This is a genomic window from Nocardioides oceani, from assembly GCF_030412965.1.
Lineage (GTDB): Bacteria > Actinomycetota > Actinomycetes > Propionibacteriales > Nocardioidaceae > Nocardioides > Nocardioides oceani.
In genome coordinates this window covers 1-55,609 of the sequence record NZ_JAUHJQ010000014.1, presented here as the reverse complement: position 1 = coordinate 55,609, position 55,609 = coordinate 1, and the positions used below count along the sequence as shown (strand labels likewise).

The 55,609-nt window shown below is 74.4% G+C and carries 57 protein-coding genes (1 of these 57 cut by a window edge); 38 read left to right on the top strand and 19 right to left on the bottom strand.

All coding sequences use genetic code 11. The annotated features are described in order from the left end of the window. Both QWY28_RS21180 and ribH read left to right on the top strand, forming a co-directional pair. On the top strand, positions 1-766 hold the 3' portion of the coding sequence (locus QWY28_RS21180) for a bifunctional 3,4-dihydroxy-2-butanone-4-phosphate synthase/GTP cyclohydrolase II (protein ID WP_300954806.1). The gene continues 563 nt to the left of window position 1, outside the view; the window shows 766 of its 1,329 coding nt (coding positions 564-1,329); its start codon lies beyond the left edge, outside the window; the stop codon is at positions 764-766. Continuing rightward, positions 763-1,242 carry a 6,7-dimethyl-8-ribityllumazine synthase gene (gene ribH / locus QWY28_RS21175; protein WP_300954805.1) on the top strand — a complete coding sequence of 160 codons (480 nt, stop codon included), beginning with the start codon at positions 763-765 and terminating at the stop codon, positions 1,240-1,242. Before QWY28_RS21180 ends, ribH begins: the two co-directional genes overlap by 4 nt. 4 nt (positions 1,243-1,246) lie before the next feature. On the opposite strand, the gene QWY28_RS21170 is transcribed toward ribH, so the two are convergent. Genes QWY28_RS21170 through QWY28_RS21155 form a run of 4 tightly spaced genes read right to left on the bottom strand, consistent with a single transcriptional unit; the run spans position 1,247 to position 5,670 of the window. Next, positions 1,247-1,618 carry a response regulator gene (locus QWY28_RS21170; RefSeq protein WP_300954804.1) on the bottom strand — a complete coding sequence of 124 codons (372 nt, stop codon included), beginning with the start codon at positions 1,616-1,618 and terminating at the stop codon, positions 1,247-1,249. Continuing rightward, positions 1,618-2,190, bottom strand: a complete 573-nt coding sequence (locus QWY28_RS21165; protein WP_300954802.1) for a hypothetical protein — start codon at positions 2,188-2,190, stop codon at positions 1,618-1,620. Before QWY28_RS21165 ends, QWY28_RS21170 begins: the two co-directional genes overlap by 1 nt. Beyond that, a complete protein-coding gene (locus tag QWY28_RS21160; protein ID WP_300954801.1) occupies positions 2,183-2,689 on the bottom strand; it encodes a pyruvoyl-dependent arginine decarboxylase in 507 nt (168 codons plus the stop codon). Before QWY28_RS21160 ends, QWY28_RS21165 begins: the two co-directional genes overlap by 8 nt. Continuing rightward, positions 2,686-5,670 (bottom strand): response regulator, encoded by a 2,985-nt coding sequence (locus QWY28_RS21155; protein WP_300954800.1) that lies wholly within the window; start codon positions 5,668-5,670, stop codon positions 2,686-2,688. The genes QWY28_RS21160 and QWY28_RS21155 overlap by 4 nt, the downstream gene beginning before the upstream one ends. An 88-nt stretch (positions 5,671-5,758) precedes the next feature. Here QWY28_RS21155 and QWY28_RS21150 point away from each other — a divergent pair, with 88 nt between their 5' ends. From QWY28_RS21150 to QWY28_RS21140, 3 genes are read left to right on the top strand one after another with little or no spacing between them, the layout of a single operon-like run. Next, positions 5,759-6,022 (top strand): phosphoribosyl-ATP diphosphatase, encoded by a 264-nt coding sequence (locus QWY28_RS21150; protein WP_171896726.1) that lies wholly within the window; start codon positions 5,759-5,761, stop codon positions 6,020-6,022. A 16-nt stretch (positions 6,023-6,038) separates the two neighbouring features. Continuing rightward, complete coding sequence (hisG, locus tag QWY28_RS21145; protein WP_300954799.1) at positions 6,039-6,890, top strand: ATP phosphoribosyltransferase; 852 nt, start codon at positions 6,039-6,041, stop codon at positions 6,888-6,890. Beyond that, complete coding sequence (locus tag QWY28_RS21140; RefSeq protein WP_300954798.1) at positions 6,874-7,329, top strand: PH domain-containing protein; 456 nt, start codon at positions 6,874-6,876, stop codon at positions 7,327-7,329. Before hisG ends, QWY28_RS21140 begins: the two co-directional genes overlap by 17 nt. Positions 7,330-7,345: 16 nt before the next feature. On the opposite strand, the gene QWY28_RS21135 is transcribed toward QWY28_RS21140, so the two are convergent. From QWY28_RS21135 to QWY28_RS21100, 8 genes are read right to left on the bottom strand one after another with little or no spacing between them, the layout of a single operon-like run. Further along, complete coding sequence (locus tag QWY28_RS21135) at positions 7,346-8,263, bottom strand: aldose 1-epimerase family protein (protein WP_300954797.1); 918 nt, start codon at positions 8,261-8,263, stop codon at positions 7,346-7,348. A 4-nt stretch (positions 8,264-8,267) separates the two neighbouring features. Next, positions 8,268-8,861 carry a uridine kinase family protein gene (locus QWY28_RS21130; protein ID WP_300954795.1) on the bottom strand — a complete coding sequence of 198 codons (594 nt, stop codon included), beginning with the start codon at positions 8,859-8,861 and terminating at the stop codon, positions 8,268-8,270. Beyond that, positions 8,839-10,059, bottom strand: a complete 1,221-nt coding sequence (locus QWY28_RS21125) for an amino acid deaminase/aldolase (RefSeq protein ID WP_300954794.1) — start codon at positions 10,057-10,059, stop codon at positions 8,839-8,841. The genes QWY28_RS21130 and QWY28_RS21125 overlap by 23 nt, the downstream gene beginning before the upstream one ends. 33 nt (positions 10,060-10,092) lie before the next feature. Further along, the gene (locus tag QWY28_RS21120; protein ID WP_300954793.1) at positions 10,093-10,536 is read right to left on the bottom strand and encodes a hypothetical protein; all 444 of its coding nucleotides are present in this window, start codon (positions 10,534-10,536) and stop codon (positions 10,093-10,095) included. A gap of 30 nt (positions 10,537-10,566) precedes the next feature. After that, positions 10,567-11,754: an LLM class flavin-dependent oxidoreductase gene (locus QWY28_RS21115; protein WP_300954792.1), complete on the bottom strand. Its 1,188-nt coding sequence runs from the start codon at positions 11,752-11,754 to the stop codon at positions 10,567-10,569. Beyond that, on the bottom strand, positions 11,751-12,809 hold the full coding sequence (locus tag QWY28_RS21110; RefSeq protein ID WP_300954791.1) for an ABC transporter substrate-binding protein: 1,059 nt from the start codon (positions 12,807-12,809) through the stop codon (positions 11,751-11,753). Before QWY28_RS21110 ends, QWY28_RS21115 begins: the two co-directional genes overlap by 4 nt. After that, the gene (locus QWY28_RS21105) at positions 12,806-13,663 is read right to left on the bottom strand and encodes an ABC transporter ATP-binding protein (RefSeq protein WP_300954789.1); all 858 of its coding nucleotides are present in this window, start codon (positions 13,661-13,663) and stop codon (positions 12,806-12,808) included. The genes QWY28_RS21110 and QWY28_RS21105 overlap by 4 nt, the downstream gene beginning before the upstream one ends. Then, positions 13,651-14,481, bottom strand: a complete 831-nt coding sequence (locus tag QWY28_RS21100; protein ID WP_300954787.1) for an ABC transporter permease — start codon at positions 14,479-14,481, stop codon at positions 13,651-13,653. The genes QWY28_RS21105 and QWY28_RS21100 overlap by 13 nt, the downstream gene beginning before the upstream one ends. Before the next feature lie 99 nt (positions 14,482-14,580). Here QWY28_RS21100 and QWY28_RS21095 point away from each other — a divergent pair, with 99 nt between their 5' ends. The 6 genes from QWY28_RS21095 to QWY28_RS21070 all read left to right on the top strand — a co-directional run bounded on the left by QWY28_RS21095 (position 14,581) and on the right by QWY28_RS21070 (position 17,998). Then, a complete protein-coding gene (locus QWY28_RS21095; protein WP_300954786.1) occupies positions 14,581-15,096 on the top strand; it encodes an SseB family protein in 516 nt (171 codons plus the stop codon). Positions 15,097-15,385: 289 nt separating this feature from the next. After that, entirely contained in the window at positions 15,386-16,069 is a 684-nt protein-coding gene (gene infC, locus QWY28_RS21090) for a translation initiation factor IF-3 (protein WP_300954830.1), read from the top strand. A 90-nt stretch (positions 16,070-16,159) separates the two neighbouring features. Beyond that, complete coding sequence (rpmI, locus tag QWY28_RS21085; RefSeq protein WP_166195813.1) at positions 16,160-16,354, top strand: 50S ribosomal protein L35; 195 nt, start codon at positions 16,160-16,162, stop codon at positions 16,352-16,354. An 83-nt stretch (positions 16,355-16,437) separates the two neighbouring features. Next, complete coding sequence (gene rplT / locus QWY28_RS21080) at positions 16,438-16,830, top strand: 50S ribosomal protein L20 (protein WP_154617256.1); 393 nt, start codon at positions 16,438-16,440, stop codon at positions 16,828-16,830. Then, positions 16,827-17,645 (top strand): TrmH family RNA methyltransferase, encoded by an 819-nt coding sequence (locus tag QWY28_RS21075; protein WP_300954829.1) that lies wholly within the window; start codon positions 16,827-16,829, stop codon positions 17,643-17,645. Before rplT ends, QWY28_RS21075 begins: the two co-directional genes overlap by 4 nt. A 68-nt stretch (positions 17,646-17,713) precedes the next feature. Further along, positions 17,714-17,998: a hypothetical protein gene (locus QWY28_RS21070; RefSeq protein ID WP_300954784.1), complete on the top strand. Its 285-nt coding sequence runs from the start codon at positions 17,714-17,716 to the stop codon at positions 17,996-17,998. 21 nt (positions 17,999-18,019) lie between these two features. On the opposite strand, the gene QWY28_RS21065 is transcribed toward QWY28_RS21070, so the two are convergent. Further along, a complete protein-coding gene (locus tag QWY28_RS21065; protein ID WP_300954783.1) occupies positions 18,020-18,856 on the bottom strand; it encodes a glycosyltransferase family 2 protein in 837 nt (278 codons plus the stop codon). Then, the gene (locus QWY28_RS21060; protein WP_300954780.1) at positions 18,853-19,821 is read right to left on the bottom strand and encodes a glycosyltransferase; all 969 of its coding nucleotides are present in this window, start codon (positions 19,819-19,821) and stop codon (positions 18,853-18,855) included. Before QWY28_RS21060 ends, QWY28_RS21065 begins: the two co-directional genes overlap by 4 nt. Before the next feature lie 181 nt (positions 19,822-20,002). On the opposite strand from QWY28_RS21060, the gene QWY28_RS21055 reads away from it, so the two are divergent. Genes QWY28_RS21055 through QWY28_RS21025 form a run of 7 tightly spaced genes read left to right on the top strand, consistent with a single transcriptional unit; the run spans position 20,003 to position 28,432 of the window. After that, complete coding sequence (locus QWY28_RS21055; protein ID WP_300954779.1) at positions 20,003-21,649, top strand: carbamoyltransferase family protein; 1,647 nt, start codon at positions 20,003-20,005, stop codon at positions 21,647-21,649. Then, a complete protein-coding gene (locus tag QWY28_RS21050) occupies positions 21,646-23,169 on the top strand; it encodes an HAD-IIIA family hydrolase (protein WP_300954778.1) in 1,524 nt (507 codons plus the stop codon). The genes QWY28_RS21055 and QWY28_RS21050 overlap by 4 nt, the downstream gene beginning before the upstream one ends. Continuing rightward, positions 23,166-24,200: a glycosyltransferase family 9 protein gene (locus tag QWY28_RS21045; protein WP_300954776.1), complete on the top strand. Its 1,035-nt coding sequence runs from the start codon at positions 23,166-23,168 to the stop codon at positions 24,198-24,200. Before QWY28_RS21050 ends, QWY28_RS21045 begins: the two co-directional genes overlap by 4 nt. Continuing rightward, positions 24,197-25,429 (top strand): glycosyltransferase, encoded by a 1,233-nt coding sequence (locus QWY28_RS21040; RefSeq protein ID WP_300954774.1) that lies wholly within the window; start codon positions 24,197-24,199, stop codon positions 25,427-25,429. Before QWY28_RS21045 ends, QWY28_RS21040 begins: the two co-directional genes overlap by 4 nt. Next, complete coding sequence (locus tag QWY28_RS21035; protein ID WP_300954772.1) at positions 25,426-26,079, top strand: D-sedoheptulose-7-phosphate isomerase; 654 nt, start codon at positions 25,426-25,428, stop codon at positions 26,077-26,079. The genes QWY28_RS21040 and QWY28_RS21035 overlap by 4 nt, the downstream gene beginning before the upstream one ends. Further along, positions 26,076-27,473 (top strand): D-glycero-beta-D-manno-heptose 1-phosphate adenylyltransferase, encoded by a 1,398-nt coding sequence (gene rfaE2 / locus QWY28_RS21030; protein ID WP_300954771.1) that lies wholly within the window; start codon positions 26,076-26,078, stop codon positions 27,471-27,473. Before QWY28_RS21035 ends, rfaE2 begins: the two co-directional genes overlap by 4 nt. Continuing rightward, on the top strand, positions 27,470-28,432 hold the full coding sequence (locus tag QWY28_RS21025) for a glycosyltransferase family 9 protein (protein WP_300954770.1): 963 nt from the start codon (positions 27,470-27,472) through the stop codon (positions 28,430-28,432). Before rfaE2 ends, QWY28_RS21025 begins: the two co-directional genes overlap by 4 nt. Here QWY28_RS21025 and QWY28_RS21020 read toward each other — a convergent pair. After that, positions 28,377-29,339 (bottom strand): UDP-glucuronic acid decarboxylase family protein, encoded by a 963-nt coding sequence (locus QWY28_RS21020; RefSeq protein ID WP_300954769.1) that lies wholly within the window; start codon positions 29,337-29,339, stop codon positions 28,377-28,379. The two genes, QWY28_RS21025 and QWY28_RS21020, sit on opposite strands and share 56 nt — an antisense overlap. A 112-nt stretch (positions 29,340-29,451) precedes the next feature. On the opposite strand from QWY28_RS21020, the gene QWY28_RS21015 reads away from it, so the two are divergent. Both QWY28_RS21015 and QWY28_RS21010 read left to right on the top strand, forming a co-directional pair. Beyond that, positions 29,452-30,198 (top strand): SDR family oxidoreductase, encoded by a 747-nt coding sequence (locus tag QWY28_RS21015; RefSeq protein ID WP_300954767.1) that lies wholly within the window; start codon positions 29,452-29,454, stop codon positions 30,196-30,198. Positions 30,199-30,218: 20 nt separating this feature from the next. After that, positions 30,219-31,280, top strand: coding sequence for a sensor histidine kinase (locus QWY28_RS21010; RefSeq protein ID WP_300954766.1), 1,062 nt, complete (start codon positions 30,219-30,221; stop codon positions 31,278-31,280). Here QWY28_RS21010 and QWY28_RS21005 read toward each other — a convergent pair whose 3' ends face one another. Together QWY28_RS21005 and QWY28_RS21000 are read right to left on the bottom strand one after the other, a co-directional pair. Then, positions 31,281-32,204, bottom strand: coding sequence for an aldose 1-epimerase family protein (locus tag QWY28_RS21005; protein WP_300954765.1), 924 nt, complete (start codon positions 32,202-32,204; stop codon positions 31,281-31,283). It abuts the gene before it with no gap. Then, on the bottom strand, positions 32,201-33,025 hold the full coding sequence (locus tag QWY28_RS21000) for a DeoR/GlpR family DNA-binding transcription regulator (RefSeq protein ID WP_300954763.1): 825 nt from the start codon (positions 33,023-33,025) through the stop codon (positions 32,201-32,203). Before QWY28_RS21000 ends, QWY28_RS21005 begins: the two co-directional genes overlap by 4 nt. 394 nt (positions 33,026-33,419) lie before the next feature. On the opposite strand from QWY28_RS21000, the gene QWY28_RS20995 reads away from it, so the two are divergent. Genes QWY28_RS20995 through QWY28_RS20980 form a run of 4 tightly spaced genes read left to right on the top strand, consistent with a single transcriptional unit; the run spans position 33,420 to position 38,116 of the window. After that, the gene (locus QWY28_RS20995; RefSeq protein ID WP_300954762.1) at positions 33,420-34,502 is read left to right on the top strand and encodes an ABC transporter substrate-binding protein; all 1,083 of its coding nucleotides are present in this window, start codon (positions 33,420-33,422) and stop codon (positions 34,500-34,502) included. A 7-nt stretch (positions 34,503-34,509) separates the two neighbouring features. Further along, positions 34,510-36,099 carry a sugar ABC transporter ATP-binding protein gene (locus tag QWY28_RS20990; protein ID WP_300954761.1) on the top strand — a complete coding sequence of 530 codons (1,590 nt, stop codon included), beginning with the start codon at positions 34,510-34,512 and terminating at the stop codon, positions 36,097-36,099. Further along, the gene (locus QWY28_RS20985; protein WP_300954760.1) at positions 36,096-37,112 is read left to right on the top strand and encodes an ABC transporter permease; all 1,017 of its coding nucleotides are present in this window, start codon (positions 36,096-36,098) and stop codon (positions 37,110-37,112) included. The genes QWY28_RS20990 and QWY28_RS20985 overlap by 4 nt, the downstream gene beginning before the upstream one ends. Next, positions 37,109-38,116 carry an ABC transporter permease gene (locus QWY28_RS20980; protein ID WP_300954759.1) on the top strand — a complete coding sequence of 336 codons (1,008 nt, stop codon included), beginning with the start codon at positions 37,109-37,111 and terminating at the stop codon, positions 38,114-38,116. Before QWY28_RS20985 ends, QWY28_RS20980 begins: the two co-directional genes overlap by 4 nt. 95 nt (positions 38,117-38,211) lie before the next feature. Here QWY28_RS20980 and QWY28_RS20975 read toward each other — a convergent pair whose 3' ends face one another. Continuing rightward, positions 38,212-39,045 carry a phytanoyl-CoA dioxygenase family protein gene (locus tag QWY28_RS20975; protein WP_300954758.1) on the bottom strand — a complete coding sequence of 278 codons (834 nt, stop codon included), beginning with the start codon at positions 39,043-39,045 and terminating at the stop codon, positions 38,212-38,214. Between the two features lie 110 nt (positions 39,046-39,155). Between QWY28_RS20975 and QWY28_RS20970 the strand changes: the two genes are divergently transcribed. The 4 genes from QWY28_RS20970 to QWY28_RS20955 all read left to right on the top strand — a co-directional run bounded on the left by QWY28_RS20970 (position 39,156) and on the right by QWY28_RS20955 (position 44,551). Then, positions 39,156-40,163 (top strand): LacI family DNA-binding transcriptional regulator, encoded by a 1,008-nt coding sequence (locus QWY28_RS20970; RefSeq protein ID WP_300954757.1) that lies wholly within the window; start codon positions 39,156-39,158, stop codon positions 40,161-40,163. 125 nt (positions 40,164-40,288) lie between these two features. Beyond that, a complete protein-coding gene (gene pheS / locus QWY28_RS20965) occupies positions 40,289-41,386 on the top strand; it encodes a phenylalanine--tRNA ligase subunit alpha (protein WP_300954755.1) in 1,098 nt (365 codons plus the stop codon). An 8-nt stretch (positions 41,387-41,394) separates the two neighbouring features. Then, positions 41,395-43,884 (top strand): phenylalanine--tRNA ligase subunit beta, encoded by a 2,490-nt coding sequence (gene pheT, locus QWY28_RS20960; protein WP_300954754.1) that lies wholly within the window; start codon positions 41,395-41,397, stop codon positions 43,882-43,884. Positions 43,885-43,939: 55 nt separating this feature from the next. Beyond that, complete coding sequence (locus QWY28_RS20955) at positions 43,940-44,551, top strand: maleylpyruvate isomerase family mycothiol-dependent enzyme (RefSeq protein WP_300954828.1); 612 nt, start codon at positions 43,940-43,942, stop codon at positions 44,549-44,551. A gap of 29 nt (positions 44,552-44,580) precedes the next feature. Here QWY28_RS20955 and QWY28_RS20950 read toward each other — a convergent pair whose 3' ends face one another. Further along, positions 44,581-45,393 (bottom strand): maleylpyruvate isomerase family mycothiol-dependent enzyme, encoded by an 813-nt coding sequence (locus QWY28_RS20950; protein WP_300954753.1) that lies wholly within the window; start codon positions 45,391-45,393, stop codon positions 44,581-44,583. Between the two features lie 104 nt (positions 45,394-45,497). On the opposite strand from QWY28_RS20950, the gene argC reads away from it, so the two are divergent. From argC to QWY28_RS20900, 10 genes are read left to right on the top strand one after another with little or no spacing between them, the layout of a single operon-like run. Beyond that, a complete protein-coding gene (gene argC / locus QWY28_RS20945; protein ID WP_439117273.1) occupies positions 45,498-46,559 on the top strand; it encodes an N-acetyl-gamma-glutamyl-phosphate reductase in 1,062 nt (353 codons plus the stop codon). Then, complete coding sequence (argJ, locus tag QWY28_RS20940) at positions 46,556-47,707, top strand: bifunctional glutamate N-acetyltransferase/amino-acid acetyltransferase ArgJ (protein WP_300954750.1); 1,152 nt, start codon at positions 46,556-46,558, stop codon at positions 47,705-47,707. Before argC ends, argJ begins: the two co-directional genes overlap by 4 nt. After that, positions 47,704-48,648 carry an acetylglutamate kinase gene (gene argB / locus QWY28_RS20935; RefSeq protein WP_300954749.1) on the top strand — a complete coding sequence of 315 codons (945 nt, stop codon included), beginning with the start codon at positions 47,704-47,706 and terminating at the stop codon, positions 48,646-48,648. Before argJ ends, argB begins: the two co-directional genes overlap by 4 nt. Continuing rightward, positions 48,645-49,856, top strand: coding sequence for an acetylornithine transaminase (locus QWY28_RS20930; protein ID WP_300954748.1), 1,212 nt, complete (start codon positions 48,645-48,647; stop codon positions 49,854-49,856). The genes argB and QWY28_RS20930 overlap by 4 nt, the downstream gene beginning before the upstream one ends. Continuing rightward, positions 49,853-50,791, top strand: coding sequence for an ornithine carbamoyltransferase (gene argF, locus QWY28_RS20925; protein ID WP_300954827.1), 939 nt, complete (start codon positions 49,853-49,855; stop codon positions 50,789-50,791). The genes QWY28_RS20930 and argF overlap by 4 nt, the downstream gene beginning before the upstream one ends. Next, positions 50,791-51,330: an arginine repressor gene (locus tag QWY28_RS20920; protein ID WP_300954746.1), complete on the top strand. Its 540-nt coding sequence runs from the start codon at positions 50,791-50,793 to the stop codon at positions 51,328-51,330. The genes argF and QWY28_RS20920 overlap by 1 nt, the downstream gene beginning before the upstream one ends. Before the next feature lies 1 nt (position 51,331). Continuing rightward, positions 51,332-52,765 carry an argininosuccinate synthase gene (argG, locus tag QWY28_RS20915; RefSeq protein ID WP_300954745.1) on the top strand — a complete coding sequence of 478 codons (1,434 nt, stop codon included), beginning with the start codon at positions 51,332-51,334 and terminating at the stop codon, positions 52,763-52,765. After that, positions 52,765-53,253, top strand: a complete 489-nt coding sequence (locus QWY28_RS20910; protein WP_300954744.1) for an NUDIX hydrolase — start codon at positions 52,765-52,767, stop codon at positions 53,251-53,253. The genes argG and QWY28_RS20910 overlap by 1 nt, the downstream gene beginning before the upstream one ends. Then, complete coding sequence (gene argH / locus QWY28_RS20905) at positions 53,254-54,678, top strand: argininosuccinate lyase (protein ID WP_300954743.1); 1,425 nt, start codon at positions 53,254-53,256, stop codon at positions 54,676-54,678. It begins immediately after the preceding gene. After that, positions 54,662-55,276 (top strand): DNA-3-methyladenine glycosylase, encoded by a 615-nt coding sequence (locus tag QWY28_RS20900; RefSeq protein ID WP_300954742.1) that lies wholly within the window; start codon positions 54,662-54,664, stop codon positions 55,274-55,276. Before argH ends, QWY28_RS20900 begins: the two co-directional genes overlap by 17 nt. The last annotated feature ends 333 nt before the right edge of the window (positions 55,277-55,609 follow it).

Sequence of the window (55,609 nt, the reverse complement as noted above, 5' to 3'; positions counted from 1 at the left end):
GAAGCGGGCCCCCGAGCTGCGCGAGTTCGCCGACGAGCACGGGATCGCGATGATCTCGATCGAGCAGCTGGTCAAGCACCGACGGCGCCACGAGAACCTCGTCGAGCGGGTCGCCGAGACCCGGCTGCCGACGCGGCACGGGGACTTCACGGCGTACGGCTACCGGATCACCGTCGACGGCTCCGAGCACATCGCGCTGGTCCACGGCGACATCAGCGGCGAGGAGCCGGTGCTGACGCGGGTGCACTCGGAGTGCCTGACCGGCGACGTCTTCGGCAGCGACCGCTGCGACTGCGGCCCGCAGCTCGACGAGGCGCTCGAGCGGATCGTGGCCGAGGGCCGCGGCGTCGTGGTCTACCTGCGCGGGCACGAGGGACGCGGGATCGGCCTGGTCGCCAAGCTGCAGGCCTACCAGCTCCAGGACGGCGGTCGCGACACCGTCGACGCCAACCTCGACCTCGGGCTGCCCGCCGACGCGCGCCACTACGGCGCCGCCACCCAGGTGCTGCGCGACCTGGGCGTCGGGAGCGTCCGGCTGCTCACCAACAACCCCGAGAAGGTCAGCAGCCTCGAGGACTTCGGCGTGCCGGTCGCCGAGCGGGTGTCGCTCACGCCGCACCCCAACGACCACAACCTGGCCTACCTGCGCACCAAGCGCGACCGGATGGGTCACGTCCTGCCCGGCCTGACCTCCGTCGAGCCGGCACCCAGCACCGTCGCGGACCCCGCCGCGGCGGACACCCACCCCCAGGAGACGCACGCATGAGCGGCCACGGCGCCCCGTCCCTCCAGCCCGTCGACGCCAGCGACCTGCGGGTCGCGGTCGTCGCGGCCAGCTGGCACACCGAGGTCATGGACGGTCTGCTGGCCGGCGCCGAGCGGGCGCTGGACGACCACCAGGTGGGGGAGTCCATCGTCGTCCGGGTCCCCGGCACCTTCGAGCTGCCGGTCGTCGCGGCGGCGCTCGCCGAGCGGGGGTACGACGCCGTGGTCGCCCTGGGCGTCGTGGTCCGCGGGGGCACCCCGCACTTCGAGTACGTCTGCTCCGCCGCCACCGACGGGCTGACCCGGGTCGCCCTCGACCACCGCACCCCCGTCGGCTTCGGCGTGCTCACCTGTGACACCGACGAGCAGGCCCTCGACCGGGCCGGCCTGCCCGGCTCGAGCGAGGACAAGGGCTACGAGGCGACGGCCGCGGCGGTGCAGACCGCGCACACCCTGCGCGGCATCACCGGCCGGTGACCCGCTAGGCCCAGCCGAGCATCGTGGAGATCTCGGCGGCGAGCGTCATCGGGTCGAACGGCTTGGAGATGACGCCGGCCACGGCCATCTCGTCCCACAGCTGACGATCCCCGACCTGCACCTTCGCGGTCAGCAGCACCACCGGGACGTGCGCGGTCGAGGCCTGCTCCTGCAGGTGCCGGAACGTCGTCAGCCCGTCCATGTCGGGCATCATCATGTCCAGGACGACCACGTCGGGCTGGTGCTCGGCGGCGAGCTCGATGGCCCGCGCGCCGCTGTCCGCGGTGACGACCTCCCAGCCGGCGACGACCTCCAGCGCGAGCTGGGTGATCTCCCGGATGGAGTCGTCGTCGTCCACGACGAGGGCTCGGGGCATCAGCTCGACCCGCGGGGGCCGGCGAACAGCGCCCGGTAGTAGGTCTGGGTGTCCGCGGCGTCCACCTCCACGTCGGCGATGCGGTGCAGCAACGACTCGGTACCCGATCCGAGGCCGAGCACCTCGTCGTTGAACTTGCAGTAGTCGTAGCCGCAGACGGCCCGCTCCTCGACGAGCATCTCCACGATCGTCGAGATCATCGCCCACATGACGTTGGACTTCCGCTCCTCGTGCCGCACGAGGGTGAACCCCAGGTAGTAGACGGCGTCGCGCGCCGTGTGCTCGGGGTAGTGGTGCGCCCACCAGCCCGGGCTGATCCACGGCACCGTCACCAGGTCCCGGGTCAGTGTGGAGAGGCCGACCACCTGCCCGGCGGCGTTGCGGGCGACGTACTTCATCACCCGGGCGTCCTTCATCTCCTCGACGAACTCGTGCTCATGGAGGAGGTGGCGCGCCATGGCCCGCGTCTCGAGCTCGGCGAAGGTCTCGCGGTAGAGCTTCCAGTAGTCGGCGATCGTCTCGTCGTCGAGCTCGCGCTCGACCACGATGTCGAGGACGGTCGGCTCAGCCACGGCTGTCCTTCGGGCTCCAGTCCTCCACGGAGTACGTCGCCACGACCAGCGCGCACACGGGCCGGTCGGTGCAGTGGGCGGAGGCGGTCGCGGCCTGGACCGGGCCGTAGCCGCCCCCGCGGTTGGCGTCCATGTCGTGCAGGCTCAGCGTGATCTGCTCGAGGAGCGACTCCTCGCTGCCGCCGTGGTGCTCGACGAAGAGCCCGCCGGTCGTCGCGTCGGTGGTCCAGCCGAGACCGGCCCACACCGTCTCCCCGCTGTGCTCGGCGACGGCGGCCGACTCCACGCAGTAGAGCTTGTCGCCGTGCCCGCCGGCCAGCACCTCGCGGGCGCCGTCCTCGAGCACCCGCACGGTGCTGTGCGGCGGGATGACCGAGGAGAGCTTGATCAGGTTGAGGTTGCCGACACCGGCGTTGAGCAGGGCGTGGTCGTACGCCGCCAGCTTCGTGCGTCCGACACCGGTGGCGGCGCGGACGGTGATGTCGAGGCGGGTGGTCAACGTTCCTCCTGGGGACGGGGGCTGGTGCTGTCGGTGGTGCTGTCGGTGGTGCTGTGGGTGGTGCCGGGCCTGGTGGCGTCGGTGGGGGACGGGGCCGGCGCCGCGGCGGGCCCGCCGGTGACGGCGTCGAGCAGCCCGAGCACCCGCTCCTCGAGCGCCTCGGGGCCGCTGCGGCCCTTGGTGAGGAAGACGGTGGGGCCGAGCTCGAGGTCGGCGCGACGCGCCACCTCCACGTCGGCGGCGCTGTAGACGACGAGCGGCGTCCCGCTCAGCGCGGGGTCCGCGCGGAACGCCGCGACGACGGCGGAGCCGTCCTCGTCGGGCAGGTGCAGGTCGAGCACGAGCACCTGCGGCCGCAGCGAGCGGCCGGCCTCGATCGCGGCGGCCGCGGTCGCGGCGTGGTCGACGCGGAGGCCGTGCCCGCGCAGCAGCGTGGTGATCACCTCCGCGAGGTCCTCGTCGTCCTCGACGAGCAGCACGGCGCTCTCCTGCATCCGGCCCGTGAGGGCGACCTCGACGGCCTGGACCAGCTGCTCCTCGGTGACCGGCTTGACCAGCCAGCCGTCGGTCTGGGCACCGAGCTCCGGCGCGGCCTCGGGCCCCAGCCCGGAGACGACGATGAGCGGGATGTTGCGGGTGCGCTCGCCGCGGCGCAGCTCGGCGACCACCTCGGCGCCGCCGGTGCCGGGCATGCGGAGGTCGACGAGCACGGCGGCGGGCCGCTCGGCGCCCGCCCGGGCGATCGCGGTGTCGCCGTCCCCGACGCCGACGGGGCGGTAGCCGTGGCGCTCGAGCATCGTCGACAGCGTGCCGACGACCGCCGGCTCGTCGTCGCAGACGAGGATCGTCGGGGCGTCGGACCGCGCCGACCCCTCGGTCGTCCGCGCCCGCTGGTGGGCGGGGAGGGTGAACTGGACCGTGCTGCCCTCGCCGGGGCGGCTCTCCGCCCAGATCCGGCCGCCGTGCCGCTCGACGATGCCGCGGCTGATCGCCAGGCCGAGCCCGGTGCCGCCCTTCTGCCGGGCGTCGGAGGAGTCGACCTGGTGGAACCGGTCGAAGATCGTGGCGATCTGGTCCTCGGGGATGCCCCGGCCCTGGTCGACGACGCGGAACAGCACGGTCGAGCCGCCCGGCTGCGGGACGGCGTCGACGACGACCTGCCCGCCGGCGGAGGAGAACTTCACGGCGTTGTTGACCAGGTTGGTCAGCGTCTGCACGATGCGGTCCCGGTCGGCGAGCACCTGGCCGGCGGCGGCGCCCACCACCAGCTGGACGCCGGAGCCGCGGGCCATCGCGTCCATCTCGGCGACGGCGGCCTCGACTACCTCGCGGGCCTCGGCGGGCGCCAGCTCCATCGGTCGGGTGCCGGACTCGATCCGCTCGAGGTCGAGGATGTCGTTGATGAGGCGGGTGAGCCGCTCGCTGCTCTCCAGCGCGATCCGCGCCATCGACGTGGCGCGCGGGCTCAGCTCGCCCAGCTGGCCGCCGGCGAGCAGGCCGAGGGACCCGCGGATCGAGGTGAGCGGGGTCCGCAGCTCGTGGCTGACCACGGAGAGGAACTCGTTCTTCATCCGGTCCACCTCGCGGCGCTGGGTCACGTCGCGGAAGACCACGACCGCGCCGGTGACCTCGTGGTCGTCCAGGAGCGGGCTGGCGGTGATCTCGACCGCGAACGTCGTGCCGTCGGCGCGGAGGTAGACGTCCTCCTCGGCGTTCGTGACGACCCCGGAAGCGATCGCCTCGGCGATGTAGCAGCCGTCGTAGGGATAGCTGGTGCCGTCGACCGTGGGGGCGTGGAAGAGCGCGTGCGCGTCGTGTCCCAGAAGGGTCTCCGCGCCCTGGCCGAGGGCGCGCGCGCCGGAGGGGTTGACGAAGGTGATCCGGCCGTCGGCGTCGACGCCGTAGATGCCGTCGCCCACGGAGGTGATCAGGGTCTCGGTACGCCGCGCCATGCGCCGCAGGTCGGCCGTCTGCTCGGCGACGCGACGCTCGAGGCCGCGCCGGAGCTGGGCGTTGTCAGCGGTCAGGACGACCTGTCGCAGCGCGGCGGCCAGCCCCAGGAGCAGCCAGAGGAACACCTGGGCGCGCTGCATCGCCTCGCCGTCGTTGAGCGCGGCCTGGACGATCGCCGCGACCCCGACGATGGAGAACACCAGCACCGTGTCGCGGGTGTCGGCGACGGTGCGACGCTCCTCGAGGTCGTCGGTGTCAGGTCGCATGGGGTACCACGAGGCGACGGCGATGATCACGTAGCCGGCGATCCACCCGAGGTCGGGCAGGTCGCCCCAGGCGAAGGTGCCCTGGGCGACCCGCACCGCGAAGGACAGGTCCGCGACGGCGTACAGCAGGAAGCCGAGTGCGAGGAGCGCCAGCGCGGGCCGGCTCTCCCCGCGCCCGCGCAGCACGAGGAAGAGGCCGAAGGTCACCAGGGCGACGTCGAGGAACGGGATCAGCAGGCTGAAGAACTCCGGTCCGAAGATCTCGTCGACGGACTGGAGGAGCTGGTCGTAGACGAGGACCGAGGCCATGACCAGCACGGCCGCGCCGCCGACGGCCCCGTCGAGCACCATGATCACCAGGTCGCGGCCGCGGCGGCGCGCGGTCGGGAAGGTGAGCAGGCCGGCGATCGACAGGGCGAGCGCCAGGGAGACGCTCAGGTCGCTGACCAGGCTCGGGTCGGCGACGGGGTCGGAGCCGGCGACGGCCGACCACACGTTGCCGAGGACCGCGCTGACCGCCGCGCCCGCCAGCCACAGCCAGGCCCGTCGCCGGCGCCCGGCCGACCACCGCGCGCGCAGCCCCAGGCTGACCGCCGTGGCGACGCCGGCTGCCATCAGTCCCAGGCCGCTGGCCGGCTCGCGCACCCCGCGGGGGAGACCCGGCTGGAGGAGGACGGCGAAGAGGACGACGAAGCCGAGGGCGATGGTCACGACGACCCGGAAGCGACGTCGCTGGGCACCGAGCGACAGCGAGGTGCTCATACCCGGGAAGGTATCAGCCGGCCCGGCCGCGTCCGGGGGTCGCTCCCGACCGCCGGCCCGGCCCCCGCGTCGCCTAGGCTGGTCGCCCGTGAAGACGTTCGACGAGCTGTGGGCCGAGCTGCAGGAGAAGGCCCGGACGCGTCCGGCGGGGTCGGGCACCGTGCGCCAGCTCGACGCCGGCGTCCATGCGATCGGCAAGAAGCTGGTCGAGGAGGCCGCCGAGTCCTGGATGGCCGCCGAGCACGAGGGCAAGGAGCGCGCGGCCGAGGAGATCAGCCAGCTGCTGTACCACGCGCAGTGCCTGATGCTGGCCAGCGGCATCGAGCTCGACGACGTCTACGCCCACCTCTGATCCGAACAGGACACCCATGTCCCACCTCCGCGTCGCCGTCCCCAACAAGGGCGCGCTGTCCCAGTCCGCCTCGGAGATCCTGCGTGAGTCCGGCTACCGCCAGCGCGACGACAGCAAGCAGCTGACGCTCGTCGACGAGGAGAACGGCGTCGAGTTCTTCTACCTGCGCCCGCGCGACATCGCGCTCTACGTCGGCGAGGGCACCCTCGACGTCGGCATCACCGGCCGCGACCTGCTGCGCGACTCCGGCGCGCAGGCCCACGAGGTCCGCTCGCTGGGCTTCGGCCGCAGCCGCTTCCGGTTCGCCGGACCGTCGGGGCGCTACTCCGACCTCGCCGAGCTCGCCGGCCTGCGCATCGCGACGTCGTACGTCGGCGTCGTCGGCGCGTTCCTGGCCGAGCGCGGCATCGACGCCTCGGTCGTGCGCCTCGACGGCGCGGTGGAGACCAGCATCCAGCTCGGCGTCGCGGACGTCGTGGCCGATGTCGTCGAGACCGGCAGCACGCTGCGCCAGGCGGGTCTGGAGGTCTTCGGCGAGACCATCCTGGAGTCCGAGGCGGTCCTCATCACCCGCTCCGCGATCGAGGCGCCCGCCGGCTTCGAGGTCTTCAAGAGGCGCCTCGACGGCGTGCTGGTGGCCCGCAGCTACGTGATGATGGACTACGACATCGAGAGCCAGCACGTCACCGCGGCCGTCGCGCTGACGCCGGGCATCGAGAGCCCCACCGTCTCGCCGCTGCACAAGGACGGCTGGGTGGCGGTCCGCGCGATGGTGCCCCGCCAGGGCGCGCAGCGGCTGATGGACGAGCTGTGGGAGCTGGGTGCCCGGGGCATCCTGCTCACCGAGATCAATGCCTGCCGGCTCTGAGGCCGGCGCGGCGCTGCCGCGCACCTGGCGGCCGCTCGGTCCCCGCATCGTGGCGATCGTCCTCGGCCTCGGCCTGCTCGTGATCCTCGCGATGGCGTGGTTCTCCTTCGGCGAGGAGGTGCGCGCGGCCTTCACGCCGTTCCAGCGCGGCACGGTCGTCTTCTTCGTCGTCCTCGGCGGCGTCGTGCTGCACGCGCTGACCCGGGCCCGCGTCACCGCGGCCCGGGACGGCCTGACGGTCGTCAACGGCTACCGCACGCGCACCTTCGCCTGGGCCGAGGTCGTCGCGGTCCACCTGCCCCCCGGTGCGCCGTGGGCGACCATCGACCTCTCCGACGGGCGGACGGTCTCGGCGATGGGGTTGCAGGGCTCCGACGGCGAGCGGGCCCGGTCGGCGGTGCGCGAGCTGCGCCGCCTCGCCGACGAGCTCACCCGCTGAGCCTCGGACCGTCGGCTCAGTCCTCCAGCGCGCGGACGCCCCACACGACCGAGACGGTCTCGTCGGGGGCGAGGATGAACAGGTCCTCCCCGGACCGGAACGCGTCCGGCGGGGCCGTCATCGGCTCGACGGCGAGCGAGCGGCGCGCCGTCGCCGGGACGTCGTCGGCGGTGTAGAGCAGCAGCCAAGGGTGGTGCCCGTCGACCCACAGGGTCACCCCGTCGCCGGACGCCGGGTCGCGCAGCGTCGCGGTGGTGACCCCGTCGGCGTCGCGGTCGAGGTCGGTGAAGCAGTGGTTGAGGACGGCGCCGCGCAGCGGCCGCGCCACCCGGAAGTCGTACGCCGTGCCCTCGACGGCCTCCCGGCCGACCGGCAGGAGCCGCTCGTCGTCGACGAGCAGCCGGGTCGCGGCCGGCAGCGTGAGCTCCCAGCTGTCGACCGGGCCCTCGCCCACCCGCAGGTAGGGGTGCGCGCCCGAGGCGTACGGCGCGGGGCGGCCGGAGTCGTTCGTCGCGGTCTGGGTGACGGTGAGCCCGTCCGCGGACAGGTCGTAGGCGACGTGCAGGTCCAGCGTCCAGGGGTAGCCGGTCTGCGCCATCAGCCGGTACTGCAGGGAGACCGAGTGCCCGGTGTGCTCCTCGACGCTCCAGGCGACCCAACGGGCCAGGCCGTGGGAGGCGTTGTGCCGCGACGGCTCGGTCAGCGGCAGCTGCAGGTCGCGGCCCTCGAAGGAGTACTGCCCGTCGCGCACGCGGTTCGGCCACGGCACGAGCAGCTGGCCACGTCCGCCGGCGGACATCTCGTCCTCGCCGAAGCCGTCGACGAGGTCCCGCCCGCGGAAGGACAGGGCGCGCAGGGCGGCGCCGCTCTCGGTGACGACGGCGCGGTAGCCGCCGCCCTCGATCTCGAACTGTTCGCCGCTGGGAGGGAGCACCGGGTCACCCTAGGCGCAGCGGTGCCCGTCGGCCCGTCCCGTCCACGAGCAGGTCGGCGCGCTCGCGGGTGCGGTCGGCCGCGAAGTGCGCGGCCTCCGCGACCGTCCACCGGCGCCAGTGCGGCTCGGCCTCCGCACCGTCGCGCTCCAGGCCCCGGGTGAGCCTCAGGTCGGGTGGCGCCTCCACCCAGACCAGCACCGTCATCGACGCGGCGTACGCCGCCGTGCCGGCGCCCACCCCCTCGAGCACGAGCAGCGGCGCGGGCGCGACGGCGACCGTCTCGGCGTAGGCGTCGGCGTGCCAGTCGAAGCGCCGGTAGTGGCCGGTCTCCCCCCGCGCAAGGGGGCGCAGCAGCGTGCCGAGCTGCGCCGCCACGCCCGGCAGGCCGTCCCACCCCTCGTACAGGTCGTCCATGTGCACCACCGGCGCGCCCGTCATCGCCGCGACCCGGCCGGCCAGCGTGGTCTTGCCCGACCCGGCCGGCCCGTCGACGCAGACCAGCCGGCCGGCGCCGAGGGTGGGCCGGCGGGACCGGGCGAGCCCCACCACGGCCGCCGCGGGGTCGACCTCCGGCTCAGAAGACGAGGCCGTGCCCACGGTAGGTGCGCACCTCCTCGACGAACCGGTCGCCGCGCAGCAGGTGGACCCGGTCGGTGTGCTCGAAGAGCTCGCCCGACTTCGCGTGCCGGAACCACACGAGGTCGCCGACCGCGAGGCTGGCCGCGCCCGGACCGGTGAGCGGCGTCTGCACCTCGCCGGCACCCTCCAGCCCGGTCAGCCGCAGCCCGGCGGGGGCCCACGGCGTCGGCAGCCGGTCCCGGCCGGCGGCCCCGGACGCGACGAACCCGCCGCCGTGGACGGTCGCGACGTCGGGGGAGGGCCGGCGCACCACCGGCACGCCGTAGAAGGCGGCCGGGCGGGGCGCGAAGGACCGGTAGTGGTCGAACAGGGTCGGGACCAGCAGGCCCGAGCCGGCCGCGACCTCGGTGACGACGGGGTCGGCGACCGTCGACTCGACCGACCCGGAGCCGCCGCCGTTCCACAGCTCGAGGTCGACGAGGGGCCGCAGCGCGTCGGCCACCGCGCGACGGCGCTCGGTGAGCTGGGTGCGCGAGGCGGTCTTGAGCGCCCGCACGACGGTGGAGCGCGCCCGCTGGCTCGGCACCGCGTCGGGTACGCCGGCGACCTGGCCCTCGTAGGTCATCACCCCGACGAGCCGGAACCCGGGCCGCTCGAGGACCTCGCGGGCCAGCCGCACGACGCGGTCGGGCTCGTGCAGGGGGCTGCGCTTGGGGCCGACGTGCTGACCGCGGACGCGCAGGCCGGCGTCGACCTCGAGCGCGACGCGGACCGGCACGGCCGAGGAGGACCGGACGGAGTCGACGACGTCGAGGTGCGCGACGTCGTCGACCATCAGCGTGACGTGCGCGGCGGCGGCCGGCGAGGCCACCAGGCGGCGGAGCGCGCCGCGGTCGACGGTCGGGTAGGCGACGAGCACGTCGTCGGTGACGCCCTGCTCCTCCAGCCACAGCGCCTCGCGCAGGGTGTAGCCGAGCACCCCGGCGAAGCCCTCGGTCGCGAGCGCGCGGCGCAGCAGGGCGGGGACGCGGATGGACTTCGAGGCGACCCGCACCGGCGTGCCGGCGGCGCGCCGGACCAGGTCCGCGGCGTTGGCCTCGAAGGCGTCGAGGTCGACGACCGCCACCGGGGTGGGCAGGTCCCCCTCGGCCGCGGCGACCGCAGCGGTGAGCCGGACCCGGAGACGATCCCGGGCGACGTCGTCGAGGTGGGTCACCCGCCGGACTCTAGGAGACGCAGGGCCGGTCGGTCAGGAGATGCCGCGCTTGCGCAGCAGCGCCTCGATGTCGGCGAGGTCGTCGTCCCCGCTCGCGCCGCCGATCGCCGGCTCGCCCTTGCCGCGTCGCGCCGCGTCCCGCGGTGCCGCCGGGGCGGTGCCCTCGACGGCCCGCGACCGCTCCCGGTCACGCAGGACGCCCGAGACGACGAGCAGGACCGCCGCCACGCCCGCGACGACGATGCCGATCCACACCGACGGGCTGAGGACCAGGCCGGTGACCCAGTCACCGACCGCCGTGCCGATCCGGGTGAACATCCGCAGCGTGTCGGTGAGGTACGCCGCGACCGGCAGCAGGGTGAGCCCGGCGCCGCGCAGGCCCGAGGCGACGCCGCGCCGGCGGAACGCGTGCCAGGTCCACACCGCCCCGAGCACGGTCAGGGTGAGTGCGAGGGCGGCCCACGTCGCGTCGTCCACGGTGCCAGCCTGCCACGCCGGGGTGCGCGGTCACGCCGAGGCGGCGACCGGGACCCGTGCCGGCGCGCCGCCGAGGAGCCCGCGCCGGCGCAGGTGGGGCATCACGCCCTCGGCGAACCAGGACGCCTCCTCCACGTGCGGGTAGCCCGACAGCACGAGCTCGTCGATGCCCACGCGGTGGTAGGCCTCGATCAGGTCGGCCACCTCCTCGTGGCTGCCGACCAGCGAGGTGCCCGCGCCGCCGCGGACCAGCCCGACGCCGGCCCACAGGCCGGGGGAGATCTCGAGCTCGTGGGCGGAGGAGTACGCCGCGCCGGTGCGGCGCAGCGCGTTCATCCGCTGCTGGCCGGTCGACTCGCTGCGCGCCTGGGCGGCCTGCGCGGCCTCGACCGTCGCCGGGTCGACCCCGTCGAGCAGCCACTGGGCGTGCCCCCAGGCCTCCTCGGAGGTGTCGCGCGACAGCGTGTGGACGCGCAGCCCGAACCTCAGCGTGCGGCCCTGCTCGGCGGCCAGGCCGCGGACCCAGGCGACCTTCTCGGCCACCTGCTCCGGCGGCTCGCCCCAGGTCAGGTAGACGTCGGCGTGTCGCGCCGCCACCGGACCGGCCGCTGCGGACGAGCCGCCGAAGTACACGGGCGGCACCGGGTCGATGCCGCCGCTGACCAACGCGCCCTCGGCGCGGTAGTGGGCCCCGTCGAAGTCGAACGGCGCCCGGCTCCGCGTGCCGCGGACGACCTCGAGGAACTCGTCGGTGCGGGCGTACCGCTCGTCCTTGGGGGCGGTGTCGCCGAACCGGGCCTGCTCGGTGGGCTCCCCGCCGGTGACGACGTTGAGCATCAGCCGGCCGTCGGAGATCCGCTGGTAGGTGGCCGCCATCTGCGCGGCCAGGACGGGGTTGACGACGCCGGGCCGGAAGGCGACGAGGAACTTCAGCCGCGAGGTCTCGCGGACCAGCGCGGCGGTGGTGAGCCACGCGTCCTCGCAGAACGTGCCGGTCGGGGTCAGGACCCCCTCGAAGCCGAGCCGCTCGGCGGTGCGCGCGACGTCGGCCAGGTAGTCGATCGTCGGCGGCCGGAACCGATCGCGCACCGAGCCGGTGCCGAGCGTGTCGGCCAGGCTCGTGGTGACGTCCTGGGGGACGCCCTGCCCGGCCCCCACCAACCCCCGGCTGTCGCCGGAGGTCGGCAGGAACCAGTGCAGGGCGAGCGGAGCGGTCACTGGACGGCGTCGCCGGTGGTCGCCTCGGCGAACTGGTCGCTGAAGAAGCCGGACACGTCGACCTCCTCGGGGATCAGCCCGTTGGCGGTGAAGGTGTCGGCCATCGTCTGCTCGGAGTCGATGACCTCCTGGTCGATCGGCTGCGGGGTGACCGGACGGTTCTTCGCGGCCGCCAGCGTGACCTCCTCGCTCAGGCCGGTCTGCTCGGCCCAGACCTTCGCCCAGTCCTCCTGGTTCTCGGCCGACCAGATCTGCGCCTTGGTGATCCGGGTCAGGTAGTCCTCGAGCGCCGCCGTGGTGGCCTCGTCGTCGAGCGCCGACTGCGAGGCGACCTGGAAGTTCAGGCCGTTGACCAGGCCGTCACCGTCGACGAGCACGCGGGCGCCCTCGTCGACGACCGCCTGCGAGGTGTAGGGGTCCCAGACCGCCCAGGCATCGACGTGGCCGTTGGCGAAGGCCGCCAGCGCGTCGGCCGGCTGCAGGTTCTGCACCTCGATGTCGTCGTAGGTCAGCCCGGCCTCCTCGAGCTGGGCCAGCAGGTTGTAGTTGGCCGAGCTGCCCTCGGCGACGGCGACCTTCTTGCCCTCGAGGTCCGCGACGCTCTGCACCGAGGAGCCCTTCGGCACCAGGATCGTGTCGCCCTTGCCGGTGTAGGAGGCGGTGGCGACCATCTTGAACGTGCCGCCCGCGGCCGCGGCGAAGATCGGCGGGGTGTTGCCGACCATGCCGACGTGGATGGCGTCGGAGTTCAGGGCCTCGAGGATCGGCGGGCCGGAGGTGAACTCCTTCCACTCGATCGTGTACTCGGTGTCGTCCAGCCCGGCCGCGGTGAGCAGGGCCTTCGCGCTGGTGCCCTTCTGGTCGCCGACGATCAGCGTGACCTTCGACAGGTCGACCTCGCCGTCGTCGCCGACCGCGCCCTCGTTGCCGGTGGCCGAGCCGCCGCAGGCGGCGAGCACCAGGGCGGCGGTGGTCAGGACGGCGGCCAGGAACCCGGTCCGCGCGGTGCGTGCGCCGCGCCGGCGGCCGGTCCTCGGGGTGGTGGTGCGGGTCATGCTGCTCCTCGCTTCGCGGGGTTGCTGTGGTGGGCGGGACCGAGCTCCCCGGTGACCGGGTCGCGTCGGGGGTTGGGCGGGGTGGGCTTGACGCCGAGGGCCCCGAGGACCTCGGCCCGCGTCCGGGCGATGTCGGGCTGGGAGGGCGCGCGGTCCGATCGCGGCAGGGTGATCTCCCAGGTGCGACCGATCCGGCCCCCGTCCATCACGACGAGGCGGTCGGCCAGGGCCAGCGCCTCGTCGACGTCGTGGGTGACGAGCAGGATCGCCATCGAGTGGCGACGCCACAGCTCGATCACCAGCTGGTGCATCTCGATGCGGGTCAGCGCGTCGAGCGCGCTGAACGGCTCGTCGAGCAGCAGCAGTGCCGGGTTGCTCACCAGGGCACGGGCCAGCGACACGCGCTGCGCCTGTCCGCCGGAGAGCTGCAGCGGCCAGGCGTCGAGCTTCTCGCCGAGGCCGACCTCGGCGAGCGTCTCCTCGGCCAGGTCGAAGCGCTTCTTGCGCTCGGGGCTGTTGAGCAGGGCCAGCGCGACGTTCTGGTGGACGGTGCGCCAGTTGAGCAGCCGCGGCTCCTGGAAGGCGACGCCGGTGCGGCCGCTGACCTCGACCTCGCCGGCCGGGGCCGGGTCGAGGTGCGCGAGGCTGCGCAGCAGCGTGGACTTGCCGCACCCGCTGCGGCCGAGCAGCGCGACGATCTCGCCGTGCTGCACGTCGAGGTCGATCGACCGCAGGACGTGGGTGTCGCCGAAGGAGCGGTCGTGGCCACGGACGCGGGCGACGTACCCGCTCCGGGCAGCCGGGTCGCCGGGGTTGGCGGGGCTGTCGGTGGTGTCGGGGGTCAGGAGCGCCATGCGAGGGCCTTCCTCTCAAGGTAGCGGACGACGGCGTCGGTCGCGAGACCGAGCAGGCTGTAGACGGCGAGGCCGACGACGATGACGTCGGTCTGGAGGAAGTCCTTGGCGTGGTTGATCATGTAGCCGAGGCCGGACTGCGAGGCGATGGTCTCCGCGACGATCAGCGACAGCCAGGCGATGCCGAGGCTCTGCCGCAGGCCGACCAGGGTCTGGGGGAGCGCGCCGGGGATGACGACGTGGCGGATCCGCTGGGCCCAGGTCAGGTGGAGGGCCTTGGCCGCCTCGAGGGTCTTGCGCTCGATGCCGCGGATGCCGCCGAGGGTGTTGAGGTAGAGGGGGAACGTCGCGCCGAGCGCGATGAGGGCCACCTTCGGCGTCTCCCCGATGCCGAACCAGATGATGAAGAGGGTGACCAGGCCGAAGTGGGGCAGGGTCCGCAGCATCTGCATCGGCGGGTCGATGGCGTCCTCGCCGATCCGGCTGAGCCCGGCGACGACCGCCAGGGCCAGGCCGATGCTCGCGCCGATGGCGAAGCCCAGGCCGACGCGCTGCAGCGAGATGAGCGTCTGGGTGCCGAGGGTGCCGGCCTGGACGAGGTCGAGCGCGGTGGCCGCGACCTGGGCGGGGGAGGCGAGCTTGCGCTCGTCCAGCACGCCGGTCGAGGAGGCCAGCTGCCACAGCGCGACGAGTGCGACGGGTGAGACCCAGCGTCGGAGCAGGTGGAGGGGTGCCCGGCGGCGGCGCCGCCGGGTGGGCGAGGCTTCCTGGAGGCGTGCGCCGGCGGGGACGCCGGCGACGGCGGTGGTCGTGTCCATGGGGCGTATGTCTACGGAAGTTGGATACTTAAATCAAGTGACTCGCTCGACTTTGGGCGTGTCGCGGGTCACGAGCGTGCGTCTGAGAGCATCGCGGGCGTGAGCGAGCGTCCCGACCAGAAGCGGATCCTGGGTCCGGGGTTCCCCGGCGACACCGGGGAGGTGCCGCCCGCGCTCGCCGCGGCGACCGCGGCGTACGCCTCCGATCGCACGCGGTACGCCGACGTGCTGGCCGCCCTGGCCGGGTGCCGTCTGCTGGTGCCGGTCGTCGCGGTGCTCGGCGAGGTGGAGGTCGACGAGCACGGGCTCGCCCACGACAAGACCTCCGACATGGCGGCCGTCCTCCTGACCGGCGCCGACGGGCGCCTGGCCCTCCTCGCCTTCTCGGGCACCGCGGCCATGGCCGCGTGGGACCCGGAAGCGCGGCCGGTGCCGGTGCCGGCCCGGGTCGCCGCCCAGTCCGCGGTCCAGGAGGGCGCGGCGGCGCTGCTGGTCGACGTGGCCGGCCCGGTGCGGGTCGTCGTCGAGGGGGAGGACCTGCAGGCGCTCGCCGCCGGGTGGACCCTCGCGCGCGTGGGCGACCGGCAGGCCTGGATTCGGCCTGCGGCGGAATGATCGGCTAGTCTCCTGTGTTGACCGATCAGTGACCTGGCCCGGGTGCGTCCTGGGGCAGGGAGCAGATCCACAAGCGGGGACCAGCACCATCCGTCTCCCACCCGCATCGACCGCGAGGTCGTCGGGTCCGGTCCTGAAGGGCTCCGGCCGTGGAGCGCACGTCTGACGTGCTGCCCCGCGGTGACAGGTAGTGACAGGCCTCCGCTTGCGTCAGCGGAGGCCTTTCGTCGTTCCCGGACCCTTGCGGGGAGGCGGCGGGGCTCCGGCCACGTAGCCACCAGGAGGACACATCAGCACCGAGCTTCGTATCAACGACCGGATCCGGGTTTCCGAGGTCCGCCTCGTTGGACCCAACGGCGAGACCGTCGGCATCGTGCCGACGGCCGACGCCCTCCGCCTCGCGCAGGAGGCCGACCTCGACCTGGTCGAGGTGGCTCCCATGGCGCGCCCGCCGGTCTGCAAGCTCATGGACTACGGCAAGTTCAAGTACGAGAACGCGCAGAAGGCCCGTGAGGCCCGTCGGAACCAGACGAACGTGATCATCAAGGAGATGAAGCTTCGTCCGAAGATCGACGCGCACGACTACGAGACCAAGAAGGGTCACGTCGTGCGGTTCCTCAAGGCCGGGGACAAGGTCAAGATCACGATCATGTTCCGCGGGCGCGAGCAGCACCGCCCCGAGCTGGGCTTCCGCTTGCTGCAGCGGCTCGCCGAGGACGTCACCGACCTCGGGTTCGTCGAGTCCGCGCCCAAGCAGGACGGGCGCAACATGATCATGGTGCTCGGCCCGCACAAGAAGAAGGCCGACGCCAAGGTCGACGCCCAGGCCGCCAAGGACGCGCGGAGCGCCGAGCGCGCCGCCGCCGAGGCCGAGGAGCGCGCCGAGCGCGACGCCGCCCACGCCGCTGGTCCGGTCGCGCAGAAGAAGGAGCGCGGCCGCTCCGAGAACCTCGACCCGGAGATCGACGCCTGAGTCGGTCCCGGCCCGAGCCCCGAGCTCGCCCGCAGACTTCCGCCGCGGCACCACCGTGCTGTCGGCAGGACGACGAGAGAGAGACAACAGATGCCCAAGAACAAGACGCACTCCGGCGCCAGCAAGCGGTTCAAGGTGACCGGTTCCGGCAAGATCCTCCGTGAGAAGGCCGGCAAGCGCCACAACCTCGAGAAGAAGCCCTCGAAGGTGACCCGCCGGATGACCGGCACGGTCGAGCTGGCCAAGGCCGACGTCAAGCGCGCGAAGAAGATGCTGGGTCTCTGACCTCGCCCCACCCCGTTCCACGGTGGGTCGTCGGCACCAGCCGATGAGCCCGTCGAGACCCTGAGTACCAAGGAGCAACACAGATGGCACGCGTCAAGCGGGCAGTCAACGCCCAGAAGAAGCGCCGTACGACCCTCGAGCGCGCCAGCGGCTACCGCGGCCAGCGCTCGCGCCTGTACCGCAAGGCCAAGGAGCAGGTCACCCACTCGCTGGTCTACAGCTACAACGACCGGCGCAAGAACAAGGGCAACTTCCGCAAGCTGTGGATCCAGCGCATCAACGCTGCGGCCCGCGCCCAGGGGATGACCTACAACCGGTTCATCCAGGGCCTCAACCTCGCCGGTGTCGAGGTCGACCGCAAGATCCTGGCCGAGCTGGCCGTCAACGACGTCGCGGCGTTCAACGCGCTCGTCGAGGTCGCGAAGAACGCCCTCCCCGAGGACGTCAACGCGCCCAAGGCGGAGGCCTCGGCCTGACGACCCCGCCGCCCCTCGCCGCGAGCAACGCTCGCGTCAAGGACGCACGCAGGCTCAGCCGCCGTTCGGTACGCACCGAGCGGCGGCTGTTCCTCGCTGACGGCCCGAAGGCCGTCGAGGGCGCCCTCGGTCGCCCCGGCACCGTCGTCGAGGTCTTCGCGACGGTCGCCGCCACCGAGTCGTACGCCGCGCTGGCGGCCGCCGCCGACGACGCCGCGGTCCGCTGGACGCTGGTCGAGGACAAGGCGCTCGCCTCGCTCAGCGACAGCGTGACGCCTGCCGGCCTCGTCGCGCTTTGCCGGCACCTCGATCGTCCGCTCGCCGACCTCCTCGGCCCGGACCGGTCCACCCGGCTCGCCGCGATCTGCGCCGACGTCCGCGACCCCGGCAACGCCGGCACCGTCGTGCGCTGCGCCGACGCCGCGGGCGCCGACCTGGTCGTGCTCGCCGGCAGCTCGGTCGACGCCCACAACCCCAAGACGGTGCGGGCCAGCGTCGGGAGCCTGTTCCACCTGCCGCTGGCCGTCGAGCCGGACGCGGCGACGGCCGTCCGCGCGGCGCAGGACGCCGGGCTGGTCGTGCTGGCCGCCGACGGTGCCGGCGAGGTCGACCTCCACGGTCCGGGCGCCGAGCCGCTGCTGGCCCGCCCGACCGCCTGGCTGTTCGGCAACGAGGCCTGGGGCCTGCCCGACGAGCTGGCCGCGCTCGCCGACCACCGGGTGCGGATCCCGATCCACGGGCGGGCCGAGAGCCTCAACCTCTCCACCGCCGCCGCGCTGTGCCTCTACGCCTCGGCGAGGGCCCAGCGCGCCTGAGCCGGGCGGGCGGTGCACGCGCCCGGTCGGCGCCGTATGCGGCGTCCGGCGGTGGATACCCGCCTTCCATGCGCACGATGGTGGCCGCCACGGACTCCTGGACCGACCCCGACGGGTTCCGGACGCCGGCCGGCGAGGTCCACGCGTGGCTGCCGGGGACCAACCAGACGCTCTGCGGCATCCCGGTGAAGAAGGCGGGGCTGGGGCGGTTCTCCCACGTCGAGTGGGCCGACGTGCAGCCGGCGACCGGCCGGGACGCCGACCGCGTCGCGTCGGTGTGCCACCGGTGCCTGGCCGCCACCGGTCACCGGCGCGACGAGAAGCGCTGGACCCGCACCGACCCCCGCCCCTGAGCGGTCCTCCTCGGCCGCCGCTCAGGCCAGCAGCGCCAGCAGGTCCTCGACGTGCCCGGGCACGACGCGCCGGGCGGCGAGGGCGCGCGGCGAGCGGCGCACCGCCTGGAGCAGGCCTCGGGCGGCGGGGAGGTCGCGCCCGCCGAGCACCGACCCGACCTCGCGGAGCACCACCGGCCACGGGCGGCGCATGAGCGCGGTCAGCAGGTGGTTGCGCGCGATTCGTGCGCGGCGGCGGCCGCCGGGGTCGCGCGACGGCGAGGGGTGGTGGTGGGCGACGACGTCCTCGACGTAGGTCAGGTGCCACCCGCCGGCGAGCAGGTCCAGGGCGACCCGCTCCTCCTCGCCCGGGAACGCCACGACCGCGTCGAAGCCGCCCGTCTCGAGGAACGCGTTGCGCCGCACGACCACGCCGCAGGCCACGAAGCCCGCGATCGGGGGACCCGGCAGGTCGGCCAGCCGCGGCAGCGGGCTGCGGGCGAGCTCGGCGCACAGCCCGTCCAGCCGCTCCTCGGGGCCGACGAGGATCCGGGGGTGGACGACGGCCAGGCGCGGGTGGGCGTCGAGCAGGTCCGCGGCCCGGTCGAGCGCGCCCGGCGACCACCACGAGTCGTCGTCGGCGAAGGCGACGTACGGCGTCCGCGCGGCCTCGACGCCGAGGTTGCGGGCGGGCGCGGCGAGGTTGCGGGTGAGCGCGAGCACCTCGACGTCGGGGTGGTGGCGGCCGACGAGCTGCGGGGTGCCGTCGGCGGAGGCGTTGTCGACCAGCACGACCGGCGGCTCGTGGTGGGGGAGGGAGACCTGCAGGTCCGGCCAGCGGTCGCGGGTCATCACGACCGTGGTGACCCGGTCGCTCACGCGGTGCCGGCGAGCGCGGCGGCCAGCACCTCGTCCCAGCGCTCCAGGAACCGCGGCAGCCCGTAGTGCGCGAGCGCGTGCTCGCGCGCGTGCGCGCCGGCCTCGGCGGCCGCGGCCGGGTCGGCGAGGAAGCGGGCGACGGCGTCGCGCAGGTCGGCGCGGCGGGTGGTGACGACACCGGCCGCCGGCGGCACCGCCACGGCCGCCTCGGTGGTCGCCAGGGCGACCACGGGCATGCCGAGGTGCATCGCCTCCAGCAGGGAGAGGCCGAGGGAGGTCCAGCGCGCGGTGTGGACGTACACCCGGCGGCGTGCGAGCTCGTCGTGCATGGATGCCTGGGGGAGGTCCTCGTGGGTGGTCAGGCCCGCGGCCGGCGGCAGCTGGTCGACCCGCATGCCGAAGACGTCGACGGGGCCGACGGCGAGCAGGTCGGGCAGCAGGTCCGTGCCGACCGAGCGGCCGCGGCGGACGGGGTCGTTGACGACGACGGCGGCGTGCGCGAGCTCGCCGCTCCAGCGCCGGCCCGGGTCGACGATGCCGTGGTCGATGACGGTCGTCCGCGCCTCGCCGTTGTCCCAGAACAGCTCGTTGAAGCCGGTGACGTGCACGAGCGGGACCGCGGACTGCCCCGCCACGGGGTGCCGGGTGTCGGGGACGTCGGGGTGGCCGTGCAGCGGGGTGTTGTGCTCGAGGTAGACCGCCGGGACGTCGACGCCGGGCCGCCGGCCGAGCCAGCGCTCGGCGAGGTCGAGCTCGTGCGGCCGCTGGAGCACCACGAGGTCGATGCCGGCGTCGGCGAGCTGCTCGGGCGGGAGCTCCACCACGCTGGCCGGCCAGTCCCAGGTGCGGGCGCGGCCCAGCCCGTCGGGCCCGCGGTCGGGCGTCACCGGCACGACGTACTCGTGCGGTCCCTGGACGAAGGAGGTGGTCCAGGAGCCGTGGACGTGCCAGAGCAGGACGCGCATCAGGCGGGGTGGTCGGGGCGGGGGGTCGGCTGGGCCACGCGACGCCTGTTCCCCGCGCCGACGGGGGCATTCGCCCTTCGGGAGGGAAGCGCCCCTAGCAGTGCAGGTCAGGCCCGGTGGAGCCGCGTATGGGAGCGGTCACCCAGGGAACCGCGACCGCAACCGACGTTCAGGAGCGCTCGTGAAGGTCCTCGGCATCAACGCCCTCTTCCACGACCCTGCCGCCGCGCTCGTGGTGGACGGGGTGACCGTCGCGGCGGCCGAGGAGGAGCGGTTCTCCCGCCGCAAGCACGGCAAGCGCCCGGTCCCGTTCGCGGCGTGGGAACAGCCGGAGCTGGCGGCGCGGTGGTGCCTGGAGCACGCCGGGATCGACGTCTCCGAGCTCGACGCGGTGACCTACTCCTACGACCCCGACCGCGCGCGGCCGGCGGATGACCTCGGTCTCTTCGACCCGTGGGACCACCTGCGCCAGACCTACGCGCGCCAGGCGCCGGGGTTCCTCTCCACCGCGCTCCCGGGCCTCGACCCGGCCTCGGTGGTCTTCGTGCCCCACCACGTCGCCCACGGCGCCTCCAGCGCACTGGCCTCGCCGCACCCCGACACCGACGTGCTGGTGCTCGACGGGCGCGGCGAGTGCGCCAGCCACCTGGCCGGCCGGTACGACGGCGGCGCGCTGACCGTCCACGCCGCGCAGGAGCTCCCGCACTCCCTCGGCCTGCTCTACGAGGACCTCACCGAGCACCTGGGCTTCCTGCGCTCCTCCGACGAGTACAAGGTCATGGCGATGGCCTCCTACGGCCGGCCGCGGTTCATGGACGAGATCCGCGACCTGGTGCGCGCCGACGGCGACGGCGGCTTCGTCACGCGCGGTGTCGACTGGTCGGCCCTGGCCAAGCGGCTGGCGCCGGGGGAGGAGTGGACCCAGGACCACGCCGACCTCGCAGCCACGGTGCAGACCCGGCTCGAGGAGGTGCTGATCGACCTCGCCGAGTGGCTGCGGCGCCGCACCGGCGGGACGACCCTCACCCTCGCCGGCGGGGTCGCGCTGAACTGCGTGGCCAACACCCGCCTGCACGCCGAGACCGGCTACGAGTCCGTCTGGGTCCAGCCCGCCGCCGGTGACGCCGGCACCGCCCTGGGCAGCGCGCTCCACCACGCCTACACCTCCGGCGACGCGCTGACCCCCATGCGCGGCGCCGACCTGGGCCGCGGCTTCACCGACGACGAGGTCGAGGCCTGGCTGCGCACCGCGCAGGTGCCCTACGAGCGGCCGGACGACGTGGCCGTCGAGGTCGCCGAGTGCCTGGCCGCCGACGGGGTCGTGGCGTGGTTCCAGGGCCGCAGCGAGTACGGCCCGCGCGCGCTCGGGCACCGCTCGCTGCTCGCCCACCCGGGCCGGCAGGAGAACCTCGAGCGGCTCAACGACGTCAAGGGGCGCGAGCAGTTCCGTCCCGTCGCGCCGATGGTGCGCGCCGAGCGCGCGGCCGACATCTTCTCCCGCGGGCCGCTCCCGTCGCCGTACATGCTCTTCGTCCACGACGTCGCGCCCGAGTGGCGCGACCGGATCCCGGCGGTCGTGCACGTCGACGGCACCGCCCGCGTCCAGACCGTCGACACCGACGACCACCCGTTGCTGGGCCGGATGCTCGAGGTCTTCGAGCAGCGCACCGGCCTGCCGGTGGTCATCAACACCAGCCTCAACACCGCGGGCCGGCCGATGGTCGACGACCCGCGCGACGCGCTGGAGTGCTTCGGGTCCGCGCCGGTGACGATGCTCGCGATCGGGCCGTTCGTGGTCCGCCGCCGGGCGCTGGCAGGCGCGGCGTGACCGGGCGCCACGCCCGCACCGACACCACCGTCGTCGTCCCCACCGTCGGCCGCCCGAGCCTGCTCGTCCTGCTCGAGCGGCTGGCCGGCCAGACCGTGCCGCTCGACGTGCCGGTCGTCCTCGTCGACGACCGGCCCGAGGGTCCCGACCTCGCCGAGGAGGTACGCCGGCGGCTGCCCGGCCACGGTCTGGACCTGCGCGTCGTCCGGGCCGGTGGCGGGGGACCGGCTCGCGCCCGCAACATCGGCTGGCGGCACGCCCGCACGACGTGGGTCTCGTTCCTCGACGACGACGTCCTGCCCGGGACCGACTGGCACGAGCGGCTGCGGGTCGACCTCGAGCTCGCCGCGGCCCGCGACGCCGTCGGCTCCGAGGGCCGGATCCGGGTGCCGCTGCCCGAGGACCGCCCTCCCACGGACTGGGAGCGCGGCACCGCGGGGCTGGAGACGGCCCGGTGGATCACCGCCGACCTGACCTACCGCCGCCGCGACCTGTCCGCGGTGGGCGGGTTCGACGAGCGCTTCCCGCGGGCGTTCCGCGAGGACGCCGACCTCGCCCTCCGGCTGGGCGCCGACCGCGGGCGGGTGCTCGACGGGAGCCGGCTCACCGCCCACCCGGTGCGGCCGGCGGACGACTGGGCGAGCCTGCGGCAGCAGGCCGGCAACGCCGACGACTACCTGATGCGGGCCGTCCACGGCCCGGACTGGCACGTGCGCGCCGAGGCGCCGCTGGGTCGGCGGCCGCGGCACGTCGCGGTGGCCGCGGCGGCCGCGGCCGCGGTCGGGGCCCTGGCGGCTGGCCGGCGACGTACCGCTCTGTTCGCCGCGGCGGCCTGGCTCGCCGGCACGGCCGACTTCGCGTGGGCGCGGATCGCTCCCGGCCCCCGGGACGCCGCGGAGGTACGCCGGATGGCGCTGACCAGCGCGGCGATCCCGGTCGCGGCGACGTGGCACTCCGCGCGCGGCATCGTCCGGCACCGGCGCTCCGGCCCCTGGCGCGGCCTGCCCGACCTGGTGCTGCTCGACCGCGACGGCACGCTGGTCCACGACGTGCCCTACAACGGCGACCCGGCGCTCGTCCGGCCCGTCGAGGGCGCCCGCGAGGCCCTCGACCGGCTGCGGGCGCTCGGCGTGCGGCTCGGCGTGGTGACCAACCAGTCCGGCATCGCCCGGGGCCTGATCACCCGCGAGCAGGCCGACGCCGTCAACGCCCGCGTCGCGGAGCTCCTCGGCCCCTTCGAGGTCGTGCTGCTGTGCCCGCACGGTCCGGAGGACGGCTGCGCGTGCCGCAAGCCGGCGCCCGGCATGGTCAAGCAGGCGTGCGCCGAGCTCGACGTCGATCCCGCGCGCACGGTGCTGGTCGGCGACATCGAGGCCGACGTCGCCGCGGCCGAGGCGGCCGGCGCGGTGGGCGTGCTGGTGCCGACCGCGCAGACCCGCGCCGACGAGGTCGACCGGGCCGCGCTCGTCGCGCCGTCCCTCCCGGCGGCCGTCGAGGAGATCGTGCGGGGCCGCTGGTGACCCGCACGCTCGCCGTCCGGCTCGACAGCCTCGGAGACGTCCTCGTCACCGGGCCGGCGCTCCGTGCCCTCGCGGCCGGGTCCGACCACCTCGCCCTGCTCTGCGGGCCCCGCGGGCGGGCCGCGGCCGAGCTGCTCCCCGGCGTCGACGACCTGCTGTGCTGGCGGGCGCCCTGGATCGACCCCGAGCCGGACCCGGTCGCCCGCGATGACGTCGAGGACCTCGTCGCGCTGGTCGCCGCCGGCCGCTACGACCGGGCGGTCGTCTTCACCTCCTTCCACCAGTCCGCGCTGCCCACCGCGCTGCTGCTGCGGATGGCCGGGGTGCCCTGGGTCGGCGCGATCAGCGAGGACTACCCGGGCTCGCTGCTCGACGTCCGGCACCGCTTCGACGCCGACGTCCCCGAGCCGGAGCGGGCGCTCTCGCTGGCCCGGGCGTGCGGGTTCGAGCTGCCCCCGGGCGACCCCGGGGCGCTCGCGGTCCGCACGGTCGTCGCCGAGCCCTCCCCGGTGCCGTACGTCGTGCTCCACCCCGGCACGTCGGTGCCCGCCCGAGCGTGGCCGGCCGAGCACTACCGCGAGGCGTGCCGGCTGCTCACCGAGCGCGGCACGACCGTCGTGGTCACCGGCGGCCCCGACGAGCGCGACCTGACCGCCCTCGTCGCCGGCGGCGGCGGGATCGACCGCGGCGGCGGCACCGACCTCGGTGAGCTCGCCGGTCTGCTGGCCGGCGCGCGGGCGGTCGTCGTCGGCAACACCGGGCCCGCCCACCTGGCAGCCGCGGTCGGGGTGCCCGTGGTCTCCCTCTTCGCACCGACCGTCCCCGTCGAACGCTGGGCGCCGTACACCGACCGGCGCGTCGTGCTCGGCGACCGCGACGCCCCGTGCCGGGGCACCCGCGCGACCACCTGCCCGGTGCCCGGGCACCCCTGCCTGTCGTCGGTGACCCCTGCCCAGGTGGTCGCCGCCGTCACCGAGCTCGGCGGCCTGGCCGCGCCCGCGCCGAGCGCGACCCTGAGGAGGATCCCGTGAAGATCGCGCTCGTCTCGGAGCACGCCGACCCCCTGGCGACGCTCGGCGGCGTCGACGCCGGCGGCCAGAACGTCCACGTCGCCGCGCTGGCGGCCGGCCTCGCCCGGCGCGGCCACGAGGTCGTCGTGCACACGCGGCGCGACCGCACCGGGACCCCCGACCGGGTGCGCACCGCCGACGGGTACGTCGTCGACCACGTGCCCGCCGGGCCGCCGACCGAGGTCCCGAAGGACGACCTGCTGCCGCACATGCCGGCCTTCGCCGAGCGGCTCGCCGCCCAGTGGCGCCGGTGGCGGCCCGACGTCGTCCACGCCCACTTCTGGATGAGCGGCGTCGCCTCGCTCGACGCCACCGCCGGCACGGGCGTCCCCGTCGTGCAGACCTTCCACGCGCTCGGCTCGGTCAAGCGCCGGTGGCAGGGTGCGGACGACACCAGCCCGGCCGACCGGATCGACCTGGAGCGGCGGATCTGCCGCGAGGCGGCGCGAGTCGTGGCGACCTGCTCCGACGAGGTGCGCGAGCTGGTCGAGCTGGGGCTCGACCCGGCCCGCGCCGACGTCATCCCGTGCGGCGTGGACGTGGGGCACTTCCGTCCCGGTGCCGCGCCCGCCGGTGTGCCCACTGGTGCCGGCCGGGCCGGGCGGCGGCGGGTGCTGGTGATCGGCCGCATGGTCGCCCGCAAGGGCATCGACGACGCCGTCCGGGCGGTGGCCCGGATCCCCGACGTCGAGCTCGTCGTCGCGGGCGGGCCGCTCGCCGACGCGCTGGACGCCGACCCCGAGGTCGCCCGGCTCCGCGCGCTCGCGGCCGACCTCGGCGTCTCCGACCGGGTCGTGTTCACCGGGGCCGTCCCGCGCGGCGACGTACCCGCCCTGGTGCGGAGCAGCGACGTGGTCGTCACCGTGCCGTGGTACGAGCCGTTCGGGATCGTGCCGCTCGAGGCGATGGCGTGCGGCCGGCCGGTCGTCGGCTCGGCCGTCGGTGGCCTCCTCGACACGGTCGTCCCCGGCGTGACCGGCGAGCTGGTCCCGCCGCGCGACCCCGACGCGCTCGCCGGCGCGCTCGGCGCGCTCCTCGCCGACGACGTGCGCCGGGCGGCGTACGGCAGGGCCGGGCGGCGCCGCGCGCTCGAGCGCTACGACTGGCGCTGCGTCGTGGAGCAGACCGAGTCCGTCTACGCAGCACTCCTCGGCGCGCCCGCGCGCCTCACCTCGGAGGTGACCCGATGACCGGCACGAACGCCCGCCCCCTGCACACCCCCTGCGACCACGAGCACCTGCTCGAGCTGTCGCGGGCGCTGGAGAGGTTCGGCCCGTGCGTCGACGTCGTCGACGACTGGGGGGTGCGGCTCGCGGAGGTCCTCGACGGCGGCGGGCGCCTGCTCGCGGCCGGCAACGGAGGCAGCGCCGCCCAGGCCCAGCACCTCACCGCCGAGCTCGTGGGCCGCTACCGCGAGGACCGGCCGCCGTTCTCCGCGATCTGCCTGACCTCGGAGACCTCGAGCCTCACCGCGATCGCCAACGACTACCCGCCCGAGGAGCTCTTCGCCCGCCAGGTCGAGGCCCACGGCCGGCCCGGCGACGTGCTCGTGCTGATGTCGACCAGCGGCCGCAGCCCCAACATGGTGGCCGCGGCGAAGCGTGGACGGGCGGTCGGGCTGCAGGTGTGGGCGATGACCGGTCCGCGGCCCAACCCGCTGGCCGACGTCGCCGACGAGGCCTGCTGCGTCGACGCGCAGTACACCGCGACCGTCCAGGAGCTGCACCTCGTCGCGCTGCACATCACCTGCGCGGCCCTCGACCGCACCCTGGGCGTCGGCGTCTCCCGCACCCGGATGTCGAACGAGGACCTCGTGTGCCGCTCGGGGGCCAGCGCATGAGCCGCGGCCCGCTCGTCGTCGTCGGCGACGCGCTCCTCGACGTCGACCTCGAGGGCCGCGCGGGGCGCCTGTGCCCCGACGCGCCCGTGCCCGTGCTCGACGACCTCGTCGAGCACCCGCGACCCGGAGGCGCCGGCCTGGCCGCGGCGCTCGCGGCCCGCGACGGCCACGAGGTCGTCCTGGTCTCCGCGGTCGCCGACGACGCCGACGGGGAGCGCCTCGTCGCGCTGCTGGACTCGTACGCCGTCCGGCTGGTGCGCGTGCCGCACGCCGGCAGCACGTCGGTCAAGAAGCGGGTCCGCTCCGCCGGGCAGTCGCTGCTGCGCCTCGACACCGGCACGGCCGGCGCGGTCGGACCGGCCCCCGAGGCGGCCCTCGCGGCGATCGCGTCCGCGGGCGCGGTCCTCGTCGCCGACTACGGCCGCGGGCTGACCGCCGAGCCGGCCGTCCGCGAGGCCTTGGCGGCCGCCGCGGGCCGGGTGCCCGTGGTCTGGGACCCGCACCCGCGGGGCGCCGCGCCGGTGCCGGGCGTCCGGCTCGTGACGCCCAACCGCGACGAGGCGGCACACTTCGCCGGGGACGTCGGGGCGGGCGCCCGCACGCCGCTGGGCGAGGTGAGCGCCCGTGCGGCCGCCCTCGTCGAGCGGTGGTCGGCCGCGGCGGTGGCGGTCACGCTGGGCGAGCGCGGCGCGCTGCTGAGCCACGGGGAGTCCTCGCCCTCGGTCCTGCCCGCCCCGCGGGTCGGCGCCACCGACCCGTGCGGCGCCGGCGACCGGTTCGCCAGCGCGGCGGCCGGCGCCCTCGCCACCGGCGCGCTGACCACCGAGGCGGTGCAGGCCGCCGTCCTGGCCGCCGCGCACTTCGTCGCCGGAGGGGGAGCGGCGGGCTTCGGCCGTTCCGGCCCGGGCGCCGCGGACCGCGGCAGCGCCGCGGCGGGGCTCGACCGGGTCGAGCTGGTCCGCGCCGCCGGCGGCACGGTCGTCGCGACCGGCGGGTGCTTCGACCTCCTGCACGCCGGCCACGTGGCCACGCTCGAGGCGGCGCGGGCGCTCGGCGACTGCCTGGTGGTGTGCCTGAACTCCGACGCCTCCGTGCGCAGGCTCAAGGGCGCGTCGCGGCCGCTGGTCCCGCAGGACGACCGGGCGCGGGTGCTGGCCGCCCTCGAGCCCGTCGACGCGGTGGTCGTCTTCGACGAGGACACGCCGACCGAGGCGCTGCGCCGGGTGCGACCCGACGTGTGGGCCAAGGGCGGCGACTACGCGGGCGTCGAGCTGCCCGAGGCGGCGCTGCTGCGCGAGTGGGGCGGCCAGTCGGTCGTCCTGCCCTACCTCCAGGGCCGCTCGACCACCTCGCTCGTCGCCACGGCCGCCCAGCGCGCCGGCGCGGGCAGGTGACCGCGCGGCCCCGAGCGCTCGTCCTGCGCGCGATCGGCCTGGGCGACCACCTGGCGGGCGTGCCCGCGCTGAAGGCGCTGCGGCGGGCGCTGCCCGACCACGAGCTGGTGCTGGCCGCCCCGCCTGCCCTCGGGCCCCTGGTCGCGTTGACCGCGGCCGTCGACACCCACCTGCCGGTCGGCGAGCTCGCGCCGGTGCCGTGGACCGGGCCCCGGCCCGAGGTCGCGGTCGACCTGCATGGCAACGGCCCCGCGAGCCGCCGCCTCCTCGAGGCGCTGGAGCCCGTGCGGCTCGTCGCCTACGAGGTCCCCGGCGGCCCGGCGTGGGACCCCGAGGAGCACGAGCGGGCGCGCTGGTGCCGGCTCGTGGCCACCGCGTTCGGGGGCGGTGCCGACCCCGACGACGTCTCCCTCGACGAGCCGACCGAGCCCTCGCCGGCGCCGGGCGGCGTCGTCGTGCACCCGGGCGCGGCCTCGGAGGGGAGGCGCTGGCCGGTGGACCGGTTCGCCGCCGTCGCCCGCGGGCTGGCCGCCGAGGGGCACAGGGTCGTGCTGACCGGCTCGCCCGCCGAGGCCCCCCTCGCCGAGGAGGTACGTCGCCGGGCCGGCCTCCCGCCGGCCGCCGTCCTCGCCGGGCGCACCGACCTGAGCCGGTTGGCCGCCCTCGTGGCCGGTGCGCGGCTGGTGGTCTGCGGGGACACCGGCACGGCGCACCTGGCGTCGGCGTACCGCACGCCGTCGGTGCTGCTCTTCGGCCCGACCCCGCCGCAGCGCTGGGGCCCGCCGGCGGCCGGCCCGCACACGGTGCTGTGGCACGGGACCGGCCCGGGCGACCCGCACGCGGCGACGCTCGACCCCGCGCTCGCCGCGATCACGGTCGGCGAGGTGCTCGACGCCTGCGAGGTCAGGCTGTCGCGCGCTGGGTCCGCCCCCCGGCCATCCACCGCACGGTCCGGCTGAGCCCCTCGCGCACCGGCGTCGTGGGACGCCAGCCGAGCAGCTCCTCGGCGCGGGTGATGTCGGGCCGGCGGACCTTCGGGTCGTCGGTCGGCAGGTCGATGAACGCCACGGTGGAGGTCGACCCGGTGATGTCGCGGACCAGCTCGGCGATCTCGAGCACCGTGAGCTCGCGGTCGTTGCCGATGTTGACCGGTCCGGGGTGGTCGGAGGCCGCCAGCCGCAGGAGGCCGTCGACGGTGTCCTCGACGAAGCACAGCGACCGGGTCTGGCTGCCGTCCCCGGCGACGGTCAGCGGCTCGCCGGCGAGAGCCTGGTGCACGAAGGTCGGGACGACGCGGCCGTCCTGGTCGGCCATCCGCGGCCCGTAGGTGTTGAAGATGCGCGCGATGACCGCGTCGACGCCGCGGTGGTCGCGGTAGGCGGTGGTCAGCGCCTCGGAGAAGCGCTTGGCCTCGTCGTACACGCTGCGCGGCCCGACGGGGTTCACGTTGCCCCAGTAGGTCTCGCGCTGCGGGTGCTCCAACGGGTCGCCGTACACCTCGGAGGTCGAGGCGAGCAGGAACCGCGCGCCCTTGCGCTCGGCGAGGTCCAGCGCGTTGGTCGTCCCGCGGCTGCCGACCATGAGCGTCTCGACGGGCATCCGCAGGTAGTGCACCGGCGAGGCCGGCGAGGCGAGGTGGAGGACCTGGTCGACCTCACCCGGGACCTCGAACGGCTCGCACACGTCGGCGAGGACGAGGTGGAAGCACGGGTCGTGCAGGAGGTGGGCGACGTTCTCGCGGCGGCCGGTGGCGAGCGAATCGACGCACCACACCTCGTGACCGTCGGCGAGCAGCCGCTGGCACAGCCAGGAGCCCACGAATCCCGCGCCGCCGGTGACGACCGTCGCGCCCGTTGTCCGCCTCATCCGCTGTCCTCCCGTGACTGCCAGGTGCCGCCGGGGTACCCGGGCCCACCTGCTTCATCCCTTCGGGGGACGTCGCGTGTCTCGGCGGCGGACCCACGGGTACAGCCCGGCCATGACGACACAGGACCTGGAGGGGCGCGTCGCGCTCGTCACCGGCGGGGGCAGCGGACTGGGCCGCTCGATCTCGCTCGAGCTGGCCGGGCGCGGAGCGCACGTGCTGGTCGCCGACATCGACGCCGACGGCGCGGCGCGGACCGTCGAGGCCGTCGGGGCCATCGGAGCCGCGGGCGGCGCCGAGGCGGTCCCGCTCGACGTCACGGACAGCGCGGCCGTCGACGAGGTGGTGGCGCGGGCCGCCGCCGAGCACGGGGCGCGCTTCGACCTCCTGGTCAACAACGCCGGGACCGACCGCGGCGCCGACCTCACCGACGTCGAGGACGACCAGTGGCACGGCGTCTTCGCGGTCAACGTCCACGGACCGATGTACCTCGGCCGGGCCTTCGTCCGGCACCTCCGGGCCGCCGGCGCGAGCACCGGCGACATCGTGTGCGTGGTCTCGATCAGCGCGCTGACCGTCGGTGCCGGGGCGGGGGCCTACAACGCGTCCAAGGCCGCGATGCACAAGCTGGCCGAGGTGATGCAGACCGAGTCGCGCGAGCGCGGCTGGCCCGCGCGGGTCAGCATCATCGACCCGGCCGCGATGGCGACGCCGATGATGGACCAGTGGGGGCTGCCGCCGGAGCGGATGATGGACCCCGCGATCGTCGCCGGCCTGGTCGCCACCGCGGTCACCCTGCCACCCGAGGTGGTGCTGCAGAACGTCGTGGTGACGCTGCGCAACGAGTACTACCCGCGCTGAGGCCGCCTAGGGTGGCCATCGTGGACGCCCAGGCCCTCGCCGACTCACTGCCCGACGGGGTCGTCGTCGCCGACGCCGACCAGCGGGTGGTCCTGCTCTCCGCCCAGGCGGCCCGGATGCTCGGGACCACCTCCGAGGGGGCGCTCGGTCGCCCGCTGCCGGAGGTGCTCGCGCTGCGCGACCAGGATGGTCGGGCGTGGGCGGCGTGCAACACGCCGTACGCCGGCATCGCCACGCGCACCGCGGTGCCCGAGCAGTCCTGGCTACTCCCGGACGGCACCGAGGTGCTCGTCGCGGCGCGGATCCACCGCGACGCGCTCGACCGGCCGGTACGTCGCGTGGCCGTCACGCTGCGCTCCGGGCGCGGCCGCGCCCGGCTGGACCGCGAGCGCTCCGACCTCGTCGCCACCGTCGCGCACGAGCTGCGCTCCCCGCTGACCGGCGTGAAAGGGTTCGTCCAGGCGCTGCTGAACCGGTGGGACAAGCTCAACGACGACCAGAAGAAGCTGATGCTCACCACGGTCAGCGCCGACTCCGACCGGCTGAGCCGGCTGATCGCCGAGCTGCTCGACGTCGCCCGGATCGACACGGGCCGGCTGCAGCTCTACCCGCGGCCCTCGGACGCCGGGGTGCTCGTCACCCGCATCGTCGAGTCGGTCCAGGCCGGGACGGCGCGCCCGATCCACCTGCGGATCGACGCGCCCGACGGGGAGCTGCCCCCGGTGCACGTCGACCCCGACAAGTTCACCCAGGTCGTCACCAACCTGGTCGAGAACGGCGTCCGCCACGGCGACGGCTCGGTCGGGGTGCTGGTCGAGGCGGTCGGCGCGGGCCACGACACGGACCCGCCCGGGGTCCGCATCACCGTCGACGACGAGGGCGAGGGCATCCCCGAGGAGATGCGTCGCCGGGTGTTCACGAAGTTCTGGAAGGGCGGCGCCCGCGGCGGCTCCGGGCTCGGGCTCTACATCGTCCACGGCCTGGTCCGCGCCCACGGCGGCACGGTCACCATCGGCGACGCCCCCGGCGGCGGCGCCCGCCTGGTCACCACGTGGCCGAGCGAGGACCGCCGCCAGGACTGATCACCGGGGCGGAAGCGCCCCGATCGTCCACGACGCGGTGTGCGACCCGCCGGGCGGCAGCACGACGAGGTCCTCGCCGCCGTTGAAGGCGTCGGGCGGGCAGGACATCGGCTCGACCGCGAGGCCGCGGCGGTGGTTGCCCGGCTCGAGGGGGAGGTCGCCGGTGTGCACCTGGATCCAGGGCAGCACGGCCGGGTCCCAGGTGCACGTCACGCCCAGGCCGGCGGCGTCGTGCAGCACCACCCGGGCCCGGCCGTCCTCGTCCGGCACCACGCCGGTGAAGGCGTGGTCGAGCTCGGTGGTCCCGACGACCCGCGCGGTGCGGAAGTCGCGGTCGGTCCCGGCGACGGGGGAGCGGTCCAGCGGCAGCAGCCGGTCCGGGGTCACCTCCAGCACCTCGGCGACGGGGAGCCGCAGCGTCCAGTCGTCGACCGGTCCGGGCCCGGCGACGAGGTAGGGGTGCGGTGCGACGCCGTACGGCGCCGGGTCGGTGCCGACGTTCCGCGTCGTGACCGTGGTGGTCAGGCCGTCGTCGTCGAGGGCGTGGCGCACGGTGACGTCGAGGTCGAAGGGGTAGCCCTGCTGCGGGACCAGCCGGTGGCCGAGCGTGACCGAGGAGCGGTCCCGCTCCACGACGGAGAAGCGCACCCAGCACACCAGGCCGTGCAGGGCGTTGCCCCGTTCCGGCTCGGTCAGCGCCAGCTGGTGGTCCTCCCCGCCGAAGCGGTAGCGGCCGTCGGCGACCCGGTTGGGCCAGGGGAGCAGGACCGAGCCGCGGAAGCGCGGGCGGACCTCGTCGGCGTCGTAGGGCCGGACCAGGTCGCGCCCGCCGTGGCACACGCGGCGCAGCCCGCCGCCCACCTCGGTGGCGACCGCGGTGTAGCCGCCGTGCTCGAGCAGGTGCTCGTCCCCGCCGCGGCTCACGAGACGCCCGCCGTGTCGCGGGCGCGGCTCGGTCCGACCCCGGCCACGGGGGCCACGACCAGCTCCACCCCGCGCTCCCGGACGCTCGCCCGGCCGTCCTCGTGCAACCCGTCGTCGGTGACGACGACGTCCGCGCGGTCCACGGGCGCGATGGTGCTGATGCCGATCATCCCCCACTTGGTGTGGTCGGCCAGCACCACGAGGCGCTGCCCCGCGGCGACCAGCGCCTGGTCGGTGTCGGCCTCGAGGAGGTTGGGGGTGGTGAAGCCGGCGCGCGGGTGGATGCCGTGCACGCCCAGGAAGACCACGTCCAGGTGGAGCAGCCGCAGCGAGGAGACGGCGACGGGCCCGACGAGCGCGTCCGAGGGCGTGCGGACGCCGCCGGTGAGCACCACGTTGGGGGCGCCTCCCGGCGCCTTGTGCAGCACGTCGGCGACCCGCATGGAGTTGGTGACGACGGTCAGGTCCGGGATCGACCGCAGGCGGTGGGCGAGCGTCCAGGTCGTCGTGCCGGCCGAGAGGCCGACCGCCGAGCCGGGGCGCACCATGGCGGCGGCCGCCGCGGCGATGGCCTCCTTCTCGGCCGTCTGCTGGGCCCACTTCGCCTCGAAGCCGGGCTCGTCGGTGCTGGGCTTCGCTCCACCCGCGACGGTCGCGCCGCCGTGGACCTTCTCGATGCTGCCCCGGGCGGCCAGGTGGTCGAGGTCGCGCCGGATGGTCATCTCCGAGACGGCCAGGAGCCGGGCCAGCTGGCTGACCCGCACGGCCCCGAGGTGCTCGACCTCCTGCAGGATGCGCGCTTGGCGTTCGGCGGCGAGCATGGGGCCCCTCTCGAGCCGTCCCGGTGGTCCGGGTGTCGGCGGTGCTGGTCGGTGCTGGGTCGGTGCTGGCCGGTGCTGGTCGGCAGCCAGGTGCACGTGGTTGCGGCGTGCGGTGTTCGGATCTGGTGTGCGCATCGCACGCGGTGCGATGTGCCCATTCTGAGGTGTGGCCCAGGCCACGATCAAGGGTGGACCGTACGGCATCCGGCTGGCCAGGGGCGACGAGGCCGGTCCGGCGGACGGCCTCGCAGCGGAGGATCCGGTGTGCGTTCGGGTGAACTTTGCCGTCCCCGTTGCGCTTTCCTGTTCGGTCATGTTTGCTTGTGGAAGGTTGTGACGGCGATCTCAGGCGAGCATCGCGACCCGGCCGCACCGACCACTCCTAGGAGCAGAGATGACGAGCAAGAAGTCCACCGCCGCGTGGAGGTCCCTCGCGGCGGTCGCCGCCGCCGGCCTGGCCCTGTCGGGCTGCACCAACTCCGGTGACGACGGCACCTCGGGTGCCTCGGGCACCGGCAACGACGAGCAGGTCGTCAAGGAGTCCGAGAACGCCGGCCCCGGCTGCACGCTGGAGAAGTACGGCGCGGAGAAGCTGGACCTGAAGGACGCCGTCGTCGGCTTCTCGCAGTCCGAGCCGGACACCGCCGCGTTCCGTGCGGCGGAGACCGAGTCGATCAAGGCCGCCGCCCAGGAGGCCGGCGTCAAGAAGCTCATCACCACCAACGCGAACGCCGAGCTGCCCAAGCAGATCGCCGACATCCAGGACATGCTCAACCAGGGTGCGCAGTTCCTCATCGTGGCGCCGGTGAACTCCGACGGTCTCGACCCGGCCCTGGCGGCCGCGAAGAAGGCGCGCGTCCCGGTGCTGACGATCGACCGCAAGGTCACCAACGAGCCCTGCTCGGACTACGTCGCCTTCCTCGGCTCGGACTTCTACGACCAGGGCCAGCGCGCGGCCGACGAGCTCGCCGCCGCCACCGACGGCGAGGCGCAGGTCGCGATCCTGCTGGGGTCCTCCGGCAACAACGTGACCGACGAGCGCAACGCCGGCTTCATCGACCGGGTCGAGGAGAAGTACCCCGACCTGCAGGTCATCGCCGAGCAGACCGCCAACTTCGCCCGCGACGAGGGCCAGTCCGTCACCGAGCAGCTGCTGCAGTCCAACCCGGAGATCACCGCGATCTACGCGCACAACGACGAGATGGCGCTCGGTGCCGTCACCGCCGTGCGCGCCGCGGGCAAGGACCCGGGCCAGGACATCAAGATCGTCTCCATCGACGGCACCCGCAACGCCGTCCAGGCGATCGTCGACGGCGACATCAACGCCGTCATCGAGTCCAACCCGCGCTTCGGCCCGCTGGCCTTCCAGACCGCCGCGGACTTCTTCGCCGGGGAGGAGATCCCCGAGGACGTCATCATCGAGGACGACTCCTACACCAGCGAGAACGCCGAGCAGGACCTCGGCAAGGCGTTCTGAGCGACCCGTGACTCCTCAGCACACCACCGCGGCGGCCGTGGCGGTCGGTGACCCCGTCCTGCAGACGGTCGGGGTCACCAAGTCCTTCAGCGGCGTCCGCGCCCTCGAGGGGGTCGACTTCGAGCTCCGGGCCGGAGAGATCCACACGCTCGTCGGCGAGAACGGCGCGGGCAAGTCGACCCTGATCAAGGTCCTGACCGGGGTCTACACCCCCGACGGCGGCGAGGTCCGGTACGCCGGCGAGACGGTGCACTTCCGCCGGCCCGCCGACGCCCAGCACGCCGGGATCTCCACGATCTACCAGGAGGTCAACCTCGTCCCGCTGCTGAGCGTGGCGCGCAACATCTTCCTCGGTCGCGAGCCGCGGCGGTTCGGTCTCATCGACGTGGGCGCGATGAACAAGCGCGCCCGTGAGCTGATGGCCGAGCTGGGCATCGACATCGACGTCACCGCCGAGCTCGGCCGGCTCGGCCTGGGCTCCCAGCAGATGGTGGCCCTGGCGCGCGCGATGTCGGTCGACAGCCGCGTGGTGATCATGGACGAGCCGACGTCCTCGCTGGAGTCCGCCGAGGTCGAGACGCTCTTCCGCGTCGCGCGGGGCCTGCGGGACCGCGGCGTCGGGCTGGTCTTCGTCTCCCACCGGCTCGACGAGCTGTGGGAGCTGTGCGACCGGGTGACCATCCTGCGCGACGGCCAGTGGGTCCACACCGGCCCGATGGCCCAGACGACCCGGCTCGAGCTGGTCTCGAAGATGCTCGGGCGCGACGTCGACGAGGTGCGCGCCGGCGGCGCCACCGAGTTCGGCGCCTCCCACCGGCAGTCCGGCGAGCCGGCGCTGGTGGTCTCGGGCCTCGACGTGGCCAACCGGCTGCACGGTGTCGACCTCACCGTGCACCCCGGCGAGGTCGTCGGCCTGGCCGGCCTGCTCGGCTCGGGCCGCAGCGAGACCGTCAAGGCCGTGTACGGCGCGCTGAAGGCGCGCTCGGGCGAGGTCTCCGTCGCGGGCCGCAAGGTCAGGACCGGCTCGGTGCGCGGGGCGCTCGCCTCGGGCGTCGCGCTGCTCTCGGAGGACCGCAAGGCGGAGGGGATCGTGCCGGACCTCTCGGTCCGCGACAACATCGCCCTGGCCGTCCTCCCGCGGATGTCGCGGGCGGGCGTCGTCTCCGAGGCGCGGATCGACGCGCTGGTCGACACCTTCATGAAGCGCCTGCGGATCAAGGCCTCGAGCCCGGACCAGAAGGTCCGCGAGCTCTCCGGCGGCAACCAGCAGAAGGTCCTCATCGCCCGGTGGCTGGCCACCGAGCCGACGGTCTTCCTGCTCGACGAGCCGACCCGCGGCATCGACGTGGGCGCCAAGGCCGAGGTCCAGGCGCTCATCGACGAGCTGGCCGAGCAGGGCCTCGCGGTCGTGCTCATCTCCAGCGAGATGGACGAGCTCGTCGAGGGCGCGGACCGGATCGTCGTCCTCCACGACGGGCACGTCCAGGCCGAGCTCGACAGCACCGACCTCAGCAGCAGCGAGCTGCTGGCGGCCCTCGCGGGCGACCGCGCGGCCGACCCGCAGGCACCGATCGAGACAGAGGGGCAGCACGCGTGAGCGACAGCACCGCGACGGCCACGGCGCCCGGGAGCACCGGGAGCACCGGCGGCCCCGGGGGCTCCGGGCGGTCCGGGACGAGGTTCGACGTCGACTGGGTCCGCCGCAACGGCGTGTTCGTCGCGCTCGGCGTCCTCCTCCTGGCCAACGTCTTCCTGACCGACAACTTCGTCAGCACCGGCACCCTGCGGCTGCAGCTGGTCCAGGTCGCCCCGGTCGTCATCGTGGCGCTCGGCATGGCGCTGGTCATCGGCACCGAGGGCATCGACCTGTCCGTCGGCGCCGTGATGGCGCTCGCCGCTGCGCTCATCCCGTTGTACGTCGGGTACGGCTCGGTCGGCGCCATCGTCGTCGGCCTGGTCGGCGGCGTGGTGGTGGGGCTGCTCGCGGGCGTGCTCGTCGGCGTGGTGGGCGTCCAACCCATCGTCGCGACGCTGGGCCTGATGGTGGCGGTCCGCGGCGTGGCCAACCTGTTCGGTGGCGAGATCAAGAGCATCCGCGAGCCGGGCCTGGTCTCCCTCGGGACCGGCGACGTGGCGGGCGTGCCCTACGTCGTGCTCATCGCCGCGGTGGTCTCGCTGGTGGTGTGGCTGGTCGTGCGCCGCTCGACCTACGGGCGCCAGCTCGTGGCGATCGGTGGCAACAAGCTGGCCGCCCAGCTCGCCGGGCTGCCCGTGCGTCGCGTGCTCGTGACGACGTACGTCGTCTCCGGGCTGCTCGCTGCGATGGCCGGCATCCTGCTGGCAGCCCGCTCGCAGGCCAGCGACCCGACCAAGCTCGGCCAGCTGATGGAGCTCTCGGCCATCACGGCCGTCGTCATCGGCGGCACCCCGCTGTCGGGCGGCCAGGTGCGGATCCTCGGCACGATCGCGGGGGCGCTGCTGATGCAGCTGATCACCGCGACCCTCATCTTTCACGACATCCCCGACTCGACCGCGCAGATCGTCCAGGCGGTCATCGTCATCGCCGCGGTCTACGTCCAGCTCGGCCGAGGAAAGGCGCGACGCTCATGAGCACCACCACCGCCGACCCGGCGACCTCCAACGCGCCCGAGGCGGCGCTGGCCAACCGCGCGCGGTTCGCCTCGCTGGTGCAGCGGCAGGGCGCGCTGGCGATCTTCGTCGTCGTCGTCGCGGTCGCCAGCGTCAGCTTCGACACCTTCGCCAGCCGGGGCAACCTGACCGGCATCGCGGTGCAGGCCTCGTTCCTCGCGATGCTCGCGCTCGGCATGACCTTCGTGATCATGACCGGCGGCATCGACCTCTCGGTCGGCAGCGTGTTCGCCCTCGGTGGCGTGCTGGCCGCGTGGGGCTCCCAGCACGGCACGCTGGTGGCGTTCGTGCTGCCGCTCGCGGTCTGCGGGGCCATCGGCCTGGTGCAGGGCCTGGTCATCGCCCGCGGCGGCCTGCCACCGTTCATCGTCACGCTCGCGGGCCTGCTCTTCGCCCGGGGGCTCCTGCTCCTGCTCAGCGACGAGGGCGCGACGACGTACAAGGTCCCGCGCGGCTCGTCCTTCCGCGAGCTCGCGCAGGGCGAGCTGCTCGGCGTCCCGTACCCGGTGATCCTCGTCGTGGTGTTCTTCGCCATCGGCGCGCTGGTCCTGCACCGCACGTCGTACGGCGCCTCCGTGCTCGCCATCGGCGGCCAGGAGGACGCGGCCGACCTGATGGGCCTCCCGGTGCAGCGCACCAAGGTGCTGACGTACGTCGCCTCCGCGCTGCTGGCCGGCTTCGGCGGCGTGATGATCGCCAGCTACACCTCCTCGGGCGTCACCATCCTCGGTGTCGGCACCGAGCTCGAGGCGATCGCGGCGGTCGTCCTCGGCGGGACGCTGCTCACCGGCGGCGCTGGCACCGTGCTCGGCACGCTCGTCGGCGTCCTGCTGCTCCAGGTGATCAAGAACGTCATCAACCAGGTCGGCTCGCTCGACTCCGACTGGCAGTCGGTCGTGAGCGGCACGATCCTGCTGCTCGTGGTCACCCTGCAGCGCTTCCTGACCCGCGTCGAGCGGCGTTAGCGCCTCGGCTCGAGCACCGGCGAGGCCACCACGCACGACGACGGCCCGGCACCCACCAGGGTGCCGGGCCGTCGGTGTGCCGGGGGAGGGGAGGCTCAGGCCTCGCCCATCACCAGGCCCTCGATCGTGTGCTTCTGGGTGATCGGGGTGAGCTCGTCGACGATCGGGCACGACAGGTGGTCGCGGACCCGCTGGGGGAGGCTCTCCCAGTAGGTGCGGGTGACCGCGAGGTCGTGGTGCTCGTCGTTGCCGGCGCCGGGGGCGTCGACGCCGAGGACCAGCACGGGGCGCGACTTGGCCGACTCGTTCTTGGTCCCGCGGTGGACGGTCAGCGCGGAGCGGGCGGAGATGTCGCCCATCTGCGGGTACTTCCGCACGGCGCGCTCCTCGAAGCGGCCGTACTCCTTCTTCAGCGGGAACATCCCGTGGTTGAACTCCTCGCCCTTGTCCCAGTGGGTGCCGGGGGCGACCTCGAAGGGACCCATGTCCTTCTCGGTGTCGACGCAGGTGACGTTGAAGGCCAGCGAGGTCAGGCGCCCCTCCTCGGTGGTCTCCGGCGGGCTCGGGAAGTCGCGGTGCCAGGGCTGGTTCTTGGCGCCCTCGAAGGGGATGTCGAAGCCGACCTCGACGATCGTGTAGTCGGGGCCGAGGATCGCCTCGCAGGTGGCGCGGACCCAGGGGTGGTCGACGAGGTCGACGAAGCCGCGCAGCGCCTCGGGGTGGATCTCGACGTAGTAGCGGTTCGGGCCGCGACCGACCGAACCGTTCTCGCGGGACTGGGCCTCGGCGAAGGCCGCCTCGACGTCCTCGCGCAGCTGCTCGACCCACGCGCGCGAGAAGGCGCCCTTGCAGCCGATGATGCCGTCCTCGTGGATCGTCTGGCGGATGACGTCGGTGTCGATCGGTACGTCGAGTGCGGCGGCGGTCATGGGTCCTCCCGGGATGGATGGTCGAGGTGCTGTGACGTGCGGTACCCAGTTTGCAACGTTGCAATGCCACGTTGCAATACCCTGCGGCCAGGACTTCCTGGGAGGTGTGGATGACCCGAGCGAACCTGCGTGACGTCGCCGAGCGCGCGGGCGTCAGCGTGCGCACCGTGTCCAACGTCGTGAACGCCCCGGAGGTGGTCGCCGCGGCGACCCGCGAGCGGGTGCAGCGGGTCATCGACGAGATCGGCTACCGCCCCAACATCGCCGCCCGGCAGCTGCGCCGGGGGCGTGGGGACGTCATCGGCCTGGTGGTGCCGGAGATCGACTCGCCGTACTTCGCCGAGCTCGCCGCCCACGTGGTCCGGGCCGCCGAGGAGCTCGGCTGGACCGTGCTGGTCGAGCAGACCGACGGTGACCCCGACCGCGAGCGCGACCTGCTCGACGGCGCGCGCGGCCACGGCGTCGACGGGGTCGTCTTCAGTCCCTGGGCGCTGACGCCGGCCGAGGTCTCCCGCCGCGCCGGGGCGCCGCCGGTGGTGGTGCTGGGGGAGCAGGCCGGGTCCGGCCACGTCGACCGGGTCGCCATCGACAACCGGGCCGCCGCGCGGGAGGCGACCGCCCACCTGCTTGCCGGGGGTCGGCGCCGGATCGCCGCCGTGGGGATCCAGCCGCACCTGAGCAACCAGACCGCGGGGCAGCGGCTGGCCGGCTACCGGGAGGCGCTCGCCGCCGCCGGGCTGGCCGCCGACGACGCCCTCGAGGTGCCGGTCGACCGCCTCCACCACGCCGACGGGGTGGAGGCGATGGCGGGCCTGCTCGCCTTGCCGGAGCCCCCCGACGCGGTCTTCTGCTTCACCGACCAGCTCGCCCTCGGCGCGCTCCGGGCGTGCGCCGTCCGCGGCGTGCGGGTGCCCGACGACGTCGCGCTGGTGGGCTTCGACGACATCGAGGCCGGGCGCTACGCGGTGCCGGCGCTGACGACGGTCGCGCCCGACAAGGAGCGGCTCGCCGAGCTCGCGCTCGCCACGCTGGCGGAGCGGATGGCCGACCGGTCGCTCCCGGGGCGCGACCTGCTCGTCCCGCACGCGCTCGTCGTGCGCGAGAGCGCCCCCACCTGAGGGTCGGCGCGGCCGCGCCCGGCGACACCGGAACCGGTTCGCGGGCGGCGTACGGCGCTTCCTAGACTGACGCCTCGACCGGCCAGCCCGACGACCGCCCGGTCACCAGCTTCGAGAGGCGCGCCATGTCCGGACCCAACACCGACTACGACCCCGTGGAGGTCACTCCCTTGAAGCCCGAGGAGGTCGAGTCGGCGCGCGACGCCGCGCTGGCCGCCATCGCCGCCGCCAGCGACCTCGCCGAGCTCAAGCAGGTGCGCATCGACCACACGGGCGACCGCTCGCCGCTGGCGCTGGCCAACCGCGAGATCGGCGCGCTGCCGCCGCAGGCCCGCAAGGAGGCCGGCCAGCGCATCGGCCAGGCCCGCGGCGCGGTCGCGAAGGCGCTCGGCGAGCGGCAGGCCGTCCTCGAGGTCGAGCACGAGGAGCGGATCCTCGTCGAGGAGACCGTCGACGTCACGCTGCCCACGGACCGGGCCCGCCCGGGCGGCCGGCACCCGATCACCCTGCAGTCCGAGCTGATCGCCGACATCTTCGTCGCGATGGGCTGGGAGATCGCCGAGGGCCCGGTCGTCGAGGCCGAGTGGCTGAACTTCGACGCCCTCAACCTCGGCCCCGACCACCCGGCCCGCACGCTGCAGGACACCTTCTGGACCGAGCCGGTCGACCACCACGTCGTGCTGCGGACCCAGACCTCCCCGGTGCAGGCGCGCACCATGCTCACCCGCACGCCCCCGATCTACGTCGCCTGCCCCGGCCGGGTCTTCCGCACCGACGAGTACGACGCCACGCACAGCCCGATGTTCCACCAGGTCGAGGGCCTCGTGGTCGACGAGGGCATCACGATGGCCCACCTCAAGGGGTCGCTCGACCACCTCGCCGGCCAGCTGTTCGGCGCGGGCATCGACACCCGGTTCCGGCCGTCGTACTTCCCCTTCACCGAGCCCTCCGCCGAGGTCGACGTGCGCTGCTTCGTGTGCCGCGGCGTCGACTCCGCCGAGTGCCGCACCTGCCGCGGCGAGGGCTGGATCGAGTGGGGCGGCTGCGGCGTCGTCAACCCGCGCGTGCTGACCGCGTGCGGCGTCGACAGCGAGCGCTACACCGGGTTCGCGTTCGGCATGGGCATCGACCGGAGCTTCATGTTCCGCCACGACCTGGAGGACCTGCGGCCGCTCTTCGAGGGCGACGTCCGGTTCAGCGCCGCCTTCGGCACCGAGATCTGAGGAAGACGATGAAGACCCCGCTGTCCTGGATCAAGGACTACGTCGACGTCCCCGCGGACGTCACCACCGCCGAGCTCACCGAGCGGCTCACGATGACCGGCCTGAAGCTGGAGAGCATCCACAGTCCCGGCGCCGACATCACCGGCCCCCTCGTCGTGGGCCGGGTGCTGACGATGGACCCCGAGCCGCAGAAGAACGGCAAGACGATCAACTGGTGCACCGTCGACGTCGGCGACGCCAACGGCACCGGTGAGCCGCAGGGCATCGTCTGCGGCGCGCACAACTTCGCCCCGGGCGACCTGGTCGCCGTCGTGCTGCCGGGCGGCGTGCTGCCCGGCGGCTTCGCGATCTCCGCACGCAAGACCTACGGCCACGTCTCCGCCGGCATGATCTGCTCGGCCCGCGAGCTGGGCCTGGGTGAGGACCACGACGGCATCATCGTGCTCCCCGAGGGCTCCGGCGAGCCCGGCCAGGACGTCCGCCCGCTGCTCGGCCTCGACGAGGAGATCATCGAGCTCGAGGTCAACCCCGACCGCGCCTACGGTCTCTCGCTGCGCGGCATCGCGCGCGACGTCGAGGTCTCCGTCGCCGGCGCGAGCGGGTTCCGCGACCCCGCGCTGCGTGAGACCCCGCCCGCGGACGACGCCGGCTGGCCGGTCGAGGTCGAGGACCCCGAGGGCTGCCCGGTCTTCGTCGCCCGGACCGTCTCCGGCTTCGACCCCACCGCTCCCACGCCCGACTTCATCGCGCAGCGGATCCAGGCCGCCGGCATGCGGCCGATCTCGCTGGCCGTGGACGTCACCAACTACGTGATGCTCGAGACCGGCCGCCCCATCCACGGCTACGACGCCGACAAGGTGCAGGGCACCGTCCGCGTCCGTCGGGCCCGCGACGGCGAGACCCTCACCACGCTCGACGGCACCCGCCGGCAGCTCTCGGCCGAGGACCTCGTCGTCACCGACGACTCCGGCATCATCGGCCTCGGCGGCGTCATGGGCGGCGAGACCACCGAGATGTCGGCGACCACCACGCGGGTGCTCGTCGAGTCGGCGCACTGGGACGCGACCTCGATGTTCCGGACCGGCAAGCGGCACAAGATCTCCTCCGAGGCCGGCAAGCGCAACGAGCGCGGGGTCGACCCGACGATCTGCGAGGCCGCCGCGGACCGTGTGGTCGAGCTGCTGACGACGTACGGCGGCGCGACGGCCGACCCCGGCCACACCGTCGTCGGGACCCCGCCGACGGCGGCGCCGATCACCATGGCGGCCTCCCTGCCGGCGCGGATCTCCGGCCTCGACGTCGACGCCGACCAGGTGGTCGCCGACCTCGAGGCGGTCGGCTGCACCGTGGAGCGCGACGGCGACCGCCTGACCGCCACCCCGCCGCCGTGGCGCCCCGACGTCCGCGACCCCCACGACCTGGTCGAGGAGGTCGTGCGGCTGCGCGGCTACGACCGGATCCCCTCGGTGCTGCCGAAGGCCCCCGGCGGCCGCGGACTGACCCGTGCCCAGGCGCTGCGCCGCCGCGTCGGTCGCACCCTCGCCGGCGCGGGCTGGGTCGAGGTCGTCGACTTCCCGTTCGTCGGGGACGCCGACCTCGACGCCCTCGGGCTGCCCGCCGACGACCCGCGCCGCTCGGTGCTGCGCCTGTCCAACCCGCTGTCGGCGGAGGCGCCGGCGATGACGACGACGCTGCTGCCGGCGCTGCTGCGCACGGCCGCCCGCAACGTGGGCCACGGGACCACCTCGGTCGCGATCTTCGAGACCGCCTCGGTCACGCTGCCGCGCTCCACGGGCCCGGCGCCGATCCTGCCGGTCGACCGCCGCCCCACCGACGCCGAGCTCGCCGCGCTGGTCGAGGCGCTCCCGGACCAGCCGCTCCACCTCGGCCTGGTCGCCACCGGCGACGCGGTCCCGGCCGGCTGGTGGGGGGCCGGTCGCCCGGTCGACTGGTCCGACGCCGTCGGCGCCGTCCGCGCCGTCGCCGACGCCCTCGGGCTCGCGCTCACCACGCGGCCCGCCGCGCTGGCGCCGTGGCACCCCGGCCGGTGCGCCGAGCTGCTGCTCGGTGACGTCGTCGTGGGTCACGCCGGCGAGCTGCACCCGCGGGTCTGCACGACCTTCGGGCTGCCCGCCCGCTCCGTGGCCGCCGAGGTCGACCTCGAGGTCCTCCTCGAGCACGCGGTCCACCTCCGCCCCGCGCCGGCCTTCTCGACCTACCCGGTCGCCAAGGAGGACGTCGCGCTCGTCGTGGACGCCTCGGTCCCTGCCGGCGACGTGGAGGCGGCCCTGCGCGAGGGCGCGGGGGAGCTGCTGGAGTCGCTGCGCCTCTTCGACGTCTACACCGGCGACCAGGTCGGCGAGGGGCGCAAGTCCCTCGCGTTCAACCTGCGCTTCCGCGCGCCGGACCGGACGCTGACCGAGGACGACATCGTCGGGGCACGCGAGGCCGCCGTCGCGCTCGCCGCCGAGCTCACGGGGGCCCAGCAGCGCAGCTGACACGCGCCCGGTGACGGCGGGGCCGAGGACCTCTACCGTCGACCGGGTGGACCTCATGCACGAGGCGGAGCTCGAACGCGCCGAGCTGACCGACCTGCTCGCCGACCTGCGTCCCGACGAGTGGCGGCGGCCGTCGCTGTGCGCCGGCTGGACGGTGCGCGACGTGGTCGCCCACCTGCTCAGCTACGAGGGGCTCGGCCCGCGGGAGGTCGTCGGTCGGATGGTCCGCGGGCGCCTCGTGCTCGGCCGCATCAACGACGTCGCGCTCCGGGCCCAGGACGCGGCGGGACCGCAGGAGCTGGTGGAGCGGCTCCGCGCGTATCCCCGGCCGACCGGGCTCACCGCGGTCCGGGGCGGCGCCGTGGGGCTGGTGGACGCGCTCATCCACCAGCAGGACATCCGCCGCCCGCTGGCTCGGCCGAGGACGCTCGACCCCGCCCGAGTGCGGTTCGCCCTCGGGTTCACGCTCACGGCGCCGCCCCTGCGCGGCTTCTGGAAGGCACGCGGCGTGCGCCTGGTCGCGACGGACGTCGACTGGGCGACCGGCCGCGGTCCAGAGGCACGGGGTCCGGGCGAGGCCGTCCTGATGGCCCTCGCCGGGCGCCGCGGGGCGGCTGCCGACCTGACCGGCCCCGGCAGCGTGGTGCTGCAGCAGCGCCACGGCTGAGGACCGCACGCCGTGCGAGTCCGCCGGGCTCAGTCGAGCGGCTGGGAGACCGCTGCGCGGAACGCGTCGTACGCCGCCGGGTCGCCGGACACGGTGATGCCGCGGTCGTCGCGGCGGTTCCAGAGCCAGGCGTCGAGGTCCGCGGCCGTGCCGGCGACCACGGCCGACGGCTCGGTTCCCAGGCCGTCGACCACCTGGACGTGCGGCACGTCGTAGCACTTCCCCGACTCCGGCTCGGTGCCGAGGAACGTCCCGGGCCGCACCCAGATCGAGGCGTCCCGGTCGAGCAGGTCGATGCGCACGAGGTGCTCCGAGGGCTCGATCCGGCCCCAGGGCGGCGCCTCCCCGCCGTACATCACGTCGACGAGCTCGAGGACGCCGTCGGCCGCGAGCGCCGGGTCGAGCGCCGTCACCGCACCGGCCGCCTGCTCGGCGTCGAGCCGGTGGATGAGCGCCTCGTGCGCCTGCCGGCGGTAGCTCGTGCCCACCGTCTGCACCGGCGCCCAGTGCCACGCCTCGGCGTCCGGCCCGGCCGCCTCGAGCTCGGCGACCAGCGCGGCGGAGTGCTCGTCGAACGCCGCCAGCAGCCCGTCGTACGTCGCCGGGCGCTCCGGCCCCGCGACGTCCTCGGCCGGCGGGGCAGGCCGCGTGCGCACGGTCCGCGCCCAGAACCACTGCACCTCGGTCAGGTGCCACAGCAGGTCGCCGGCGCTCCAGTCCGGGCAGGCCGGCACCCGTGCGGCGGGGTCGCAGCCGGCGAGCACGTCGCGGAACCGGCGCGACTCGGTGCGGATGTGATCGAGGTAGACCGGGTACGGAAGGGCCAGCGTGGGATCAGGCATGCCGCGGACGCTAGCGGCCCCCGCCGACAGCGGCTGACGTGACGACCGCCACGTCCTGCGGGCGCACCCCGACGTCGCATAGACATTCCGACTTCGGTATGGTCATGCACATGACCAGGAAGCGCGTCGCTGTCGCCGGAGCCAGCGGGTACGCCGGAGGGGAGCTCCTGCGCCACCTCCTCGCCCATCCCGACGTCGAGATCGGTGCCCTCACGGGCGCCTCGAACGCGGGGGAACGCCTCGGCGTCCTCCAGCCGCACCTCGTGCCGCTCGCCGAGCGGGTGCTCGAGCCGACGAACGCCGAGACCCTCGGCGGGCACGACGTGGTCTTCCTCGCGCTGCCGCACGGCCAGTCGGGTGCGATCGCCGCCGAGCTGCAGGCCGCGGACGCGAGCACCGTGGTCATCGACTGCGGTGCCGACTTCCGGCTGCAGGAGGCCGCGGAGTGGGAGCGGTTCTACGGCGGCGACCACGCCGGCACCTGGCCGTACGGCCTCCCGGAGCTGCCGGGCCAGCGCGAGGTGCTCCGCGGGGCGACGCGCGTCGCGGTCCCCGGCTGCTACCCGACCGTCTCCACCCTGACCCTGGCCCCGGCGATCGCCGCCGGCATCGTCGAGCCCGACGTGGTCGTGGTCGCCGCCTCGGGCACCAGCGGCGCCGGCAAGGCCGCCAAGCCGCACCTGCTGGGCAGCGAGATCATGGGCAACGCCAGCGCGTACGGCGTCGGCGGCACCCACCGCCACACCCCCGAGATCACGCAGAACCTCACCGGGCTGCTGACAGAGCAGGCCACCGGCCGCAAGGTCACCGTGAGCTTCACCCCGCTGCTGGTCCCGATGCCGCGCGGCATCCTCGCCACCTGCTCGGCCCGGCTCGTCGAGGGCGTGGGCGCCGACGACGTCCGCGAGACCTACCTCAAGGCCTACGCCGACGAGCCGTTCGTCCACGTGCTGCCCGAGGGCCTGTGGCCCCAGACCAAGTCGGTGACCGGCTCGAACGCGGTCCACCTCCAGGCCACGGTCGACGAGGCCGCGGGCCGCATGGTCGCCGTCGGCGCCGTCGACAACCTCGCCAAGGGCACGGCCGGCGCCGCCGTGCAGTGCATGAACCTCGCGCTCGGCCTCGACGAGGGCACGGGCCTCACCACGATCGGAGTCGCGCCGTGAGCGTCACGACCCCCCAGGGCTTCCGCGCCGCCGGCGTCGAGGCCGGCCTGAAGACCAGCGGCGGCAAGGACGTCGCCCTGGTCGTCAACGACGGTCCCGCGTTCGACTCCGCGACCGTCTTCACCGCCAACCGCTGCAAGGCCAACCCGGTGCTGTGGAGCCAGGAGGTCGTCAAGGACGGCACGGTCCGCGCGGTCGTGCTCAACTCCGGCGGCGCCAACTGCTACACCGGCCCCGACGGCTTCCAGACCACGCACGCGGTCGCCGAGCAGGTCGCGGGCCACCTCGGCGTGGGCGCCGTCGACGTCGTCGTCTGCTCGACCGGCCTCATCGGCCTGGCCAACGACCGCGACCAGCTGCTCGCCGGCGTCGACGCGGCGTACGCCGCCCTCGGCACCGACGGCGGGCAGGCCGCGGCCGAGGCGATCATGACCACCGACTCGGTCAGCAAGCAGGTCGTCGTCGAGGGCGCGGGCTGGTCGATCGGCGGCATGGCCAAGGGCGCCGGCATGCTGGCGCCGCAGCTGGCCACGATGCTGGTCGTGCTGACGACCGATGCCGTCGTCCCGGCCGCCGACCTCGACACCGCGCTCCGCGCTGCGACCCGGGTCTCCTTCGACCGGCTCGACTCCGACGGCTGCATGTCGACCAACGACACGGTGACCGTGATGGCCAGCGGCGCCAGCGGCATCACCCCGAGCCTCGACGACTTCACCCAGGCGCTGACCCAGGCCTGCACCGACCTGGCGATGCAGCTGCTCAAGGACGCCGAGGGCGCCGACCACGAGATCGCGATCACCACGCTCAACGCCGCCACCGAGGACGAGGCGGTCGAGGTCGGCCGCAGCGTGGCGCGCAGCAACCTGTTCAAGGCCGCGGTCTTCGGCCAGGACCCGAACTGGGGCCGCGTGCTGGCCAGCATCGGCACCACCAGCGCCCGCTTCGACCCCGCCGACCTCGACGTCGCGATGAACGGCGTCTGGGTGTGCCGGCAGTCCACGCCCCACGCCGACCCGAGCGGGGTCGACCTGACCGGCCGCGAGGTCAGCGTGACCATCGACCTCAAGTCCGGCACCGAGCGGGCCACCGTCTGGACCAACGACCTCACCCACGCCTACGTCCACGAGAACAGCGCGTACTCCTCATGAACGACTCCAGCAGCCCCACGGGCGCCTTCGACACCAGCAAGCCCGACCAGGCCAAGGCGCGCACGCTCGCGGCCGCCCTGCCGTGGCTGAAGCAGTACCACGGCAAGATCGTCGTGGTGAAGTACGGCGGCAACGCCATGACCGACGACACGCTCAAGCGCGCCTTCGCCGAGGACATCGCGTTCCTCCGCTTCGCGGGCTTCAAGCCGGTCGTCGTCCACGGCGGCGGCCCCCAGATCTCCTCGATGCTGGACAAGCTGGGCATCGAGTCGGAGTTCCGCGGCGGCCTGCGCGTGACCACCCCCGAGGCGATGGACGTCGTCCGGATGGTGCTGGTCGGCCAGGTGCAGCGCGAGCTCGTGGGCCTCATCAACGAGCACGGCCCGCTCGCGGTCGGCTGCTCGGGCGAGGACGCCGGGCTGTTCACCGCGGTCCCGGCGACCACCGTCGTGGACGGGGAGGAGGTCGACCTCGGCCTCGTCGGCGAGGTGACCAGCGTCCGCCCGGAGTCGGTGCTCGACCTGATCGAGGCGGGCCGGATCCCGGTCGTCTCGAGCGTCGCCCCCGACGTGGACGGCACCGTCCACAACGTCAACGCCGACACCGCGGCCGCCGCGCTCGCCGTCGCGCTGAAGGCCGAGAAGCTCCTGGTCCTCACCGACGTCGAGGGGCTCTACCTCGACTGGCCGGACCCCACCGACGTCATCGGGGAGATCAGCCCCGAGGCGCTCACCGAGCTGATGCCGACCCTCGCGTCCGGCATGGTCCCCAAGATGGGCGCCTGCCTCAAGGCCGTCCAGGAGGGCGTCCCGCGGGCGACCGTCGTCGACGGCCGCGAGCCGCACGCCGTCATCCTCGAGCTCTTCACCAAGGAGGGCGTCGGCACCCAGGTCCTCCCGGGCGTCGAGACCAAGACCCGGAAGGTGAGGGACTCCCAGTGAGCAGCGACAGCACCCAGCAGGCCCAGGAGCGGTACGCCGCCAGCCTGATGAACACCTTCGGCCCGCCCAAGCTCGAGCTCGTCCGCGGCGCCGGCGCGCACGTGTGGGACGCCGAGGGCCGGGAGTACGTCGACTTCCTCGGCGGCATCGCGGTCAACGCGCTGGGCCACGCCCACCCGGCGCTGGTCGACGCCGTGACCACGCAGCTGCAGACGCTCGGCCACGTCTCGAACTTCTTCACGACCGAGCCGCAGCTCGCGCTGGCCGAGAAGCTCCTCGAGCTCGTCGGCGGCGGGACCCGCGCCGAGGGCCGGGTGTTCTTCACCAACTCGGGCGCCGAGGCCAACGAGGCTGCGTTCAAGCTCACCCGCCGGACCGGCCGCACGCACGTGGTCGCCACCGAGGGCGGCTTCCACGGCCGCACCATGGGCGCGCTGGCGCTGACCTCCAAGGAGGCCTACCGCACGCCGTTCGAGCCGCTGCCCGGCGAGGTCACCTTCGTGCCGTACGGCGACGCCGACGCGCTCGCCGCCGCGGTCACCGACCGCACGGCGGCCGTCCTGGTCGAGCCGATCCAGGGCGAGGCCGGTGTCGTCGTCCCGCCCGAGGGCTACCTCGCGGCGGCGCGCGCCGTCGCCGACGAGCACGGCGCGCTGCTGTGGATCGACGAGGTGCAGACCGGCATGGGCCGCACCGGCCGCTGGTTCGCCTCCGAGGGCGTCCGCGCCGACGTGGTCACCGTGGCCAAGGGCCTCGGCGGCGGCTTCCCGATCGGTGCCTGCATCGGCCTCGGCGAGGCCGGCGCGCTGCTCCAGCCCGGCAACCACGGCACCACCTTCGGCGGCAACCCCGTCGCCTGCGCCGCCGGCCTGGCCGTCATCGGCACCATCGAGGCCGAGGGCCTCCTGGAGCGGGCGAGCGTCCTGGGCCAGAAGCTCCGCGACGGCCTCGCGGCCGACCCGCGGGTCACCGAGGTGCGGGGGGAGGGCCTGATGATCGGCCTCGACCTCGCGACCGAGGCTGCCGCCGACGTCGTCGCGGCGGGGCTGCGGCACGGCTTCGTGCTCAACAACACCGCGCCCCACCGGCTCCGCCTGGTGCCGCCGCTGGTCCTCACCGACGACGACGCCGACGCGCTGCTGGCCGCGTGGCCGGCCATCCTCGACGACGCGATGGGCGCGCCGGCCGACGCCGGAGGTGGGTCCTGATGCGCCACCTGCTCCGCGACGACGACCTCTCCCCGGCCGAGCAGGCCGAGGTCCTCGAGCTGGCCGCGGCCATGAAGGCCGCGCCCTTCGAGCACCGCCCTCTCGAGGGTCCGCGGACCGTCGCGATGGTCTTCGACAAGCCGACCCTGCGCACCCAGGTCTCCTTCGGTGCCGGCGTGGCCGAGCTCGGCGGGTTCCCGATGCTCGTCGACGGCGCGCTGGCCGGCATCGGCCACCGCGAGTCGGTCGCCGACGTCGCCCGCATCCTCGGCCGCCAGGCGGCCGCGATCGCCTGGCGGACCTTCCACCAGTCCGACCTGGAGGAGATGGCCGCGCACGCCGGCGTACCGGTCGTCAACGCGCTCACCGACGACTTCCACCCCTGCCAGCTGCTCGCGGACCTGATGACGGTCCGCGAGCACAAGCCGCAGCTCGCCGGGCTCACCGTGACCTTCTTCGGCGACGGCGCGTGCAACATGGGGAGCTCGTGGCTGCTCGCCGGCGCCACCGCCGGCATGCACGTGCGGATCAGCGCACCGGAGGGCTACGTCCCCTCCGACGAGGTCTTCGCGCGTGCCAACGAGATCGGCGAGCAGACCGGCGGCTCCGCGACCTGGGTCGTCGACCCGCGGGAGGCCGCCGCGGGCTCCGACGTGGTCGTCACCGACACCTGGGTCTCGATGGGCAAGGAGGAGGAGGCCGCGGCGCGCACCGAGGTGTTCGCGCCGTACGCCGTCACCCAGGCGCTCTTCGAGACGGCCGAGCCGGACGCGATCGCGATGCACTGCCTGCCGGCGTACCGCGGCAAGGAGATCGCCGCGGAGGTCCTCGACGGCATCCAGAGCGTCGCGTGGGACGAGGCGGAGAACCGCCGCCACGCCCAGAAGGCCGTGCTCGCCTGGCTCCTCGAGAGGGCCGGGGCGGGGGAGCGGTGATGACCGAGCACGCGCTGCGCCCGGCCACGAAGAACGCCCGGCACCGCCGGATCGTCGAGCTGGTCACGCACCGCGAGATCCGCTCGCAGTCCGAGCTGGCTGACGCCCTCGCCGAGAGCGGCGTCCGCGTCACCCAGGCGACCCTCTCGCGCGACCTCGTCGAGCTCGACGCGGTGAAGGTCCGCGCGTCCTCCGGCGCGCTGGTCTACGCCGTGCCCGCCGAGGGCGGGGACCGGCGCCCGGCGGCGCCGACCGACACCGCCGCGGCCTCGCAGCGGCTCTCCCGCCTGCTCGGTGAGCTGCTCGTCTCCGCGGAGGCGAGCGCCAACCTGGTCGTCCTGCGCACCCCGCCGGGCGCCGCGCAGTACCTCGGCTCCGCCTTCGACGGCGCCGGCCTCCCCGACGTCCTCGGCACCATCGCCGGGGACGACACGATCCTCGTCATCGGGCGCGACCCGGCCGGGGGCGACGCGCTCGCGCAGCGCTTCCTCGCCCTGGCCGACTCCTCCGCCCCCACCAGCCCCCTCAAGGAGATCTGAAGTGAGCAAGGTCCTCACCACGCTGCCGAAGGGTGAGCGCGTCGGCATCGCGTTCTCCGGCGGCCTGGACACCTCCGTCGCCGTCGCGTGGATGCGCGACAAGGGCGCCGTGCCCTGCACCTACACCGCCGACATCGGGCAGTACGACGAGCCCGACATCTCCGGCGTCCCCGACCGGGCCCTGCAGTACGGCGCGGAGATCGCGCGCGCGGTCGACTGCCGCCTCCCGCTCGTCGAGGAGGGGCTGGCCGCGCTGGCGTGCGGCGCGTTCCACATCCGCTCCGGCGGCCGGGCCTACTTCAACACCACCCCGCTGGGCCGTGCCGTCACCGGCACGATGCTGGTGCGCGCCATGCAGGCCGACGGCGTCGACATCTGGGGCGACGGATCGACCTTCAAGGGCAACGACATCGAGCGGTTCTACCGCTACGGGCTGCTGGCCAACCCCGACCTGCGCATCTACAAGCCGTGGCTCGACCACGACTTCGTCACCGAGCTCGGCGGTCGCGCCGAGATGAGCCAGTGGCTCACCGAGCACGGGCTGCCCTACCGCGACAGCAAGGAGAAGGCGTACTCCACCGACGCCAACATCTGGGGCGCGACCCACGAGGCCAAGACCCTCGAGCACCTCGACGTCTCCCTGGAGACCGTCGAGCCGATCATGGGCGTGAAGTTCTGGGACCCCTCGGTCGACATCGCGACCGAGGACGTCACGATCCGCTTCGAGGCCGGTCGGCCGGTGGCGATCGACGGGACGACGTACGACGACCCGGTGGCGCTGGTGCACGAGGCCAACACCATCGGCGGCCGCCACGGGCTGGGCATGTCCGACCAGATCGAGAACCGGATCATCGAGGCCAAGTCCCGCGGCATCTACGAGGCGCCGGGGATGGCGCTGCTGTGGATCGCCTACGAGCGGCTCGTCAACGCCGTGCACAACGAGGACACCATCGCCAGCTACCACAGCGAGGGCCGTCGCCTCGGCCGGCTGCTCTACGAGGGCCGCTGGCTGGACCCGCAGGCGCTGATGATCCGCGAGTCGATCCAGCGCTGGATCGCCTCGCTGGTCACCGGCGAGGTGACGATCCGGCTGCGCCGCGGCGAGGACTACACCGTGCTCGCCACCGACGGCCCGGCGTTCTCCTACCACCCCGACAAGCTGTCGATGGAGCGCACCGAGAACGCCGCGTTCGGTCCGGTCGACCGGATCGGCCAGCTCACCATGCGCAACCTCGACATCGCCGACTCGCGCGCCAAGCTCGAGCAGTACGCCGGGCAGCCGCTCGACCAGGGCCAGGTGCTCGTCGAGAACGGCACGCTGTTCGGGGAGCTCCCGGCCGGCGGCTACGACCGGATCACCGACAACCCGGCGTACGCCCCCGGCACCGAGGAGGAGGCGCTCGACGCCGCGGCGATGGAGTTCGGCACCGACTGATGGTCCCCTCCACGCGCCCGGTGCGCGAGCGCACCTGCGCCCGCGTGCTGCCGGTGAACGCCGCCGGCGAGGTCCTGCTCCTGCACGGGTGGGACCCCGCCGACCCCGGCTCGCCGTACTGGTTCACCATCGGCGGCGGCGTGGAGCCCGGTGAGCCGCTGGTGGACGCCGCGGCGCGGGAGATGCACGAGGAGACCGGCGTCCAGGTGGCGCCCGGCGACCTGGTGGGCCCGCTGCACCGCGAGACCGTCGCGTTCGACTGGGGCCCGTGGCACCTGGTGCAGGACCAGACGTACTTCGCGGTCCGGCTCGACCTCGCCCCCGGGCAGGAGGTCCACTTCGGCGGCCTCGAGCCGCTCGAGGTGGGGACGATCGACCGGGCCGCGTGGTGGACGCCCGAGGCGCTGGACGAGGATGGCACCGCCGTGAGCGGTGACCTCACGAGGATCATGCGGACCGCGGTCGACGCGGTCGGAGGAGGCAGGTAAGTGAGCACCACCAACGAGGGCAAGCTCTGGGGCGGCCGGTTCGCCGGCGGCCCGTCGCCGGAGCTGGACGCGCTGTCGCGCTCGACCCACTTCGACTGGCGGCTCACCCCCTACGACCTCGCCGGCTCCCGCGCGCACGCCAACGCGCTGCACCGCGCCGGCCTGCTCTCCGACGCCGACCTCGCGGAGCTGCGGCGCGGGCTCGACGTCCTGGGGGAGCGGTACGCCGCCGGCGAGCTCCACCCCGACCTGTCTGACGAGGACGTCCACGGCGCGCTCGAGCGGCTGCTCCTCGAGGAGGTGGGTCCGGAGGTCGGCGGTCGCCTCCGCGCCGGCCGCAGCCGCAACGACCAGATCGCCACCCTGTTCAAGGTCTTCCTGCGCGACCACGCCCGCGTCGTCGCCGGCCAGGTGCTCGGCCTGGTCGACGTGCTGGCCGGCCAGGCCCGCGAGCACCTCGAGCCGGAGCCGACGATCATGCCCGGCCGCACGCACCTGCAGCACGCCCAGCCGGTGCTGCTGTCCCACCACCTGATGGCCCACGCGTGGCCGCTGCTGCGCGACGTCGACCGGCTGCTCGACTGGGACGCGCGGGTCGCCGCCGACTCGCCGTACGGCTCGGGCGCGCTGGCCGGTCAGTCGCTCGGGCTCGACCCGACCGGCGTCGCCGCCGAGCTGGGCTTCACCGGGTCGACGGCCAACTCCATCGACGGCACGGCCTCGCGCGACTTCGTCGCCGAGCTCGCCTTCGTCGCCGCCCAGGTCGGCGTCGACGTCAGCCGGTTGGCGGAGGAGGTCATCCTCTGGGCCACCAAGGAGTTCGGCTTCGTCACGCTGCACGACTCGTGGTCGACGGGGTCGAGCATCATGCCGCAGAAGAAGAACCCCGACATCGCCGAGCTCGCGCGCGGCAAGGCCGGCCGGGTCATCGGCAACCTGACCGGGTTGATGGCCACCCTCAAGGCGCTCCCGCTGGCCTACAACCGCGACCTGCAGGAGGACAAGGAGCCGGTCTTCGACTCCGTCGACACCCTCGAGGTCCTCCTGCCGGCCTTCACCGGCATGGTCGCCACCCTCGTCTTTGACCGCGAGCGCCTGGCCGAGCTCGCCCCGCAGGGGTTCTCGCTCGCCACGGACGTCGCGGAGTGGCTGGTGCGCCAGGACGTCCCGTTCCGGGTCGCCCACGAGCTCGCCGGCGCCTGCGTACGTGAGTGCGAGCAGCAGGGGATCGAGCTGCACGAGCTCGGCGACGACCAGCTCGCCGCGATCTCGCCCCACCTGACGCCCGCGGTTCGCGAGGTGCTCACCGCCGAGGGCTCGGTCGCCTCGCGGGACGGCCGCGGCGGGACCGCCCCGGTCCGCGTGCGGGAGCAGCTGGCCGAGCTGACCGAGCGCGCGGCGTCGTACCGTGCCCGGCTCGGCTGACCGGCACGACAAGCTGGCCGGCCTCCTCGCGGGGCCGGTCGAGGAGGTCGCGCCCACGCTGCTGGGCGCCGTCGTCCGGCACGGCGACGTGGCGGTGCGGCTCACCGAGGTCGAGGCGTACGCCGGCCCGGCGGACCCGGGATCGCACGCCTACCGGGGGATGACCCGGCGCAACGCGACGATGTTCGGCCCGCCGGCGCACCTCTACTGCTACTTCACCTATGGCATGCACGTGTGCTGCAACGTGGTGACCGGAGCCGAGGGCGACCCCAGCGCTGTGCTCCTCCGAGCAGGGGAGGTCGTCGAGGGCGTCGCGACCGCCCGGGCGCGACGACCCGGTGCCCGCGACCGCGACCTCGCGCGGGGACCCGCCCGGCTGTGCCGCGCGCTGGGCATCACGCTCGAGCACGACGGGACCGACCTGGCCCGCGGACCGCTGGTGCTCGAGCCGGGGGACCCGGCGCCCGAGTGGTCGACCGGCCCCCGCGTCGGCCTGCGCGGGGCCCCCGACCGGCCCTGGCGGTTCTGGGTGACCGGGCACCCGACCGTCTCGCCGTACCGCCCAGCCAAGCCGCGCGGGGAGCGCACCACCGGCTGATTTGGCGCGTCCCGAGGTCGCGTGTAGTGTTCTCTCTCGCCGCAGAACGCGGCTCCGGGCCGGCCGACAGGCCAGCAGGACCCGGAGCAGCCGTTCCGGCTCGGGTCCACCGAGAAAGCCCAGCTCCCCGGAGTTGCGCAGGAGGACCGGAACCGGTAAGTTTCTGCAGGTTGCCTCCGGGCCGGCCCGCAAGGGAAACGGGCGGAGCGCAAGTGATCCTTGAGAACTCAACAGTGTGTCATAGTCGACGAATTAGTTTGTTATGCCCCGTCGGCTGACTTTCATCGCTTTCGGGTGGTGGGGTTGGTTGATGGTGTCTTTGACAATGATTCT

Excerpts from the sequence above, each read along its gene's own strand:
- ribH (WP_300954805.1), top strand. The coding sequence starts at position 763 with ATGAGCGGCCACGGCGCCCCGTCCCTCCAGCCCGTCGACGCCAGCGAC.
- QWY28_RS21170 (WP_300954804.1), bottom strand. The coding sequence starts at position 1,618 with ATGCCCCGAGCCCTCGTCGTGGACGACGACGACTCCATCCGGGAGATC.
- QWY28_RS21155 (WP_300954800.1), bottom strand. The coding sequence starts at position 5,670 with ATGAGCACCTCGCTGTCGCTCGGTGCCCAGCGACGTCGCTTCCGGGTC.
- hisG (WP_300954799.1), top strand. The coding sequence starts at position 6,039 with ATGTCCCACCTCCGCGTCGCCGTCCCCAACAAGGGCGCGCTGTCCCAG.
- QWY28_RS21140 (WP_300954798.1), top strand. The coding sequence starts at position 6,874 with ATGCCTGCCGGCTCTGAGGCCGGCGCGGCGCTGCCGCGCACCTGGCGG.
- QWY28_RS21110 (WP_300954791.1), bottom strand. The coding sequence starts at position 12,809 with ATGACCCGCACCACCACCCCGAGGACCGGCCGCCGGCGCGGCGCACGC.
- QWY28_RS21105 (WP_300954789.1), bottom strand. The coding sequence starts at position 13,663 with ATGGCGCTCCTGACCCCCGACACCACCGACAGCCCCGCCAACCCCGGC.
- QWY28_RS21100 (WP_300954787.1), bottom strand. The coding sequence starts at position 14,481 with ATGGACACGACCACCGCCGTCGCCGGCGTCCCCGCCGGCGCACGCCTC.
- rpmI (WP_166195813.1), top strand. The coding sequence starts at position 16,160 with ATGCCCAAGAACAAGACGCACTCCGGCGCCAGCAAGCGGTTCAAGGTG.
- rplT (WP_154617256.1), top strand. The coding sequence starts at position 16,438 with ATGGCACGCGTCAAGCGGGCAGTCAACGCCCAGAAGAAGCGCCGTACG.
- QWY28_RS21070 (WP_300954784.1), top strand. The coding sequence starts at position 17,714 with ATGCGCACGATGGTGGCCGCCACGGACTCCTGGACCGACCCCGACGGG.
- QWY28_RS21060 (WP_300954780.1), bottom strand. The coding sequence starts at position 19,821 with ATGCGCGTCCTGCTCTGGCACGTCCACGGCTCCTGGACCACCTCCTTC.
- QWY28_RS21035 (WP_300954772.1), top strand. The coding sequence starts at position 25,426 with ATGACCGGCACGAACGCCCGCCCCCTGCACACCCCCTGCGACCACGAG.
- rfaE2 (WP_300954771.1), top strand. The coding sequence starts at position 26,076 with ATGAGCCGCGGCCCGCTCGTCGTCGTCGGCGACGCGCTCCTCGACGTC.
- QWY28_RS21020 (WP_300954769.1), bottom strand. The coding sequence starts at position 29,339 with ATGAGGCGGACAACGGGCGCGACGGTCGTCACCGGCGGCGCGGGATTC.
- QWY28_RS21015 (WP_300954767.1), top strand. The coding sequence starts at position 29,452 with ATGACGACACAGGACCTGGAGGGGCGCGTCGCGCTCGTCACCGGCGGG.
- QWY28_RS21000 (WP_300954763.1), bottom strand. The coding sequence starts at position 33,025 with ATGCTCGCCGCCGAACGCCAAGCGCGCATCCTGCAGGAGGTCGAGCAC.
- QWY28_RS20995 (WP_300954762.1), top strand. The coding sequence starts at position 33,420 with ATGACGAGCAAGAAGTCCACCGCCGCGTGGAGGTCCCTCGCGGCGGTC.
- QWY28_RS20980 (WP_300954759.1), top strand. The coding sequence starts at position 37,109 with ATGAGCACCACCACCGCCGACCCGGCGACCTCCAACGCGCCCGAGGCG.
- QWY28_RS20975 (WP_300954758.1), bottom strand. The coding sequence starts at position 39,045 with ATGACCGCCGCCGCACTCGACGTACCGATCGACACCGACGTCATCCGC.
- QWY28_RS20970 (WP_300954757.1), top strand. The coding sequence starts at position 39,156 with ATGACCCGAGCGAACCTGCGTGACGTCGCCGAGCGCGCGGGCGTCAGC.
- pheS (WP_300954755.1), top strand. The coding sequence starts at position 40,289 with ATGTCCGGACCCAACACCGACTACGACCCCGTGGAGGTCACTCCCTTG.
- pheT (WP_300954754.1), top strand. The coding sequence starts at position 41,395 with ATGAAGACCCCGCTGTCCTGGATCAAGGACTACGTCGACGTCCCCGCG.
- QWY28_RS20955 (WP_300954828.1), top strand. The coding sequence starts at position 43,940 with ATGCACGAGGCGGAGCTCGAACGCGCCGAGCTGACCGACCTGCTCGCC.
- QWY28_RS20950 (WP_300954753.1), bottom strand. The coding sequence starts at position 45,393 with ATGCCTGATCCCACGCTGGCCCTTCCGTACCCGGTCTACCTCGATCAC.
- argC (WP_439117273.1), top strand. The coding sequence starts at position 45,498 with ATGCACATGACCAGGAAGCGCGTCGCTGTCGCCGGAGCCAGCGGGTAC.
- argB (WP_300954749.1), top strand. The coding sequence starts at position 47,704 with ATGAACGACTCCAGCAGCCCCACGGGCGCCTTCGACACCAGCAAGCCC.
- QWY28_RS20920 (WP_300954746.1), top strand. The coding sequence starts at position 50,791 with ATGACCGAGCACGCGCTGCGCCCGGCCACGAAGAACGCCCGGCACCGC.
- QWY28_RS20910 (WP_300954744.1), top strand. The coding sequence starts at position 52,765 with ATGGTCCCCTCCACGCGCCCGGTGCGCGAGCGCACCTGCGCCCGCGTG.